Source organism: Pseudomonas sp. MWU16-30316 (assembly GCF_020515645.1).
GTDB classification, from domain to species: domain Bacteria; phylum Pseudomonadota; class Gammaproteobacteria; order Pseudomonadales; family Pseudomonadaceae; genus Aquipseudomonas; species Aquipseudomonas cerasi.
The window spans coordinates 1-57093 of sequence record NZ_JAIZAZ010000009.1 but is presented as its reverse complement, the minus strand read 5'-3'; the positions used below and the strand labels follow the sequence as shown (position 1 = coordinate 57093).

The following is a 57093-nucleotide window of genomic DNA, read 5'->3' as shown; positions in this document are numbered from 1 at the left end:
CAGATCATCGCTTCGCATCGCCAGCAGCGCTCCGAAATCACCGGGCAGGCCGATGTGGCGCTGCAAGAGCCGGTCGATAACGACGAGCGTATCGACTGGGTGCTGCAGACTGCTCGCTCGCTGGGCGTCAAGATTATTGTCGCCGGGCGTACAGGCAGCTTTTACGAAGCGCAGCGTGCGCGTTTTGTCGCTGAAGGGTTGGACCTCGTTACCGGCGGAACGTCCCTGCAGACCTTCATGGATGTCGATGACAAGAGTCGTTTCACGGCAGCGGCCGAGGCGGCGGGGCTGGCGTGTATTCCGGGGATTGCCGTCAGCAATGCCGAGGAGTTGCAGACGGCTTACGATGCGTTGGCGGTGTCTGGCGAGGTGTGTATCAAGCCGGTGGTCGGGATTTACGGGCGCGGCTTCTGGCGCTTCAAGACCGACGTTGACGATTTTCGTTGTTTCGCCAACCCCGATGCGCGTGAGACGACCTTTCAGGCGTACCTTAATGCTTATCGTCAGGCCGATGATGTTCCCGCCATGCTGCTCATGCCGTACATGCCGGGCAGTGAGTGTTCGGTAGACATGGTCTGCGAGCACGGCAAGGCGGTTGCTTTCGTCGGGCGGCGCAAGGTGGGGCTCAATCAGACTTTCGAGCGTGACAGCGAAGCGGTACAGCTCGCGGTACGCGCGGCGGAGCATTTTGCCTGCGACGGGCTGATCAATGTACAGACCCGCGACGACGCGGATGGCAAGCCGCGCTTGCTGGAAATCAACCCGCGTTATTCAGGTGGCATTGGTTACACCCGTGAAACCGGCATCAACCTGCCGGGTATTTTCGCGGCCCGGCGTCTTGGCTTGAAAGAACCGGAAACACATTGGCTCGAAGATATCCGCGTCAAGGCCATCACGGTCGCTGTACGGGCCTCGGTTTGATCGTGATAATAGATTTTTGCTATCACTAATCGCTCTTATCAGGGAGGATCGGGCATGAAGCTTCTTGCGCCAGGTGCAAACACTGCTTTAGCTAACGCCCACTGTTCCTGGAACCTGGAGAGCGGTAAGTCTTCGGTTTTTGGTGAGTACGCAGCGGTCGCCTTGCTGGCGGTCAACGATAAGCGCCAGCCGATGGGCGACCCAGCGCTGCTGCATCAGGAACAAGGCTGGATGGAGTGGAGCGGCGGCCCTCAGGACGTTGGCTGCACGCTCCGGCTGGACAGGTTGCCGACGGGCAGTGATCGCGTGCTGCTGATGGTCTACGTCTACGCCGCCATGGGGCCGATCCGCGACATTGCCAGCCTGCACCTCAAAGTGGATGGCGATATCGAGCACCGCCTGGACCTGCGCGATAACGGCGAAGCGGCGATCATCATTGGCGAGTTCTACAAGCGCAATGAGCAATGGAAATTCCGCGCGCTGAGCGAAGGCTCGGCGTATGGACTGTCGGCGTTCGGGCGCAAGATCGGTCTGGACGTGGACGACCGTCATCCGCGCCGCCCGTCTGCGGGTTCGGGAGGCGGGCCGCGGCATGAGTCGGCGACCGGCACGGCGTTCGTGGTCGGCCCGGCGCACGTCATGACCTGTGCGCATGTCATCGAAGACATGGGCGTGTTCTACATCACTTCACTGGAGGGCCGTTACAAGGCCGAGCCGGTGGTCATCGACCGTCGCAACGACATTGCGCTGCTGCGCGTGCAGGGCGCACCGCTGTTGTCTCCAGTTACATTCCGGGACGGGCAGGGCTGTGAGCCGGGTGATACCGTAGCGGTTTTGGGCTATCCACTGGCGTCCATTTCAGGTGGCGGGTTGCAGGTGACTCAGGGCGGGATCTCCGGTCTGTTCGGTCTGCACAACGATGCCAGCCTGTTTCAGTTCACGGCACCGATACAGCCGGGGTCCAGTGGCAGCCCGTTATTCGACAACGGGGGCGCGGTGATTGGCATGGTGACCTCAACCGTACCGGACGGGCAAAACATGAACTTCGCCGTGAAGTCCGCACTGTTGCTGGCCTTTCTGCAGGCGTGCCGCATCGACGCTGCGCATGCCCGCCCGGAAAGGTCCTACACCACCACAGAAATCTCACGCACCGCTCAGTCGTCGTTATGGCTCGTTGAAGCCTATCGCCAATGAAGTTGGTGTTGCCTGGCTGGTCTGCAGGCGTCAGGGGCTGCGGCCCCGCTAATCAGGAATTTATCGATGGACAGCAGCGCAGCTTTTTCCAACCCTACAAAGCTTCGTGCTGATCTGCTTCGTGGTCGCCTCGATGTCAGCGTCGATTCGTCGACCATCGCTCCGGATTCACTGTTCGGCTTCGCCGAGCGGCGTAACCCCAAGCGCGCGTTTCTCTTCGTGTCCCGAGTCTTGGGGCGCCATATCCCTGCGCGTCCAGGCGTGATGCTGAAAAGTTTTCAGGACCTGGCGCACAAGATCCCCGCAGACCTGCCCGGCCCGGTGCTGGTCATCGGCATGGCCGAAACGGCTGTCGGCCTTGGTGCCGGCGTACACCGTGCCTATAGCGCAACGCGCCCGGATGCCTTGTACATGGTCAGCACGCGCCATCCGACCGGCAGTGCACTGTTTGCCCGCTTTGAAGAAGAGCACAGCCACGCCAGCGCTCATCTGATCCACCTGCCCGTCGATCCGGCGTTACGCGAGATGATGCTCGGTGCCCGTTCGCTGGTGCTGGTCGATGACGAGGCGTCCACAGGCAAGACCTTCATCAACCTGCATCAAGCGTTGGTTGACGCCGGCTTGAGCAAAATCGAGCGGGTGGTGACCTGTGTGCTCACCGACTGGTCGGCGGGCGCGGTCAGTACCTCGATGGGCGCAGTGGCAGAACAGGTTTCGCTGCTGCAAGGCTCTTACTTCTTCGATGAAGACTTAAGCGCGCCGCTGCCTGAGATGCCGGAAGTCGGCACCGTTGCCATGGGTGACTGGCCGCTGGTCACCGCCAACGATTGGGGACGCATGGGTGTGCTCTCGGTGGCCGATACGCTGGCACCCGGTATTACCATCAAAAAGGGCGAGCGCATTCTGGTGGTTGGCACCAGCGAATTCGTCTGGCGTCCGTTCCTGCTCGCCGAGCGTCTGGAGAAAGCCGGAGCCGACGTGCACTTCAGCTCCACCAGCCGTTCACCGATTGCACTCGGTCACGCCATCGGCCATGCGCTGTCGTTCTCCGACAACTATGGCCTGGGCATTCCCAACTTCCTCTACAACGTGCGGCCGGGTCAGTTCGACCGGGTGCTGATCTGTACCGAAACCCCAAGGCAGGCGGTGCCTGCCGAGTTGATCGAAGCACTGAACGCCGAGGTCATCTGCGATGAGTAACGACCGCCCGCTGATCTTCGTCGATCTGGACGACACCCTGTTCCAGACCGCGCGCAAAACGCCGGCTGACATTGAAAAGCACGTCGCAACGCTGGACATCTCTGGTAATGCCAATGGCTACATGACCAATGTGCAGAAGTCGTTCGCGCACTGGCTGCTGGCGCATTCCGATGTGGTGCCGGTGACGGCGCGCAGTGTCGAGGCCTACAGCCGGGTCAAACTGCCGTTCACCGCAGGTGCGATCTGCTCCCATGGTGGCGTGATGCTCGATGTCATGGGACGGCTGGACCATGACTGGAACGAACAGATGAAACAGACCCTGGCCAGTTACCAGTCGCGTCTGCATGAGCTGTCGGCGACGACACTGGCGATCGGTCAGGAGCTGGGGTTTTCATTGCGCGGCTGGGTGGTCGAAGAGGCGCAGTTGTTCCACTACGTGGTGACCAAGCACAACGAGAGCGATGACAGCATCCTCGGCAAAGTGCTGGCCGAAGTGCAGGCGCGTGGCTTGCTCGACGGCATGCATATTCATGGTAACGGCAACAATCTGGCCTTTCTGCCCGAAGGGCTGGCCAAGCGTTACGCGGTTCAGGAATGGCTGCGACGCGACAAGGCGATCAATGGCGAACGCCCGGTGCTCGGTTTTGGCGACAGCATTACCGATCTGGGTTTCATGGAAGAGTGCCACTGGTGGGCGACGCCTGCCCGCAGTCAGTTGGCGAAAATGTTTGTCGGAGCCGCGCATGAGTGATCCCGTTCACGGGCTCGATACGGTCGGTAGTGGCAGTTACCTGCACGACGACGTGCATTTTCTGTTGCGCGGCGTGGCGATGCAGACCACCAGCGTCGAGGAGAAGGAGCGCCTGATTCAGACGCGACAGAAGCACTATTCGGAAATGATCAGCGAGGAGTCAGCGCCCAGCGTCGCTCACAAGGCGCTGTATGAGCGGGCGCTTAAGCAGAACGGCGCGCGCATGGCCGAAGATGTACAGGCTCTGGCCCAGGCGCTTGACCGCGCGTGCACAGGCGCTGAAATCATTCTGGTGTCGTTCGTGCGCGCCGGTCTGCCGCTGGGTGTGCTGTTGCGACGGGCGCTGATCGATCTGGGCCGCGAAGCGCACCACTACGGCATCAGTATCGTCCGTGATCGCGGCATTGATACGGTGGCGCTTGAAGCCATTATTCAGGCCCACGGCGCGCAGAACATCGTGTTCGTCGACGGCTGGACCGGCAAGGGCGCGATTTCGGGGGAGATCCGTCGCAGTCTGGCGGGCGATACGCGCTTTCCGGATCAGCCACGGCTGGTGGTGCTGGCCGATCCGTGCGGCAGTGCCTGGCTGGCAGCGTCGGCAGAGGACTGGGTGATTCCGTCCGGCATTCTCGGTGCCACGGTGTCCGGTCTGGTGTCGCGCTCTATCTGGCCGACGGACGGCGGGCTGCACGGTTGCGTGGTGTACGAGCAGTTGCGCGACCACGACGTCACGCAGTCTTTTATTGAACAGATCGACAGCCAGCGTCGTCAAAACAGTTCTACGCTCACACTGACACCCTGGACGCTGCCTCAGCGAACCGAACTCAAGGCCGCCGCATTACAAGTGGTCGACCGTCTGGCCGAGCGCTTCGGGATCAATAACTTCAATCGCATCAAGCCGGGCATTGCCGAAGCCACCAGAGCGGTCATGCGCCGCGTGCCGGATCATGTACTGGTGCGCAACCTGGCTGACAGCGACGTGCAATTGCTGTTGCACCTGACCGAAAAAGCGGGGATTCCCGTCGAAGAAGTTGGCGATCTCCTGGGGCCCTATCGGGCCGTGACCATCATTCGGAGTCTGAGCTAATGGCCTTATTCTCGCCTTATGCGCTGGGGGCAACGCTGTACATGCCCGCGACCCGGGACGACATTGTCGACGTGGTGTTCGGTGAAAAGATTCCCGAGCTGCGTTCGCTGGTCGTCTGTCTGGAAGACGCCGTAGCACTGACCGATGTCGACACGGCGTTGCTCAATCTTCGTCAGGTACTCACCCGTATCCGTGATCGTGGCGGTCGTCCGGCCGACGGTCCGCTGCTGTTCGTGCGTCCAAGAGACGCTGCGATGGCGCGAATTCTCAACGACTGGCCGCTGATGGCGCACGTCGACGGTTTCGTTGTTCCCAAGCTCTCGCTGAAAAGTCTGACGAACTGGGAGCAGGCCGTCACCAACCCGGCGCTGGCGTTGATGCCTACACTGGAAACCCCTGAAGTGTTCAATCCGACAGCGATGGTCGAGCTGGGGGAAGCCTTGAAGGCCAGTCTTTGCGAGCGGATCATTGCGCTGCGCATCGGGGGCAATGACCTGATGGGCTGCCTGGGGCTGCGCCGTAATCCGGCCATGACCCTGTATTCGACGCCGATGGGGTATGTCATCCCCATGCTGGCGGGTGTCATGGGTTCGCAGGGCTTTGCGCTTACCGCTCCGGTGTTCGAGCAACTGGCTACTCCGGACATTCTGGAGCATGAGCTGGCGCTGGATATTACCAATGGATTGGTCGGTAAAACGGCAATTCACCCCTCGCAGGTCAATATCATTCAGAATGCGCTACGCGTCAGTCTGGAGGACATCAACTCCGCCCGGATGATTTTGAACTCTGTGGCCCCCGCAGTGTTCAAGTACAACGACGCGATGTGTGAACCGGCTACCCACTATAAATGGGCAACCCACATCATGGAGCGCGCCAAATGGCATGGAGTGTTATCCGCACCCGCTTCGATCATGGATGCCAGCATTCGACTCGCTGAGGCAGTTAGCTAGATGATAGAACCTGACCTTGAAACCGTAGAACCCGATCTTGAACCAGCAGGACCCGACCTTGAAATCGAAGTTGAACAACGCCTGTTGGCGGTTTTCGATTTTGACGGGACCATCACCCGACACGACAGCTTCGTGCCGTTTCTCAAGTTCGCCTTTGGGCAACGAGCCTTCTCTGTGCGTATGGCCCGGCTGGTATTGCCGAGCATCGGCTTTCTTGCCAAGCGCGTGACCCGCGACGAACTGAAAGGCCGCCTGATCAAGGCCTTCCTCAGTGGCGTCGAAGTGCAGTGGCTGCAGCAGAAGGCTGAAGCGTTCTGCCAGTCGCACTGGAAACGCCTGATGCGTCCTGCCGCGCTGGAGTCCATTGCCGCTGAAATCGAGAAGGGTGCCATTGTCACGCTTTGTTCAGCATCGCCTGCTATGGTCCTGCAACCTTTTGCTGATCGCCTGAAAGTAGAGCTGATCGGTACCAATCTGGAAGTGATCGACGGCAAGCTGACCGGCTTGATCGAAGGCAGCAACTGCCGTTGCGACTCGAAAGTTGCACGCCTGGAGAGCGTTTACGGGCCATTGACCCAGTTCCGGGTTCGCGCCTGGGGCGACACCCGAGGTGACCACGAATTGCTCGCCGCTGCTCAGGATGCGCACTGGCGTTTGTTCCATCCGACGTGGCGTAGAGGCCGCTATAAAGGCCCCGTTAACGCCAAGTTACACAATCCTGATGGCAAAGACGGGCCAACACGGTAAGGCTGTAACACTTTTATCCGAAATCCAACGTCACATGGAGCGAAAAATGGCACTCACTTTGGCAAAGAACCAGACGATCTCACTCGAGAAAACTGCTGGTACAGGCCTCAAGAAAGTCAGCATGGGACTTGGATGGGACCCTGAAAAAGCCAGTGGTTTCTTCGGTAAATTGCTCGGTGGTGGCGGCGGCGATATCGACCTGGATGCCTCGTGCATCATGCTCGACGCCGACAAAAAGCCCCTCGATCTGGTCTGGTTCCGCCAGTTGCAATCGCGTGACGGTGCCATTCAGCATTCGGGTGACAACCGTACCGGCGAAGGCGCGGGCGACGACGAAACCATCAGCGTCGATCTGGAAAAACTGCCTGCCACGGTCAAATACCTGGTGTTCACCGTCAATTCGTTCACCGGTCAGAATTTCGAAAAAGTCGCCAACGCCTACTGCCGTATTGTCGACCTGGGCAGCCGTAACGAACTGGGCCGCTTTGATCTGTCCGAAAAAGGCCAGCACACCGGCGTGGTGATGTCCTATCTGGCGCGCACCCCTGCAGGTTGGGATTTCACCGCAGTAGGGCAGGTCACCAATGGCCGTACTGCAGATGATCTGGTCGAGCTGGCGATCGGGGCTGTACGCGCATGACCCAACTTGTTCCGGGCGCCAACGCGCCGGTCGCTGCGGGCCCGCTGACGGTGGAAGTTATTTACTCTCCGCTCGCGGATGCGGATATCGATGTGTCTGCGTTCCTGCTGACCGGTTCCGGCAAGGTCCGTGGCGATCAGGACATGTGTTTCTACGGCCAGAAAAGCGTGAACGGCGGTGCGCTGCAGCAGACGGAAGCGTCAGCCGGACGCGCAGTGTTCAGTCTTGATCCGAGCCGTCTGGACTCGGTCATCGAGAAGGTGGCCCTGACGGCGACCATCTATGAGAACAAGGCCAGTTTTGGCAGCGTGTCGCGCCTGGCCTTGAACATCACCGGTGGTATCGAAGCCGATATCCCTACCAGCGGCATGAAAGAAACCGCGTTGATTCTGGGCGAGTTCTACCTGCGTCAGGGGGCATGGAAGTTCCGTTGCGTGGCCCAGGGTTTTGCTGGCGGCCTTGAGCCATTGGCAAAAAACTTCGGCGTTGAAGTCGCCGCGCCGCAGGATCAGCCTGCACCTGCACCTGCACCTGCACCTGCACCTGCACCTGCACCTGTTCCAGCGCCTGTGCCCAAGTCGACCGTCAGTCTGAGCAAGATTACGCTCGACAAGACCCGTGCTTCGATCAGTCTGGAAAAATCCAGTGCCGGTTTCGGTGAGATTAGGGTCAACCTGAACTGGAACCGTCGTAACGACAGCAAGGGCGGTGGCTTCTTCTCTATGAAGAAGAGCAATGCCATCGACCTTGATGTAGGCTGCCTCTTCGAAATGCAGGACGGTCTCAAAGGCGCTGTTCAGGCGCTGGGCAACTCGTTCGGTTCGCTCAACACCGAGCCGTTCATCAAGTTGATGGGCGATGACCGTACCGGCTCGATCAGCGACGGTGAGTGGCTGCATATCAATGGCGCGCACTGGAGCAAGATCCGTCGCATTCTGGTCTACGCGTTCATCTATGAAGGTGCGCCGAACTGGAAGGAAACCGACGGGGTCGTCACCATTCACGCGCCGGGCCAGCCGCCCATCGAGGTTCGCCTCAATGAAGAGGGCGGTCGCCAGGGCATGTGTGCCATTGCCCTGCTGGAAAATGACAACGGTGCGGTCAAGGTGACGCGTCGTGTGGATTTCCATAACGGCCACAGCAACATGGATAAAGCCTACGGATGGGGCATGCGCTGGGCTGCAGGTTCCAAGTAAACATACCGTGGTATTTCTGGGCTGGCTGTGCCGCCTCATGGGAGATAGACATGCTGGACTGGTTGAAAACAAACGCAACAGCTGCTCGCGACAAGCTGGCTTCGGAAGTCTCGAAGTTCAAGAATCGCGAATTCATGGAGGCTGTGGTTTCCGGCTGTGCTCTGGTATCGGCCGCAGACGGTGATATCAGCTCCAGTGAAAAGCAGAAAATGGCCGGCTTCATTCAGAACTCTCAGGAACTGAAAGTTTTCGACATGAAGGACGTCATCCAGGGCTTCCAGGAAGCCTGCTCAAAGTTCGAGTTCGATTTTGAAATTGGTCGTGCCGAGGCCTTGAAAACCATCGGCAAGATCAAAAAGAAAGAAGATGCAGCCCGTTTGCTGGTGCGCGTCTGCTGTGCTATCGGCGGCGCCGATGGCAGCTTCGATGAGAAAGAGCGGGAAGTCTGCCGCACGATCTGTCGAGAGCTTGGCCTCAACCCGTCCGATTTCGACCTGTAATTTTTTACCCTAAGGAACGCAGTTAAATGGAAAGCACCTCTCTAGGCTTCCCTCCACTCACGATGGCGGTTTTCGTCGGTCTGGCCGTTACGGCCATGGCTATCGACATGTTCTCCCACCGCGGAAACAAGCCAATCACCCTCGCGCAAGCCTCGGCGTGGTCGATTTTCTGGGTCGCCATTTCGCTGGCCTTCGCCGGTTTCCTGTATGTCCAGCACGGCTCTGAAGTCGCCACGCTGTTCGTGACCGGTTACGCGCTGGAAAAAGTGTTGAGCGTCGACAACCTGTTCGTGTTCATGGCGTTGTTCTCCTGGTTCAAGATTCCGGATGGCCTGCGCCACCGCGTTCTGTACTGGGGCATCATCGGCGCCATCGTCTTCCGCGGCATCTTCGTCGCCATCGGTACCGGCCTTCTGGCGCTGGGTCCATGGGTCGAAGTGGTGTTTGCGGTCATCGTTGCCTGGACAGCCATCATGATGCTCAGGGCGGGCGATGACGACGACGAAGAAGTCGACTACTCGCAACACATGGCTTATCGCTTCGCCAAGAAGCTGTTCCCGGTGTGGCCAAAACTGCACGGCAGCAACTTCTTCGTTCGTCGCTCGGTTCTCGAGCAGGAAGTCAAAAAGCCTGAAAACGCCGGTATCACGCTGGCGGCCAAAGGCGCTCTGTTCGCGACCCCGCTGTTCCTGTGTCTGGTTGTGGCGGAAATCTCCGACGTGCTGTTCGCGTTCGACTCCGTGCCTGCAATCATCGCCGTGAGCCGCGAGCCGCTGATCGTATTCTCGGCCATGCTGTTCGCGATTCTAGGTCTGCGTACCCTGTACTTCGTTCTGGAAGCCCTCAAGCGCTACCTGGTGCACCTGGAGAAAGCGGTTATCGCCTTGCTGTTCTTCATCGCCGTCAAACTGGGCCTGAATGCAACCAACCACCTGTTCCATCACGGTTACGAGATCAGCGCCAACACCAGCCTGCTGGTTGTGGTCGTCGTATTGATCATCGGTATCGTTGCAAGCCTGCTCTTCCCGGGCAAAGACGAATCCGCGGAAGAAAAAGCGTAAACACTGGATAAAGGAGATAAACGAATCATGGCTTTGACTCTGCAAAAAGGTGGCAACCTTTCGCTGTCGAAAACCGACCCTACCCTGACCAACGTATTGATCGGTCTGGGCTGGGATCCGCGAGCCACTGACGGACAGGATTTCGACCTGGACGCCAGCGCATTCCTGTTGGCCGCCAATGGCAAGGTCCGCAGTGAAGCTGACTTCATTTTCTACAACCAGCTCAAGAGCGCCGACGGTTCTGTCGAGCACACCGGTGACAACCGTACCGGTGCTGGCGACGGCGATGACGAAGTCCTCAAGGTCGATCTGGCCCGTGTCCCTGCCGATGTGGAGAAAGTTGTTTTCGTCGTGACCATTCACGACGCAGACAGCCGCAAGCAGAACTTCGGTCAGGTGGGTGGCTCGTTCATTCGCGTATTGAATGAGCAGTCAGGTTCTGAAGTTGTTCGCTATGACCTGGCAGAAGACGCTTCCACTGAAACCGCGATGATTTTCGCCGAACTGTACCGCAACAATGGCGAGTGGAAGTTCCGCGCCGTGGGTAGCGGTTTTGCCGGTGGACTGAAAGCCGTGGCCAACTCTTTCGGCATGAATTTCTGATTCACGCCCAACCACTTTTCTGGAAAGGATCAAGAACATGGCAGTAAGTCTGAGTAAAGGCGGCAACGTTTCCCTGTCCAAAGAGGCTCCTGGCCTGACAGAAATCACCGTGGGCCTGGGCTGGGATCCGCGTGTGACCGATGGCACCGAGTTCGACCTGGATGCTTCGATCTTCATCGTTGGCGAAAATGGCAAAGTGCTGGACGACAGCAGCTTCATTTTCTACAACAACAAGAAGTCGGCTGATGGTTCGGTCGAGCACCTGGGCGATAACCGTTCAGGCGCTGGCGAAGGCGATGACGAGTCGGTAACGGTCAAGCTCACTGGCCTGGCAGCAGCAGTGAAGAAGCTGGTTTTCGCGGTTACCATCCATTCCGCTGAAGAGCGCAAGCAAAGCTTTGGCCAGGTTTCCAACGCTTACATCCGCGTTGTGAACAAGGCTGACGGCAAGGAAGTTGCTCGTTACGACCTGTCGGAAGATGCATCGACCGAAACCGCGATGATCTTCGGCGAGTTGTATCGCAATGGCGAAGAGTTCAAGTTCAAGGCCATTGGCCAGGGCTTTGCCGGCGGTCTGAAGCCGTTGGCAGAAGCTCACGGCGTGGCAATCGGCTAAACCCGAGCAGCGCCCAATAAAAACCCCCGCCAGCGATGGCGGGGGTTTTTTATTGGGTGCTGATTACCGCTATCGTTCCGCACGCTCCAGCGTGGGAATGCATGTCGCGTCGCTCTGCGTCGTCAAGAGGACGCGGAGCGTCCGGAAAGGCATGCGACGCAGAGCGCCGCACGATAGTTGCAAGTGCGCAGCACAGTCTTCGGTCCAATAACGTAGTGCTGAAGTTAACGTTCGCTTCTGCCCACACCCGATGGTCCAGCGGCCAGCATGCGCCCGGCCAGTCGGGAGAAGGGCAGGCTTTGCAGCCATACTGTGCCGGGGCCGGTCAGTCTGGCGAAGAAAACCCCTTCGCCGCCGAACAGCATCGACTTGATGCCGCCACCGACCGTGCGGATATCGTAATCGACGGTCTGGGTCATGGCTGCCAGGCAGCCGGTGTCGACGTCCAGCGCTTCGCCTGCCGCCAGTTCGATCTTGCGCACCGTGCCGCCCATGTGCACGAACACCCAGCCGTCACCTTCCAGCTTTTGCAGGATGAAACCTTCGCCCCCGAACAGGCCGGTGAGGATTTTCTTCTGGAACTGGATACCGATGGAGACGCCCTTGGCGCCAGCCAGAAAACTGTCTTTCTGACAGATCAGCCTGCCGCCGAAGTCGCGCAGGTTGAGCGGCAGTATCGTGCCGGGGTAGGGCGCTGCAAACGCCACGCGGCCCTTGCCTGAACCCTGTTGCGAAAACACCGTAGTGAACAGGCTCTCGCCGGTCAGCATGCGCTTGCCTGCACCGAACAGCGAACCCAGCAGCCCGGACGATTGATTGCTGCCGTCGCCGAAGATGGTCTCCATCTGCACGTCGCAGGTCTTGTACATCATCGCTCCGGCTTCGGCGACGGCGCTTTCGCCAGGGTCAAGCTCCAGTTCGATGAACTGGGTTTCCGTGCCGTACAGCTTGAAGTCCACGCCATCGGTGGTCTGCGCCAGGCCATAGCCGCCCGAGGCGTTCGGGTCGGGCGTAAACGAAGGGCGTCTGGCGGGCACAGAGGCCGGCGCGGGTGTCGGGGCTGCCTGCGCCGGCAGCGCGGACGGCCTGGGCTGGATCATGTCCGGCGTCGGATCAGGAAAAGGCGTCACCCCGTCCTTCTTCATGGCGCGCACCTGCGGCACCTGATAGATCGGCTGCCAGTCCGGCATGCCCTGCTTCCAGCACCACGCGCCGGGCGACTCACGGGCAATCAGCCGCGCAGCATCCGCGTCCATCGGGCCGAGTTGCTTGCCCGCGTTCATCACAAACCATTGTTCCAAAGCGTCTACTCCCGAGCGAATAGTGACAGTTGGCTGTGCGCGATGTGTCAGAGGCTCAGGCGCATGGACAGGTCCACGGCTTTCACGTCCTTGGTCATCGCACCGATGGAAATGTAATCGACACCCGTTTCTGCAATCACCCGCAGGGTGTCGTCATTGATGCCGCCGCTGGCTTCAAGGCTGGCACGGCCTGCGGTAAGGCGCACAGCCTCGCGCATGTCATCAAGGCTCAATTCATCGAGCATGATGATGTCGGCGCCTGCGTCCAGCGCCTGCCTGAGCTCACTCAGGCTTTCCACCTCGACTTCAACAGGCTTGCCGGGGGCAATTCGGTGCGCCGCTTCTATTGCCTGAGCGATGCCGCCACAGGCTGCGATATGGTTTTCCTTGATCAGAAACGCGTCGTACAGCCCGATGCGATGGTTATGACAGCCGCCGCAGGTGACCGCGTATTTCTGCGCCAGGCGCAGGCCCGGCAGGGTCTTGCGGGTATCCAGCAGTTTGACCTGAGTGCCCGCGACCATGTCCGCGAAGTACTGCGCCCGGGTGGCCACTCCCGAGAGCATCTGCAGAAAATTGAGCGCGCTGCGTTCGCCGGTCAACAGCGAGCGGGCCGGGCCTTCAAGGTGAAACAGCGCCTGATTGGGACTGACACGGTCGCCATCGGTCACTTGCCAGTGCACGGCGACGCGCGGGTCCAGTTGCCGGAAGACCGCATCGACCCAGGCAGTACCGGCGATCACCGCTGCATCGCGGGAAATGATAGTGGCCTTGGCCAGCCGTTCTGCCGGAATCAATTGGGCGGTGATATCGCCGCTGCCGACATCCTCCAGCAATGCGCGACGCACATTGGCCTCGATCTCGGCGGTCAGGTCGGCAATTCGTAAATTCGGCATAGCGGGCTCCAGTAGCAAAGTCGTTCGAGTATAAGGCACCGCATCCCGCTTACCCACCTGCGCCATGCCAGGGTGTTACCCCTGTAAACGTGCAGTTGGTCGGTTTGGCAAATTCGTTTGCGATGGAAAGCGAATATCGCGGTCTATCGCTGCACATGAATGCCTTGCCGCTTCATTCGCGAGAGTGAAAGAAAGTCTCACTGGCGTTGATGACAAGTTTTGAAAGATAATCCGACTTGTAATTGACGCCATGAGTTTGACGTTGTGCAAGGCCAAGGGGGTCGCTTCACAGTGCGAGGGTAACAAGCCACGTTTGTGATGGGGTTCAGGTTGTTTCCTGTCAGGGGGTGTAATGCCAAACGACGAAAAAGTAGTGCCGTTGAGCAAATCGTTCCCTTTGCAGGGGGCGGGTACTCCGTTGGCCCGGTTACCCGTTGTGTTGTTGCAGGTTCGCGACAAGGCGGCCCAGCAGCTCAAGGATGCATTGCAGGCGTTGTTCGATAACGCCGACGATACGCTGTTCGAAATGGCTGACCGCGCCCGCAGCAACACTGAGCAGAACATCTTTTTTGAAGCCATGCGTGACCTGCGCCTCAAGCGCAAAAGCATAGAACGTGGCTTCCTCGACAAGTTCTACGAGTCCTTTCTGGTCCTGGGCCAGTATCAGATTCAGGAGCCTGTGCTTCCGGCCCCTGTGTCCTTCGACAAGCTGTCGCTGGTGCACAACGACGATCTCGAGAAGACCGTGGCCGTGGACGCTATGGTCAGCAAGGTCATGAGCCGTGACGCCCTCGCTCTGGGGCAGCTCACTGCACGCCTGAACGTGCTCATTCCGCAAGCCATTGCCGAAGACTCCAACCCCCTGGGGCCGGCGATGCTGTGCAGGTTCTTTCTGGACGCCGGGCGTAGCCTTGGCGTCGAGATCAAGGTCAAACTGATCATTCTCAAACTGTTCGAGAAGTATGTCCTGGCCAATACGGACGACCTGTACAGCGAAGCCAATCAGTTGCTGATTGCCACAGGTGTATTACCGAACATGAAAGCATTGCCGGCCCGTCGTTCATCCGACAGGGCGGCGCCCAGAAGTCGTGTCTCCGAGATGTCCGACCCTGCCCTGAACGAAGCCGCCGACAAGCTCGACAAGGGTGTGCAGGAGGTCTTCTCGGCCTTGCAGGAACTGCTTCTGCACGTGCGCGGTAATCTCGCGCCGCGTCATGAGCCCAACGCCGAAGTGCGTCCGATTTCCAGCCGGGACCTGCTGCGCCTGCTGTCTCACCTGCAGCAATATGTGCCGTCGCAGGACACTTCAGACGATTTCGACCTGCGCAATCAGTTGGAACAACTGCTGACGCGAGTCAACGTCAAGACCGGCAAATCCAGAATCGTCGGTGTCGGTGACGAGGACGTCATCAACCTGATCGCCATGCTGTTCGAGTTCATTCTCGATGACCGCAACCTGACGCCTTCATTGCGTGCTTTGATCGGGCGTCTGCAGATTCCGATGCTCAAAGTGGCGGTCATCGACAAAAGCTTCTTCAGCCGCGGCAGTCATCCTGCCCGTCGCCTGCTTAACGAAATTGCCACTGCCGCATTGGGCTGGGGCGGTCGTGACGACTATCAGCGCGACTCGCTGTATCAGCGTGTCGAGCAGATCGTGCAGCGCCTGCTCAATGATTTTGTCGATGACCCGGCAATTTTTTCCGAGTTGCTGGCGGATTTTCTGGCCTTCACCAGTGACGAGCGTCGCCGCAGCGAGTTGCTCGAGCAGCGCACCCGCGATGCCGAAGAAGGGCGCGCCCGAGCCGAATTGGCCAGGCAGCAGGTGCAGCATGAACTGAATCAGCGCCTATTGGGCAAAACCTTGCCCGAGGTGGTTGTGCGGCTGTTGCAGGAGGCCTGGAGCAAGGTCCTGCTGTTGACCTGTCTCAAGCATGGCGAAGAGTCCAGCGAGTGGCAGGCCGGGCTGGAGACCATGGACGAGTTGATCTGGAGCGTCGAGCTGCACGACGACCCGCAGGCTCTGCAGCGCTTGCTGGAGCTGGTTCCGGGACTGCTCAAGTCGCTGCGTGATGGCTTGACCAGCGCCGCGTTCGACCCGTTTGCCACCAGCGAATTCTTCAGCCAGCTGGAGTCGCTGCATGTCCAGGCTTTCCAGCACTTCTCGCGCTTGCAGGAAGGCGAGGGCGATACCGTTCAGGCAGACGGCCTGGCCGTCGAAGGCCCGCCGATGATGGCGGTGGTCGAGGAAATCGTTCTGATTACTCCTGAAGAGCAGATGCTCAATGAACCGGTGGTTCAGCTACCCGACGACGATGCAGGCCTGCAGATGGTCGACAAGTTGCGGGTCGGTTGCTGGGTCGAGATTCAGGAAGATGAAGAGCACAAGCTGCGTTGCAAGTTGACCGCGATTGTCGAGCCTACCGGACGTTATGTGTTCGTCAATCGTACCGGCATGAAGGTTCTGGAAAAGACCCGCACCGGCCTTGCCGTCGAATTTCGTCGCGGTGCGGTGCGTATTCTCGACGACGCGCTACTCTTCGATCGGGCTCTGGAGTCCGTCATCAGCAACCTGCGCAACCTCAAGGGCGCCTGATTGACTGATTAAAGCTATCGTTCGTCTGCGCTGCTGATCGTCAGGCAGCCGATTGACCAGCGTGCCGACGCCTCGCGTCGGCACGTGCCAGTGACGCTCCGTCACAGATCCCTGCATCTACGGCGTGTTTCCTACATCGCGGATCCGTACCCTAACCCCCACGTCAGCTGCTGTCACGGGCATAATCAGCGCTACTTATTTACCCCCGTTCAAGGAGCATTCATGCAACTGGACTCCGCAAGCGGCTGGTGCGACGGCGTGCAGCATTGCCCCTCGCCCAACTTCAATGCGCGACCCGAAGGCGAAATCTCGCTGCTGGTGATCCACAACATCAGCCTGCCGCCAGCGCAATTCAAGACCGGCAAGGTGCAGGCTTTCTTTCAGAACCGGCTCGACACCGACGAGCATCCCTACTTTGTGGGGATTGCCGATCTGCGCGTTTCAGCGCATTTTCTGATTGAACGTGATGGCGAGGTCATTCAGTTCGTCTCTTGTCTTGATCGTGCGTGGCACGCCGGCGTTTCCTGTTTTCAGGGCCGGGAAGGGTGTAATGACTTTTCTGTCGGCATCGAACTGGAGGGGACGGATGACCAGCCTTTCACCGATGCGCAATACGACGCGCTGATCGACCTGACGCGACAGTTGCGCCAGGCATTCGAGGCGATCACCCCCGAGCGTATCTGTGGTCACAGTGACGTGGCGCCGGGACGCAAGACTGATCCTGGGCCCTGTTTTGACTGGGCCAGGTTTCGAGCGGCTTTGCTGGATTGATGTGAGGGACGAACAATGAGTTTTCTGGTGCTACTGCTGGCCGTTCTTATCGAAAAGTTTTCTGCCCTGCGTCAGCGCGTTCAGCGTGACGGGCCGTGGCTGAAAGAACTGGCAAAGCTCGAGGCCAGCCCGCGGACCTCGACACGTCCCTGGTTGATGCTGGCGCTGCTGGTGCTCGTGCCCGTGCTGATCCTGCAACTGGCGCTGACCATCATCGGCTCGGTAGCCTATGGCTGGCTGGTTCTGCCCATTCACCTGCTGGTGTTGATCTACAGCCTTGGCCGGGTGGATCTGGTCGCGGTGCTCGGGCCGTTTCGTGATGCCTGCCGACGCGGCGATGCGCAGGCTGCAGTGCACGTGGCCGAGCGCGACATGGGCGTGCAGGCGGACAACAGCGAGCAATTGCTGCAGGGTGTGCAGGGCTACCTGCTCTGGCAGGCGTTTCAGAGTTTCTTCGCCGTGATTTTCTGGTACTTCGTACTCGGCCCGGTGGCTGCGTTGGCCTACAGGCTATTGGCACTTGCTGCCGAGCACGGCAAGACTCCAGCACTGGTCGAGCGCGCAGGGCAGTTGCGCCATGCCTTTGACTGGGTGCCGGTCAGGTTGCTCGCCGCCAGCTTCGCATTAGTCGGCAATTTTGTGGCGGTCACCCGGGTGATGCTGCATGAACTGCTGAACTGGAACATCAGTGCTGCGCAATTGATTACGCGCGTTGGCTGCGCCGCCAGCGAGGTTCCGCCGCCGATGATGGGCGCGCAGGGCGTCACCGGCCTCGACATGCTCTGGGAGCTGCTGGTACGTGCTGCGGTGGTCTGGTACGCAGGGTTTGCGCTGTGGACCCTTCTGCTCTGATCCGATCCTGGCCGCACGGGTCAGGCAGGTGACATCAGGTGTGTGACAGGCGAGGCCAGTCGAACAGTTCGCAGGCGTTGTCCGTACTCGCTTGGGCCAGTCGCTGGGGGCTGATCTTCATCAGCTCCGCGATGGCCTCGCAAATGTAGGGCAAGTGCTGCGGGCTGTTGCGCTGGTAGGGATGCATGGCGGGCGCCATGTCCGGTGAGTCGGTTTCCAGCACCACGCTGTCCAGCGGCAGTTCGGCGATGACCCGATGCATGCGCAGTGCCTGCGGCCAGGTCGCCGCTCCGCCCAGACCCAGTTTGAACCCCAGTTTGATGTATTCGCGTGCCTCTTCGCGGCTGCCGGCAAAGGCGTGAATGATGCCGCTGCGTTTTGGTTTGTGGCGCTTGAGCGTCGAGATCACATCGGCATGGCTGCGGCGCACGTGCAGCAAGGCGGGCAGGTTGAAGTCCGCTGCCAGCTGCAATTGCGCGTCAAAGAGCGTCTGCTGACGCGCCTTGTCCGGGCGCTCTACGTAATAATCCAGACCGATCTCACCCACCGCACATAACTGCGGATGGCCTTTCAGGCGCGTCAGCCAGTTGCCCAGCTCGGTCAGGTGTTCGGTACGGTGCTCATCGATGTACACCGGATGCATGCCGAACGCTGCGTGCAGGGCGGGATTGGCTTCGGTCAGTTCCCAGAGCCGCTGCCAGTTACGCTGATACACCCCAAGCACCACCATGCGCTCAACGCCAAGCGTCAGACAGTTGTCCAGAACCTGAGCGCGGTCGGCATCGAAATCCGGAAAATCCAGGTGGGTATGGGTATCGATCAGCGTCACAGTCACGCCTCGTGAATACGTTGCTTGAAAGCCCTGGCAATCGCATGCACGCCGGGCTGGTAATCGTCCTTCTCGATAGCGGCCAGCGCCAGTTGCAGGGCCTTGTCGGCGATCAACTGGTGTTGCTGGGCCATGGCGTTGACGGGCAACGGCAGAAAATCGAGCAACTGCGTATCGCCGAAGGTGCCCAGATGCAGTGGAGGCGATTGCAGCACCTGACTTTGCAGCACATCGAACACGCCTTGCAGCAGCACATAAGACGTTGTGATCAACGCGTCCGGAAAATGTCCCTGGCGCTGTAGCAGTTCGGTCATCAAACGCTGACCACACTGGCGGCTGAACGCTTCGCCGTGCTCGATGATGGTGGCGCCGGTAAACCCGTCGAGTGCATGTTCGAAGCCGGCTGCACGCGCGCGACTGATGCTCAGTTCAGGGCGTGCGCCGATCAGGGCGATATGTCGCGGTCGGGTTTGCAGGAGGCTGTGGGTCAGTTGCTGGCAGGCGTCATGGTCATCGCTGACCACCGAGCAGAAAAACTCGGGATTCATTTCCCGGTCGATGGCGATGATCGGCGTGCCCTTGAGCTGCAATTCCCGGTAACTGTCGTCACCGGTCGGCAGGCAGCTGGCCACCAGCAGCGCGTCGCAACGGCGGGCGCGGAACAGCTGCAACAGTTGCAGTTCGCTGGCGGGGTCGTCATCGGAGCTGGCGATCAGCAATTGATAACCGAGGCTGCGCGCGCCTTGCTCGAGCAATTTGGCAATGCGTGCATAGCTGGGGTTTTCCAGGTCGGGCAGGATGAAGCCCAGTGTCTTGCTGTGGCGGCTGCGCAGACCCGCCGCTTGCGGGTTGGGTCGGAAGTCGTGCTGCTCGACCACGGCTTTGACACGCTCGACCGTTGCCGGACTGATGCGCTGTTTTTCGGCCTTGCCATTGATCACGTAACTGGCCGTAGTGACAGAAACACCTGCCAGACGTGCGATATCGCTCAGTTTCACCCCGGAATTTCCTTTTATTAGGTACGCGGCTCAGGACAATCGAGTTATTTTTTTCATGGCGCTGATCTTTACACCAGACCGTAGGAAATTCCCAAGTACTTCACGTATTTTGGGAATTGTCCCACAGTGATCGCGCCGTCCGGGCTTCAATGAATCCGCAGAATCGAGTAACGTGCCGGGCAATTCTAGATTAAACGATTCAGCACGCCTGTTGTCTGCTGCAATCGAGATGAAAGTGATGTCCGATACGATGCTCGGAAAGATATCACCCTCATCCCCCCTAAGCTGTCGATCACGTGATCGTCATTAAAACAAGAATCAGGTGGCGCCTTGGCGCTGCACAGGAGTCAAGGCAATGCTCGAACTCACTCTGGAGCAAATATCCATGGCCCAGTCGGCTGTGGATAAAACTGCCGCACTTAAGCTGATTGCCGACCACCTGGTCGCTGATGGTCTGGTTGCCGAGGGCTACCTCACCGGGCTGATGAACCGTGAGCAGCAAGGCTCGACCTTTCTCGGTCAGGGCATCGCCATCCCACACGGTACACCCGAAACCCGCGACCTGGTGTTCACCACCGGTGTGCGTCTGATGCAGTTCCCCGAAGGGGTGGACTGGGGCGACGGACAAATGGTTTACCTGGCGATTGGTATCGCTGCCAAATCCGACGAGCACTTGCGTTTGCTGCAACTGCTGACGCGCGCACTGGGTGAAGAGGACCTCGGCCAGGCGCTGCGCGAAGCGAAGACCCCGGAAGACCTGCTCAAGCTATTGCAGGGGGCTCCGCAGGAACTGGCACTCGACGCCCAGATGATCAGCCTCGGCGTTTCGGCCGACGATTTCGAAGAACTGGTCTGGCGCGGCGCACGCCTGTTGCGCAAGGCCGACTGCGTGAGCAACGGTTTTGCCGCCGTGCTCCAGCAAGTGGAAGCGTTGTCGCTGGGTGATGGCCTCTGGTGGCTGCACAGCGAGCAAACCGTCAAGCGTCCCGGTCTGGCGTTCGTCACCCCCGACAAACCCATGCGCTACCTGGGTCAGCCGCTGACCGGTCTGTTCTGCCTGGCCAGCCTCGGTGAGGCGCATCAGGCGCTGCTCGAGCGTCTGTGTCTGTTGCTGATCGAAGGCCGTGGCCACGAGTTGGGTCACGCCACCAACAGTCGCGCCGTGCTGGAGGCGCTCGGCGGCGAACTGCCCGCCGAGTGGCCGACCCGGCAGATTCAGCTGGCCAACGCCCATGGCCTGCACGCTCGCCCGGCGAAGATACTGGCGCAGCTGGCCAAGGAGTTTGACGGCGAGATCCGCATGCGTGTGCTGGAAACCGGCGAAGCCGCCGTGTCGGCCAAGAGCCTGAGCAAGCTGCTCAGCCTCGGTGCGCGCCGTGGTCAGACGCTGGAATTCATTGCCGAGCCGACCATCGCCGACGACGCGTTGCCAGCCCTGATCGCTGCCGTTGAGCAAGGTCTGGGCGAGGAAGTCGAACCCTTGCCTGCTGTCTCGCAGACCGAGGCTGCGCCAGCGCCGGCCCCGGCGGCTGCCAAACCGCTCAGCGCTCCGCCAGCAGGCAGCGTGTTGCAGGCCGTTTCTGCTTCACCGGGCATTGCCATGGGGCCGGCGCATATTCAAGTGCTGCAAAGCTTCGATTATCCCCAGCGGGGTGAGTCGGTGGCTGTCGAGCGCGAGCGCTTGCACAAGGCGATTGGCGAAGTACGCAGCGATATCGAAAATCTCATTCAGCGCAGCAAATCAAAGGCCATCCGGGAAATCTTCATCACCCACCAGGAGATGCTCGAAGACCCGGAACTGACCAACGAAGTCGAGGTGCGCCTCAATAACGACGAAAGCGCGGCGGCTGCGTGGGCCACGGTCATCGAGACCGCTGCCGTTCAGCAGGAACAGCTACAGGACGCGTTGCTGGCCGAGCGCGCCGCAGACCTGCGTGACGTCGGTCGCCGCGTACTGGCGCAGATCTGTGGCGTCGAAACCGTTGCGGCCCCGGACGAACCCTACATTCTGGTGATGGACGAAGTCGGCCCGTCCGACGTTGCCCGTCTCGACCCGGCGCAGGTCGCCGGTATTCTCACCGCACGTGGCGGTGCCACCGCGCACAGCGCCATCGTGGCGCGTGCGCTGGGCATTCCTGCACTGGTAGGGGCTGGTGATGAAGTGTTGCTGCTCAAGCCGGGCACCGTACTGCTGCTCGACAGCCAGCGCGGACGGCTGACCGTCGCGCCTGACGAGGCGACTCTGCAGCGCGCAGTTCAGGACCGTGACGCGCGTGAGCAGCGTCTCAAGGCGGCAGCCGAAGCACGCATGGAGCCCGCCGTGACGCGCGATGGTCATGCTGTCGAAGTCTTCGCCAATATCGGCGACAGCACCGGCACACCGGCCGCCGTGGAGCAGGGCGCGGAAGGCGTCGGCCTGCTGCGTACCGAACTGCTGTTCATGGCGCATTCCCAGGCGCCCGATGAAGCTACGCAGGAAGCTGAATACCGCCGCGTGCTGACCGATCTGGGCGGGCGTCCGCTGGTGGTGCGTACGCTGGACGTCGGTGGCGACAAGCCGCTGCCTTACTGGCCGATCGCCAAAGAGGAAAACCCGTTCCTCGGCGTCCGCGGTATCCGTCTTACCCTGCAGCGCCCTGACATCATGGAAAGCCAGCTTCGCGCCCTGTTGCGTTCGGCAGACAGCGGCCCGCTGCGCATCATGTTCCCGATGATTGGCACGCTTGAAGAGTGGCGTCAGGCGCGGGACATGACCCAGCGCCTGCGCGAGGAAATTCCGGTCAGCGACCTGCAACTGGGGATCATGATCGAGGTGCCATCGGCGGCGCTGATCGCTCCGGTGCTGGCGAAGGAAGTGGACTTCTTCAGCATCGGCACCAATGACCTGACGCAATACACCATGGCCATCGACCGCGGCCACCCGACGCTGTCGGCCCAGGCTGACGGCCTGCACCCGTCGGTGCTGCAACTGATCGACATGACCGTGCGCGCTGCGCATGCCAACGGCAAATGGGTGGGCGTGTGCGGTGAGCTGGCTGCAGACCCGCTGGCCGTGCCGATTCTGGTCGGTCTGGGCGTGGATGAATTGAGTGTTTCGGCGCGCAGCATTGGCGAGGTCAAGGCCTGCGTACGTGAACTGACCCTGAGCAGCGCTCAGCAACTGGCGCAAAATGCGCTGACGGCGGGCAGCGCCGCTGAAGTCCGCGCGCTTGTGGAGGCTGTGTAATGGCGAAGATTCTTACCCTGACCATGAACCCGGCGCTGGACCTGACTGTGCAGTTGGGGCAGTTGGAGCTGGGCCAGGTCAACCGCAGCACGGCGATGCTCACTCACGCCGCGGGCAAAGGCCTGAATGTGGCGCAGGTGCTGGCTGATCTGGGCCATGACCTGACCGTTGCCGGTTTTCTCGGTGTCGATAATCAGCAAGCGTTCGAGGCGTTGTTCGAGCGCCGTCAGTTCGTCGACGAGTTTGTCCGGGTGCCGGGCGAAACGCGCAGTAACATCAAGCTGGCCGAAGGCAGTGGCCGCATCACCGACTTGAACGGCCCGGGCCCCCAGGTCAGTGAAGAGGCTCAGCAAGCGCTGTTCACTCGCGTTGAACAGATCGCTCAGGGTTTCGACGTGGTGGTCGTGGCGGGCAGTCTGCCGCGCGGTGTCACGCCGGAGTGGCTGCAAAAACTGTTGCTGATGCTCAAGGACCTCGGTCTGAAAGTGGCGCTGGACAGCAGTGGTCTGGCCTTGCGTGCCGGTCTGAAGGCCGGGCCCTGGCTGATCAAACCCAATACCGAAGAGCTGGCTGATGCGCTCGACGCACCGATCATCTCCATCGCTGCACAAGCCGAGGCGGCTGCGCGTTTGCAGGCGCAGGGCATCGAGCATGTGGTGATCTCTCAAGGCTCCGAAGGCGTGCACTGGTTCAGCCCGAGCGTGGCACTGCATTCACTGCCGCCCAAGGTCACCGTGGCCAGTACGGTCGGTGCGGGTGACTCGCTGCTGGCAGGCATGGTGCACGGCTTGATCAGCGGTCAAGAGCCGCAGAAGACCTTGCGCACTGCCACAGCGATTGCCGCCATGGCGGTGACCCAGATCGGTTTCGGCATCACCGATGCCGCGCAACTCAAACGGCTTGAAGGCGGCGTCACTGTACGCAGCCTTTCAGAACAATAAGAGAGGATCGTCATGAAGTTAGCCATAGTTACGGCCTGCCCGAACGGCAAGGTCAGCAGCGTACTCAGCGCACGATTGCTCGAAGCGGCGGCCCTGCGCCAGGGCTGGGAAACCAGCGTCGAAATCATCGATCCCAATAAGGCCGATCAGCACTTGTCCGCTCAGGACATCGAAGCCGCCGATCTTGTCCTGGTGGTCAATACCGGTCCGGTGGACCTGAGCCGCTTTGTCGGCAAACGCCTGTTTCAGGATTCGCCTGCGCATGCGTTGCAGGATGTCGACAGTTTTCTGCAGCGCGCCGAGCGAGAAGCGCAGGTGCATGTGGCGTCCGAAGCAGCGGCGCCTCAGGCAAGCGGTGATACGGACGCGCAACCGCGCATCGTTGCGATCACGGCTTGTCCGACCGGCGTCGCGCACACGTTCATGGCGGCCGAAGCGATCCAGCAGGCTGCCAAGCGTCTGAATTACGACCTGCAAGTCGAAACCCAGGGTTCGGTCGGTGCGCGCAACCCGCTCAGCGCCAAGGCCATCGCCGATGCCGACGTGGTGCTGCTGGCGGCGGATATCGAGGTCAATACCGACCGCTTTGCCGGCAAGAAGATCTACCGTTGCGGCACCGGGATCGCCCTCAAGCAGTCCGAGGCGACCCTGAAAAAAGCCTTGGCGGAAGGGCAGGTGGAATCCGATGAGGCCACCGCCAAGTCACCCGCCAGACAAGAAAAGACGGGCGTCTACAAGCACCTGCTGACCGGCGTGTCGTTCATGCTGCCGATGGTCGTGGCGGGCGGGCTGTTGATCGCTCTTTCCTTCGTGTTCGGTATCACCGCGTTCAAAGAGCCGGGTACGCTGGCTGCGGCACTGATGCAGATCGGTGGGGAAGCGGCGTTCAAACTGATGGTGCCGTTGCTGGCCGGTTACATCGCCTATTCGATTGCTGACCGTCCGGGGCTGGCACCCGGCATGATCGGTGGTCTGTTGGCAAGTACGCTGGGTGCCGGTTTCATTGGCGGTATCGTTGCAGGCTTTCTGGCCGGTTACAGTGCTGCCGCGATCAACCGCTACGCACGTCTGCCGGCCAGTGTCGAAGCGCTCAAGCCGATTCTGATCATCCCGTTGCTGTCGAGCCTGTTCACCGGTCTGGTGATGATTTACGTGGTCGGCAAGCCGGTTGCCGGGATGCTCGAAGCCTTGACGCACTTCCTCGACAGCATGGGCACCACCAACGCGATCCTGTTGGGCGTGGTGCTGGGCGCAATGATGTGCGTCGACCTCGGTGGGCCGATCAACAAGGCGTCCTATGCGTTCTCGGTCGGTTTGCTGGCGTCCCAGAGCTACGCGCCGATGGCCACAGCGATGGCTGCCGGTATGGTGCCGCCCATCGGCATGGGCATCGCCACGATCCTGGCTCGCCGCAAGTTCGCCCAGAGCGAGCGTGAAGCAGGCAAGGCGGCGTTCGTGCTGGGGCTGTGCTTCATCTCGGAAGGTGCCATTCCCTTCGCTGCCAAGGACCCGTTGCGGGTGATTCCGGCCAGTGTCGTGGGCGGCGCGCTGACGGGTGCGTTGTCGATGTACTTCGGTTGCAAGCTGATGGCACCGCATGGTGGCCTGTTCGTGATGTTGATCCCCAACGCGATCAACCATGCGCTGCTTTATCTGGTGGCGATCATCGCCGGCAGTGTGCTGACCGGCGTGATTTACGCGCTGATCAAGCGTCCGGAGCCTGCTGACATGGAAGTGGCGCCCGCAGCCGCCTGATGATGCAAGGCGCGGGCTGTCCCGCGCCTTCTGCCTGCCCTAGCGCTCCAGCGCCAGGGCAACCCCCTGACCACCACCGATGCACAGCGTGGCCAGGCCCTTCTTCACATCGCGCCTGATCATCTCGTGCAGCAGTGTCACCAGCACGCGGCAGCCCGACGCGCCAATGGGGTGGCCAAGGGCGATAGCGCCACCATTCACGTTGAGCTTCTGCGGATCCAGCCCCAGCTCCTTGCCCACCGACAGGGACTGTGCGGCAAAGGCTTCGTTGGCTTCGATAAGGTCCAGTTCGGCCAGCGACCAGCCAGCCTTGTCCAGGCAGCGACGCGTGGCACTGACCGGCCCGATGCCCATGATGGCCGGGTCGACACCGGCGTTGGCATACGCGGCGATGCGCGCCAGCACCGGCAAACCCAGTTGCTCGGCCTTGGCGGCACTCATCAGCATCACGGCGGCAGCCCCGTCGTTCAGCGACGAGGCATTGCCGGCGGTGACCGTGCCGTCCTTTTTGAAGGCGGGCTTGAGCTTGGCAAGGGTCTCGGCGGTGGTGCCGGCGCGGGGCTGCTCGTCTGTTGCAAAGGACAGCGGATCACCCTTGCGCTGGGGGATCAGGATTGGCGTGATCTCATCGGCGAAGCGTCCGGCTTCAATCGCAGCCATCGCCTTTTGCTGAGACAAGGCGGCGAACTCGTCCTGGGCTTCACGACTGATATCGTACTGCTGCGCGAGGTTCTCGGCGGTGATGCCCATGTGGTAATCATTGAATGCATCCCACAGGCCGTCAGTGATCATTGTATCGACCATGCTGGCGTGGCCCATGCGCAGACCGGTGCGCGCGCCCGGCAGCACGTAGTTGGACAGGCTCATGTTTTCCTGGCCGCCGGCGATGATGATCTCGGCGTCGCCGCAGCGGATCGCCTGGGTCGCCAGGTGCAGGGCCTTGAGGCCGGAGCCGCAGACCTTGTTCAGGGTCATGGCCGGTACCGAGAAGGGCAGGCCGGCCTTGATGGCTGCCTGTCGCGCCGGGTTCTGACCAGCGCCTGCGGTCAGCACCTGACCCATGATGACTTCATCGACCTGCGCGCCGTCCACGCCGGTGCGGGCAAGCAGTTGACGAATGACCGCTGCGCCGAGGTCGACTGCGGCGACAGAGGCCAGTGAGCCCTGAAAGCTGCCCACGGCGGTACGGGTGGCGGCGACGATAACGACGTCGAGCATGGTGCTGATCCTCATTGTTATTGAGCGCTCATGGTGGCACAGATAGGCAGGCAGGTTCCAACCGTGAACCGCTCGGTCACGGTTTGCCGCAAACCGTCACGTATGGTTCAAACGTCCATGCGGCGCCTGGCACGTTGCGCCGATCCGTCGCGCACGGCCCAGCGCAGAATGGGCGCAGTGTTATTGACGCCCAGGCGGATCATCCGGCGTTTGAAGGGGCTTTGCGTGATGTCGAGCATGTCACTGGCCCAGTCCGGCAGCAGATCGATACCGGCGCGCATCATCAACACGCCAAACGGCTTGGCCAGCCAGTTGGGGGCAGGCGCGTCAAGCAGCAGGCGCAGCACTTCGCGGCTGCGTGCGTCACAGACCAGTTGGCCACGAATGTCTGCCAGATAGTCAGCGATGGCCTGATGCGAGCGTGGAACGTTGTGTGCACCGAGTCGCTCGGCAACCAGCGCTGTTTCAGCGTAATACGCGTCCTGATCGGCGAGCGACATATCCGGGTTGAGGTAGCGCAGATGGGCTGCGAGAAAGCTGCTGACTTCAGCCACATGCACCCAGGTCAGCAAATCCGGATCGCTGGCGGCATACGGCCGACCATCGGGCGCGGTGCCGACGATGTTGAGGTGAATGGTGCGGACCTTGTCGATCAGCCAGTTGGCATCTCGCGTTGAGCCATAGGTGGTGCCGGACAGAAACTGCCCGGTACGGCGCAGGCGGCCGAGCATGTCCTGACGAAAGTTGGAGTGGTCCCAGATGCCCGCCAGTGCCAGCGGGTGCAAAGCCTGCAGCATCAATGCGCTGATGCCGCCGACCAGCATGCTGGTGAAATCGCCATGCACCTTCCAGCACACCGCCTGAGGGCCAAACAGGCCCGGATCGCCCTTGGGGCTTTCCAGATCAAGTTGACCCAGCGCCAGGCCGGTAAGGCTGATGACCTGGGTTTCGATGCGGGTGCGGATGAATTCCATGTCGTGCTCAGGGCATCGGGGGAGGGCGTGGATAAAACTGACTGAAGCTCTCATGCCAAGCGCGCAGCGCTCACTGTGATGCACAAGTCCAACTGACTATCGTGTCGACGTTATACACAAATCCAAATGACTATCGTGCCGACGCTTCGCGTCGGCATGCAGTTCTGGACGCTTTGCGTCCTTTTTGTGACGCAGAGCGTTACGAACGGCATTCCCACGCGGAGCGTGGGAACGATGGTCATAACCATGAGAGGGACAAATCAGCCGCGGTGACGGCCGCGGAAGTAGTTGATCAGACCTTGGGTCGATGCATCGTCAGCCGGCTCTTCGGTGCCGCCGGTCAGGCGCTGGTAGACCGCCTTGCCCATTTCCTTGCCCAGCTCCACACCCCATTGGTCAAAGGCGTTGGTGCCCCAGATCACGCTCTGCACGAACACCTTGTGTTCGTACATGGCCACCAGCGCGCCAAGACGACGCGGGCTGATGCGCTCGACCACCAGCGTATTACTCGGACGGTTGCCGGGGATGACCTTGTGCGGTGCCAGCTTCTGCACCTCTTGCTCATCCATACCCTTCTCGCGCAGTTCTGTTTCGGCTTCTGCGCGGGTCTTGCCCATCATCAGTGCCTGGCTTTGCGACAGGCAGTTGGCGTACAGCCACTGGTGATGGTCGGCAACCGGGTTGAAGCTGACGATCGGCACAATGAAGTCGGCCGGAATCATCTGCGTGCCCTGGTGCAGCAACTGGTGGTAAGCGTGCTGACCATTGGCGCCCACGCCACCCCAGATCACCGGCCCGGTATCGGTCGACGTCGGCGTACCGTCCTGACGGACGCTCTTGCCGTTGGATTCCATGTCCAGTTGTTGCAAGTGCTTGGTGATGTTACGCAGATAGTGATCGTACGGCAGGATCGCGTGGCTTTGTGCGCCCCAGAAATTGCCGTACCAGACGCCCAGCAAGCCCAGCAACACCGGCATGTTCTGCTCGAACGGCGCGCTCTGGAAATGCTGGTCCATGGTGTAGGCACCGGACAGCAGTTCCTTGAAGTTGGACATGCCGATGGCCAGCGCGATAGGCAGACCGATGGCCGACCACAGCGAATAGCGACCGCCGACCCAGTCCCACATCGGGAAGATGTTTTCTTCACGGATGCCGAAGGCCACGGCCGCCGCGTTGTTGCTGGACACCGCGATGAAGTGGCGATGCAGTTCGACTTCCGAGCCGCCCTGCGCCAGGTACCAGGCACGTGCAGCCTGAGCGTTTTTCAGGGTTTCCAGCGTGTTGAAGGATTTCGACGAGACGATGAACAGCGTGGTCTCGGCACGAATCTTCATCGACAACTCGTGAAACTCGCTGCCGTCGATGTTGGCCAGGTAATGGCAGCGGACACCCTTGTGCGCGTAGGCCACCAGCGCTTCGGAGACCAGCTCCGGACCGAGGAACGAGCCGCCGATGCCGATGTTCACCACGTCGGTAATCGGTTTTTCGGTGTAACCGCGCCACAGGCCGTCATGGATGCGGCCGACCAGTTCGGTCATCTGATTGAGTACGCGGTGTACGTCCGGCATCACATCGACGCCGTTGACTTTCAACTTGTCGCCGACCGGACGGCGCAGAGCGGTGTGCAGAGCAGGGCGGCCTTCGGATGAGTTGACCAGCTCGCCGTCATACTGAGCCTTGATCGCCTCCTTGAGGCCCACTTCGCCAGCCAGGCTGACCAACAGGTCGCGGGTCTCGGTGGTGATCAGGTTTTTGGAATAATCGAGAAACAGGCCAGCGCTGCTGAGGGTGAATTGGCTGAAGCGCTGCGGGTCGGTGTTGAACGCTTCGCGCATGCTGAAATTCTGCATGGCCTGGCGGTGTTTGCTCAACGCTTGCCAAGCGGGCAGAGCGGTCACATCGGAAGGAGTGCGGTAGTACGCCATCGCTGCGGGTTTCCTTTAACTGGTTCTGTCTTTGGATATTCTTGGAGCGAGGTCGCAAGCTTTCTCACGGGCTACACATCGCAGACTACCCTTCGCGTACCTGTTTGTCTGCGCCTCGCCTTACATGACCCCGGTACTTTTTCGCACACAGGCAACCGGGGTTTTGTCTCGAATACTGTCGGCTGTGGTCCAGGCAACCTGTACCGGTATGGCATTACCGGTGTGTCTTAGTTCATTGCCTGCGCACATCCTGTCAGCTTCTGGTCAGGTGCAGGTTATCGATCAAGCGGGTTTTGCCCAGGAATGCCGCTGCGAGGATGACCAGGTCGCGATTCTCGGCAGTCGTCGGACGCAGGCTGGTGGCATCGCGTATCTCCAGATAGTCGACGCGAAAACCGGCGGCCTCCAGTTGCTGCCTCTTGCTCGCCAGCAGCGCATCGAAATCCTGCTCGCCTGCCCTGATCGCGTCGGCGGTCTGGCGAATCGCCTGATACAGCGCGGGTGCCGCGGCGCGCTGATCGTCGCTCAGATAACCGTTGCGCGAGGACAGCGCCAGGCCATCGTCGGCACGTACCGTCGGCTCGCCGATGATCTGGATCGGCATGTTCAGATCACGGACCATGGCCCGAATCACGGCCAGTTGCTGGAAGTCTTTTTCACCAAAGATCGCCAGGTCAGGCTGCACCATGTTGAACAGCTTGCTGACCACGGTCGCGACACCTTCGAAATGGCCGGGGCGGCTGGCGCCACACAGGCCTTGCGACAGGTGCGGCACGCTGACCAGTGTCTGGTCGGCCATGCCGTGCGGGTACATTTCCTCCACGCTTGGCGTGAACAGCAGGTTGCAGCCGGCCTGCAGGAGTTTTTCCTGATCGGCAGCCAGCGTGCGAGGGTAGGTGGCCAGGTCTTCGTTGGGACCGAACTGCAGCGGATTGACGAAAATGGTAGCGACCACGAAATCGGCACGCTGCGCCGCCTTGGTGACCAGCGCGGCGTGGCCGCTGTGCAGGTTGCCCATCGTCGGGGTCAGCGCGATGCGCTTGCCTTCGCTGCGTGCCCGCGCAACAGCGGCGCGCAGGTCCTGTACGGTTTTTACTGTGTTCATGCCGAGAATCCGTGTTCAGTGGCCGGAAAGCTGACGTCTTTGACTGCGGCCACGTAGGCCCGGATAGCCGACTGGATGTCGGGCTGGCCGGTCATGAAATTTTTCACGAACTTGGGCACGCGCCCGGTGATGGACAGGCCGAGCATGTCGTGCAGCACCAGGACCTGACCGTCGGTAGCGCTGCCTGCGCCAATGCCGATGACCGGGACCTTCACTGCCTGGGTGATTTCCTCAGCCAGTTCGCTGGGTACGCACTCCAGCAGGATCATCGCTGCGCCCGCCTGTTCCAGCGCGATTGCATCGGCGCGCATCTGCCTGGCCTGCGCCTCCAGCCGACCCTGAACCTTGTAGCCGCCCAGCACGTTGACGGCCTGTGGGGTCAGGCCCATGTGCGCGCACACCGGAATGCCGCGCTCGGCCAGCAAACGGATCGACTCGGCCAGCCATGCAGCGCCTTCGACCTTGATCATGTGTGCGCCCGCCTGCATCAGCGTTGCGCTGTTGATCAGGGTCTGTTCCAGCGTTGCGTTGGCCATGAACGGCAGGTCGGCGAGAATCATCGCGCCCTGGTTGCCGCGTTTCACACAGGCGACGTGGTACGCCGTTTCAGCCGTGGTAACAGGCAGGGTGCTGTCGTGACCCTGCAGGACCATGCCCAGCGAGTCGCCTATCAGCAGCACTTCGACACCCGCCTGGGAGGCCGTGTGGGCGAAAGTTGCGTCGTAGCAGGTCAGCATGGTGATTTTCTCACCCTTCTGCTTCATGGCCAGCAGCGACGTAACGGTTATGTTCGGCATGTAAAGTCCTCCATCAGGCGCTGTGAAGACGGGTGCTCAGCGCGTGAGAGTCATCCTGGAAAAGCAGGCACACCGTCGTATCGCGGTGTTTTGCAAAGGCCTGTTTCGCGCCCGTTCGCCTGTGGTGTGGCGGCGGGAGGCCTATCTTCGTGAGGAGGGGGCGTGAAGTCAATTGAAGGTGTTACTTGTGCGTCCGACCGGTTACACCGGTGCGGTGACAGACAGGCTTCATGCCTCGGCAGGCAGACGCTCAAGACCTGTGAACGGGCATTCATCAAGCAGGCGATTCAGTGGGCGCCCGTCGGCCAGTGTCAGCTCTGGAGCCAGCTCTGCCAGTGGGTACAGCACGAATGCCCTGGCCTGCATGTGGTAATGCGGCACTTTGAGGCGTGGTTCGTCAATCAGACGGTCGCCGAACAGCAGAATATCGAGGTCCAGCGTGCGCGGCCCCCAGCGTTCATGGCGTTCGCGGCCCTGATCCAGCTCAATGGCTTGTAGCGCGTCAAGCAGCGTCAGGGGGGGCAGAGCAGTGTCGATTGCCGCGACGGCATTGGTGAAGCGCGGTTGGCCTGGCAGTAGCGAGTCGCTGATATAGAAGGACGACACGCCGCTCAAGTGACAATCGGGCAACTGCGAAATGGCTTTGAGGGCGCTGCGCAATTGTTCGGCCGGGTCAGCCAGGTTGCTGCCCAGACCGATATACACGCGTTCAGTGGCCAACAGCGGTTCACTCACCGCTTTGCGCCTCGCCCGTGGTGCGCTTGCGTTTGGCGCCGCTGTTACGACGACGCTTGCGCGGGGCTGTGCCCGCCGCTTCAGGCTTGTTGCTCAGGTCGCGAATCATGTCGCGGCGTTCGCTGTCGTTGCAGTCCTGATAATCGGTCCACCACTGGCCCAGACCATCGGTCTGCTCGCCCGCTGTTTCACGCAACAGCAGGAAGTCGTAGCCCGCGCGGAACCGCGAGTTGTCGAGCAGCAGGTCGGCGCGTTTGCCCGAACGGCGCGGCAGGCGCTCCTGCATGTCCCAGATCTCGCGGATCGGCAGGGTGAAGCGCTTGGGAATCGCGATGCGCTGGCATTGCTCGATGATCAGTTCGTGAGCGGCTTCCTGCATCGCTGCAATCGGCGGCATGCCACGTTCCTGGGCGCGCAGCACCTTGGCTGGCAGCGCAGGCCAGAGCAGGGCAGCAAACAGAAACGCCGGCGTGACCGGTTTGTTCTGCTTGATGCGCAGGTCGGTATTGATCAGCGCATTGCTGATCAGCGTATGGGTGTAGGTCGGGTTGTATTCCAGGGCCTTGGAGCTGGCCGGGAACAACGGTTCGAACAGCTCCAGGTCCACCAGCATTTCAAAGGTGGGGGCAGCGTGCCCGGAGAGGAACAGTTTGAGCACTTCTTCGAACAGGCGGGCCGACGGAATGTCACGCAGCATCGGCGCCAGTGCGCGGATCGGTTGAGCGCTGTGCTTCTCGATGCCGAAGTCCAGCTTGGCCGCGAAGCGCACGGCACGCAGCATGCGCACCGGGTCTTCTTTATAACGCTGCTCCGGATCGCCGATCAGGCGGATCAGGCGATTGCGGATGTCATGCACGCCGTTGGCGTAATCCAGAACGCGCTCGCTGACCGGATCGTAGTAAAGCGCGTTGATCGTGAAGTCGCGACGCTGGGCGTCTTCTTCAAGCGTGCCGTATACGTTGTCACGCAGGATGCGTCCGCTTTCATTGCGCGAGGACTGGTTGCTGTCCTCTTCTTCGTCATCCTGAGGATGATTGGCGCGGAATGTCGCCACTTCGATGATTTCGCGACCGAAGTGGATGTGCACCAGCTTGAACCGACGACCGATGATCCGCGCGTTGCGGAATTCGGCACGCACCTGTTCGGGCGTGGCGCTGGTGGCGACGTCGAAATCCTTGGGCGTGATGTTGAGCATCATGTCGCGTACGCAGCCACCGACCAGATAGGCCTGGTAGCCGGCATTCTGCAGGCGCTCGACGATATTCACGGCATAGCGGCTGAACTGACTGCGTTGCAGCGAATGTTGGCTGCTGTTGAGCACTTCAGGCGTGGTGCGCGTGTGTTGCTGCGGTTTGCGCAGTGGGGAACGAAATGACTGGAACAACTTCTTCAGCATGGGATGCACTGTTTGAAGGAATATTCGGCCAAAAACGTGGAATGACCGCATGATGGGCGGGGATTCTAGCATTTAGTCGAGTGATGGTGTAGGAAGCTGTCGCGGAAGGGTAAGCGATGGCGCGGATCAAGGCGGGGAAGCTACTGGGGGAGCCGAAGCTCCCCCAAAGTGTGTGCTCTTTATTATTGTTTTCTGCCTGGGCTTCTTGTTTTTGTTGAGTGCCCATTCACGAGACTTGCGTCTGTGAAACCTCCCAATCGGGAGTCAAGAGCAAACGGATTGCTTTGGTCGCTGCGTTGCAATGATCATTCGATCCAACCAGTTCAGGCGCTACCTAAGGGTAGTTTTTGTTGTTCTCGGCCTGGTTGCGGGGCAAGCCCCCAATACAACTCCTCTCCAAAAGAATCAGTTAGCTGCGCCTCCGCCGTGTTGTTCTTGTTATGCGTGAGTCGATTCGTATTGTTTTTATTATGGGTGTCGTACGGCTTGTTGTTCTTCTTGTACCAAGCACATAGCAGAAGCTGTGCCAACTTTGAACAGACCCCGTAAACCGGGCCTTTGCGGGCGAAAGGCCGTTCGAGTGCGCACAAAAAAGCCGGGCCTGCGTTACCGTAAGACCCGGCTTTTGTTACGTGAAGCGCGTGAGGTAACAGTTTGTCCCCGCCCTGCGCACCGCGTGCCAGAGCCTTGGGCTGATTTTATGTCTCGTTGGCGACGCCCTTGCGACGCGGGATACCCAGACGCTGACGGCGCTCCCACAGACATTTGCGACTGACACCCAGTTTGCGCGCCAGCTCGGTCTCAGTCATATGGTCCTGATGCTCCAGAACGAAGTGCTGAAAATAGTCTTCGAGCGACAGGTCTTCGGCGGGCTCGTTGCCCGTCGAGCCAGAAGAGCCCGGCAACGGCGCCATGCCCATGTATTCGTCGTCATCCAGCCCGTCGAGCTCAATGTCGATACCCAGCAGGTCAGCGGTGATTTCCGGGTTCTCGCACAGAATCACCGAGCGTTCCACGGCGTTTTCCAGCTCGCGTACGTTGCCCGGCCAACTGTAATGGCGGATAGCCTGTTCCGCGTCATGTGCAAATTTGAGGTCGTCGCGCCCGACCTTGCTGCTCTGGCGAGCCAGGAACGCACGGGCGATTTCCAGGATGTCGCTGCCACGTTCCCGCAGCGCCGGGAGTTTCAGGGCGATGACGTGCAAGCGATAGAACAGGTCTTCACGAAACTCGCCATTTTTGGCCAGCGTTTTCAGGTCCCTGTGGGTCGCGGCAATCAGGCGTACGTCGACCTTTTGCGATTGCACCGAGCCGACGCGACGGATTTCGCCCTCTTGCAATACGCGCAACAGGCGAGCCTGCGCTTCCAGCGGCAGTTCGCCGATTTCATCGAGAAACAGCGTGCCACCGTCAGCGGCCTCAACCAGACCTGCACGGCCTGCGCTGGCTCCGGTGAACGCGCCTTTCTCGTGACCGAACAGTTCGGATTCGATCAGCGATTCGGGAATGGCCGCACAGTTGACGGAAATCATCGGCGCCTTGGCGCGGCGTGAGAGATTGTGCAGGGCGCGGGCGACCAGTTCCTTGCCAGTGCCTGATTCCCCTTGAATCAGAACATTGGAATCAGTCGGGGCGACTTTGCGGATCTTGCTGTAGAGATCGAGCATGGGCGGGCATGAGCCGATGATGCCGATCTCGCCATTATGGTTCTGTGCCGGGCCTTTTTCAGCGCTGCTGGTTTTGGCGGTGGCGTTGCGCTCGTCCTGAAGGTGCTTGACCGTCTGTCGATCACGCAGGATCCGCGAGACTGCCTGGAGCATTTCATCGTGATCGAAGGGTTTGGCGATGTAGTCCACCGCGCCCATCTTCATCGAGTCGACCGCCGAGCGCAGGCTCGCGTAACTGGTCATGATCAGCACCGGTTTGCCTTCGCCGAGCTTGATCAGCTCGGTGCCGGGCGCGCCAGGCAGGCGCAGGTCGCTGACGATCAGATCGAACGACGGGATGCTGAAGCGTTCCTGAGCCTCTTGAACGGAGCCGGCTTCACTGACTTCATACTGGTTGCGTTCAAGCAGGCGACGCAGGGCTGAGCGGATAATCGTTTCGTCTTCGACGATCAAAATATGCGGCATTGATTCAGTTCTCTCGACGGTCTCAGTTCGCGGTGGACGTCGCGTCGACATGGCGTGGCAAGGTCACCCTGATTCGGGTTCCACGCTGCTGCTCGGGATCGGCCGGGCTGTCGATAGTGATTTGTCCATAATGCTCTTCAACGATGGAATAGACCAGCGCCAGGCCAAGTCCGGTTCCCTCGCCAGGGTCCTTGGTGGTGAAGAACGGCTCGAACAATCGGTCCATGATTGCCTTTGAAATCCCACTGCCTTCGTCTTCGACGATCAAGTCCACAGTGTGCTCGGATACTTCGCTTCTGACCCTGACTGCACTGCCTGCCGGGGAGGCATCGCGGGCATTGGAGAGCAGATTGATCAACACCTGCGCCAGCCGCTGCGGATCGCCGACAGCCCAGTGCTCAGGGTTGCACAGGTTGTAGAACTGTACTTCGAAATTACGCCGGTTCAGCGCCAGCAGACCAATAGCATCCTGAGCCACCACGGCCAGACAAACGGCTTCGTCGCTATGTTGATGGGCGCCCGCGTGGGCAAAGCTCATCAATGACTGGACGATGCGCGATACGCGCTTGGTCTGCTCGAGGATCTGGCTGCTTATTTCCTTGAGCTCGCCGTCCTCTTCGCGTTCTTCGCGCAGGTTCTGGGCGAGACAGGCAATACCGGTGATCGGATTGCCGATTTCGTGCGCCACACCGGCGGCCAGTCGGCCAATACTTGCCAGACGTTCCGAGTGCACCAGCTTGTCTTCGAGCATTTGCGTGTCGGTCAGGTCTTCGACCAGCACCACCAGGCCGCTGTTGCCCGGCGCCAGGGGCTCGTTAATGGCTGCCTTGTGCAGATTGAGCCAACGGGTCTGGCCGTCCAGACCGAGCTTCTGCTTGTGCAAATGCTCATCGGGCAGGCTGGTAAAACCGGTCAGCAGGCCCTTCCACGGCTCGGCAATGGTTTCCAGTCGCGAACCGACCACGCGCTGGGCGACGATTCCGGTCAGTTCTTCCATGGCCCTGTTCCACATCAGGATCTCCTGATCTTCGGCCAGCGAGCAGACGCCCATCGGCAGTTCCTGAAGGGTCTGGCGGTGGTAGCGGCGCAAGGCATCGAGTTCGGCGGCAAGACCGGTGAGGCGCGAGTGGTAGTCCTCAAGCCGGCTCTCAATGAAATGTATGTCTTCGGTGACGTATTTTTCGTTGCCCGATTTGTACGGCAGAAAGGTTTCCACCATGTCCTGCGCTACGCTGGGGCCCATCAGCCCGGACAGGTTGGCTTCGATGCGGTCGCGCAGGCGGCGCAGGGCATAGGGACGGCGCTCGTCGAACGGCAGGTAGAGATCGCGCAGCGCTTGCTCGACCTCCTTCTGCGCGGCTTTCGCGCCCAGCGGTTTGGCCAGTTGGGTGGCGAACTCCTGCGGCGAGATGGCATGCAGTTCACGGCGTTGCGGGCGGCGTACGTTATCGACCGCGCAGGCCTCGGCAGCCCCGGCTTCTTCAGGGCTGGCATTGGTGAACAGCGAGATCAGGGTGAACAGCAAGACGTTGGCGGCCAGCGAGGCGATGGCTGCCATGTGCCAACTGGTGTCGTCCAGCACATAGATCATGTTCAGCCAGGGAATATAGAAGCCCTGCAGGTTGCCGATCAGCGGCAATAGCATGCTGACCGCCCAGACCGAAATGCCGGCCAGTAGCCCGGCGATGAAGCCGCGCCGGTTGGCGGTCGGCCAGTACAGTACCGACAGCACACCCGGCAGGAATTGCAGGGTCGCAACGAAGGCGACGATGCCCAGATTGGCCAGATCCTGCTGCGCGCCGAGCATCAGATAGAAGCCGTAACCCAAGGCGATGATCGCCACGATCAGTCCGCGTCGCGTCCACTTCAGCCAGCGGTAGATATTGCCCTCGGCGGGTGGCTGATACAGCGGCAGCACCAGGTGATTGAGTGCCATGCCGGACAACGCCAGCGTGGTGACGATGATCAGCCCGCTGGCCGCCGACAGCCCGCCGATATACGCGAGCAGGGCCAGAGACTTGCTGTTGGCGGCGATCCCGATGCCGAGCGTGAAGTATTCCGGGCTGGTGGTGGCGCCGAGCTTGAGACCTGCCCAGAGGATCAGCGGTACTGCGAGGCTGATCAACAGCAGAAACAGCGGCAGACCCCAACTGGCGCTGACCAGCGAGCGCGGGTTGAGGTTTTCCGTGAAGGTCATGTGGTACATGTGCGGCATGACGATGGCCGAGGCGAAGAACACCAGCAGCAGCGTGCGCCACGGGCCTTCCTGCAAAGGCGTGTGCAGCGAGGCGAGGGCGGTCTGGTTCTGCAGCAGCCACAGTTCCAGTTGTTGCGGGCCGTCGAACACGCCATACAAGGCGTACAGACCGACGCCGCCCAGGGCGATCAGCTTGATCAGCGATTCAAAGGCGATGGCGAACACCAGGCCCTCGTGTTTCTCGCGCGTGGCGATGTGCCGTGAGCCAAAGAAAATCGTGAACAGGGTGATCAGTGCGCAGAACGCCACTGCGACCCGGTCCTGCACCGGCTCGCGGGTCAGAATGCCGATGGAGTCGGCGACCGCCTGAATCTGCAAGGCCAGCAGTGGCAGCACGCCGATCAGCATGAATACGGTGGTCAGCGCGCCGGCCCAGGTGCTGCGAAAACGAAAGGCGAACAGATCGGCCAGTGATGACAGCTGGTAGGTACGGGTAATTCTGAGGATCGGGTAAAGCAACACCGGCGCGAGGAGGAAGGCCCCGGACACCCCCAGATAACTGGACAGAAAGCCGTAGCCATACTGATAGGCCAGACCAACCGTGCCATAAAACGCCCAGGCGCTGGCGTAGACACCCAGTGACAGGGTGTAGGTCAGCGGGTGACGAATGATCCAGCGCGGAATCAGACCGTGTTCGCTGACCCAGGCCACACCGAACAGCACCAGCAGGTAGGCGGCGCTGACCAGCAGCATCTGCGTCAGACTAAAGCTCATCGGCATCTCGCTGGCTCTGCAGAATGAACGTCACCACAATCAGGATCAGCCACAACATGTAGGGCCTATACCAGGCACCGGTGGCATCGATCCACCAGTCCATGATGGCTGGAGAGAACAGATAAATGCCGACCACCAGAAGCAAAACCAACCGGTATATGTACATCTGGTCTCCCTGCGCTGGTAGATGAGGAGCGGCATGTTAACGGATGCCGGATAACCTGCAAGTATCCTTGCGTCGCAGTTTGCGGCGACCGCTCTGGATCAGTCTATCCGGGCTTCTTCAATATTGCGCAGTCGGGGTATCAGGTCAGCGTTCCAGTGGCGGATGCCCCAGGCAAGCACTTCCTGCGCGGTGCCATCGCTCATGTGTGCATCGAGCGGTTGCCCCAGTGCTCGCAAGGCCCGAAGCAGCAGCGGCGTCGCCTGGTCGGCCGGCAGTGGCGGGGAACGATAGGACTTGCCCAGCTTGTGACCATCAGGCTGGGTGATCAACGGCACATGCAGGTAGCGCGGTTGGGGCAGGCCCAGCAGTTCCTGCAGGTACAGTTGGCGGGGTGTCGAGTCGAGCAGGTCGGCACCGCGGACGATATCGGTGACGCCTTGCCAGGCGTCGTCAATGACCACGGCCAGTTGATAGGCATACAGACCATCGCGCCTGCGGATCACAAAGTCACCGCTTTCGCGCCCCAGGTGCATTTTGAAGAGGCCCTGAACCCGGTCTTCGAAGCGATATTCCAGCTCCGGTACGCGAATGCGGATGGCGGCGTTTTCCGGAGAATGCCCTGCATTGCGGCAGAAACCCGGATAGACACCCTGAAAGTCTTCAAGCTGTTTGCGCGAGCAGGTGCAGGCGTAGGCCAGGCCATGATTGAACCAGCGCTGGAGGATCTCGGCGTAAGCGTCATGGCGTTCGCTTTGCCGCACCATCTGGCCGTCCCATTCAAAACCGTAGCGCTCAAGCGTCTCGAGAATCCCCGCCTGCGCGCCGGCCACTTCACGCGGCGGGTCGAGATCCTCCATACGCAGCAGCCACTGACCGTTTGCCGCACGCGCATCGAGATAGGAAGCGAGGGCTGCGACCAGCGAGCCAAAGTGCAGGTAACCACTGGGAGTCGGCGCAAAGCGCCCGATATAGGCCGGTTTTTTCATGGGCGGGATGTTACGGGTGACGGGCTTGGGCGGGCAAGTGGAACGCAGTGGGTGGTTATGCAGAGTCTTGTGTCAATGCTCAGCGTTGGCGTGCAGTTCATGACGCTCTGCGTCACACAGCAGTGCCGTCACTAACGTCGCACTCTGCGTCGTCAGTGCCATCGCGATCAAAGAGCGCATGGGAGTCAGTTGGACTGTGGACAGCGATGAGCACGGAGTGGGAACAGGATTCGCCGTCATCGTGCTTTCAACAGGCACAAAAAAAGACGCCGAAGCGTCTTTTCAGTCAAAGGCGGCCCCAAGTCATTTACCGACCTGTTTTTCCTTGATTTCTGCAAGGGTCTTGCAGTCGACGCACTGGTCTGCAGTCGGGCGAGCCTCAAGACGGCGGATGCCGATCTCTACGCCGCAGGATTCGCACCAGCCATATTCTTCGTCCTTGATCAGTTGCAGCGTCTTGTCGATCTTCTTGATCAGCTTGCGTTCGCGATCGCGGGCACGAAGTTCAAGGCTGAACTCTTCTTCCTGACTGGCACGGTCTGCCGGGTCCGGGAAGTTGGCAGCTTCGTCCTTCATATGGTCTACCGTTCGGTCGACCTCTTGCATCAAGTCCTTCTTCCACTTGTTCAGGATCTTGGTGAAGTGCGCGCGCATCGGCTCGCCCATGTACTCTTCACCCTTCGTTTCCACGTAGGGCTCAAAGCCGCTGATTAGATGGTTCTGTTGCTTTTCTGGGGTGGGCATGTCTGGACCGCCTCTCACTCTTCTAATCTATTGCGCAGGATTGTTCCATCACCGACACCCGTCGGCCCTGCAGCTGCAAGCGGGCGAACTTACCAGATCAAATCGGAGTGCGCTACTCCCGGTTGTCGAGCATGACGACGCCGTCTTCTTGTGGAGATGGCCATTTCGCATCTGCCCTCCATCCAAATGAACTCTAGCCGCTGTGCACCGTCGTAGCTTTCTTTTATTCAGCGTTTGGAAACCGGGTTTTTCAGTTCGCAAACGCACCGTCGGGCGGGTGGTTGGGTAGAATCATGGCGCGCCGTGATGACAATCATGTTTTAACACCCGCCCTATAAAGGAATATCCATGAGCCAGCCTTACAGTGCGCGCAGTCGCGCCATAGAACCTTTTCATGTCATGGCATTGCTGGCGCGTGCCAATGAATTGCAGGCGGCGGGTCATGACGTTATTCACCTTGAAATCGGCGAGCCCGATTTCACCACTGCGCAGCCCATCATAAAGGCTGGCCAGGCGGCGCTGGCAGACGGCAAAACGCGCTACACCGCCGCGCGCGGTCTGCCGCAACTGCGTGAGGCCATTTCCGGGTTTTATGCTCAGCGTTACGGCGTCGACATCGATCCTCAGCGGATTCTGGTCACGCCGGGCGGTTCAGGCGCCTTATTGCTGACCAGCAGTCTGTTGGTTGATCCGGGCAAACACTGGTTGCTGGCCGACCCTGGCTACCCGTGCAATCGACACTTTTTGCGGTTGATAGAAGGCGAGGCGCAACTGGTGCCGGTCGGTCCGCAGGAGCGCTATCAACTGACCCCCGAGCTGGTGGCCACGCACTGGAACCCGAACAGTGTCGGCGCGCTGGTGGCATCGCCGGCCAATCCGACCGGCACTCTATTGAGTCGTGACGAACTGGCAGCCTTGTCTCAGGCACTGAAAGCCCGCAATGGCCATTTGGTGGTGGACGAGATCTATCACGGCCTGACCTACGGTGTGGATGCCAGTAGCGTGCTGGAAGTGGATAACGACGCTTTCGTTCTCAATAGTTTTTCAAAGTATTTCGGCATGACCGGGTGGCGTTTGGGGTGGCTGGTCGCACCACAGGATGCGGTGGCCTATCTGGAAAAACTGGCCCAGAACCTCTACATCAGCGCGCCGAGCATGGCGCAACATGCGGCGCTTGCCTGTTTTGAGCCGCAGACACTGACCATACTCGAGCAACGGCGCGCCGAGTTCGGCCGCCGCCGGGACTTTCTGCTGCCAGCGCTGCGCGAGCTGGGTTTCGGTATCGCCGTCGAGCCGGAAGGGGCCTTCTATTTGTATGCGGATATCTCCGCGTTTGGCGGTGATGCCTTTGCCTTTTGCCGGCACTTTCTGGAAACCGAGCACGTCGCCTTTACACCGGGGCTGGACTTCGGCCGTTTCCAGGCCGGGCACCACGTGCGCTTTGCCTATACGCAAAGCCTGCCGCGCCTTGAACAGGCGGTCGAGCGAATCGCTCGCGGTTTGCGTAGCTGGGGCGTCTGATGCGTTTTTCTCCGCAGCTTGAACAGGGTCGTCTGCTGGTGCGTTACAAGCGTTTTCTCGCTGATATCGAAACCGATAGCGGTGAGTTGCTGACCATTCACTGCCCTAACACCGGGTCGATGCTCAACTGCATGATGCCCGGCGGGCGCGTGTGGTTCAGTCGCTCGAATGACCCCAAGCGCAAACTGCCGGGCACTTGGGAAATCAGCGAAACCCCGCAGGGTCGCCTGGCCTGTATCAATACCGGACGGGCCAATACGCTGGTTGAAGAGGCCTTGCGCGCCGGGGTCATCAGCGAACTGACGGGTTTCACGGCGCTCAAGCGCGAGGTGGCCTACGGCCAGGAAAAAAGCCGTGTGGACTTTCGTCTGGAGTACCCGGATGGCTACCTGTACCTGGAAGTAAAAAGTGTCACTTTGGGGTTCGATGGTTCCAGCGTGGCGGCATTCCCCGATGCGGTGACCCAGCGTGGCGCGCGGCACCTGCGCGAACTGGCGACGCTGGCGCGCGAAGGCGTGCGCGCCGTGCTGTTGTATTGCGTCAATCTCACCGGTGTGGACGCTGTGCGGCCTGCGCAGGAGATTGATCCTGCCTACGCAGCGGCGTTGCGTGAAGCCGTTGATGCCGGTGTGCAAATTCTTGCCTACGGTGCGCAACTGACGTCTGAAGAGATCTTTATTGACCGGCGTCTGCAAGTACTCGGGCTGGATTGAGGCATCCGGGTACAGGCGGTTCAGTCCCCTTCATGCATCCAACTGCAGCGACACCCAGATGCCCTCGGCGTCTTCACGGCTTTTGATGACGGTCAGGGACTGGCCTTCACAAGGCCCGGCCACGCATTCGCCGTTCTCGATCAGAAACAATGCTCCATGCGTAGCGCACTGGATCAGGCTTGCGCTGCTGTCCAGAAATTGATCAGGTTGCCATTCCAGGGGAACGCCGCGATGCGGGCAGCGGTTTTTGTAGACGAAGACCTCTCCCTGACGGCGCACGGCAAACAACGCATGTTCGCCCAGCTCGAAGCCTTTGCTGTGAGCTTCGGGCAGGTGGCTTGAAGTGCAGAGGAATATCAAGAAGCCTCCATAGGCCGGTTCTTCGGGGGCCAGTTTTTGGGTTGATGCCTGATCGGACAAGTCTGGCATTTTCTTCGGATCGATGCGCTGCGTTACGTTGAGGTCATTACAGGCTGCGTCGGTCCTTTCCTGTCTTTTTGTAGCTTTCGTCTCTAAGCGCACCGCCCGCGCCCGCAAGCCTTGCAGCCGTATATCGTCGGCTCATGTTTTGCAGAGCGGAAACACTATGAAAGAGATGACAGCAGATGATGAGCGACTGGCGCGTCAGGTCATCGGGCTGCTTGAGCTGTTCGCCCTCAATACAGATGACACGGAGCAGCGCATAGTCGGCATCTGTCGGCGTGCATGCACGCCTGTGGGACCGGTCGCAGCGGTCAGCGTCCAGCAACGTTTCGTGTGCCTGGCGCGCACCACGCTGGATCGCCTACAGGCTCGTCACATCAAGGTCATCGCCGTGGTCAATTTTCCTCATGGCAGCAGCAATGTTCAGTCGGTCATCGCGCAGGTATGCGCTGCGCTGATGGCGGGCGCGGACGAGATCGACGTCGTCTACCCCTTTCGCGCGCTGCTCGGCGGAGACCGGCAACCCGGCCTGGCGATGATCTCGGCGTGTTCGGCCTTGTGTGCCGGGCAGGTCAGGCTTACAGCGACCCTTGAAACCGGTGACTTGCGCGACTCGCAAATGATCCTCAATGCGTGCCGCGATGCAATCGTCTCAGGCGCCGACTTTATCAAGACCAGCACCGGCAAGGCCGCCACGCATGTCACGCCGCAGGCTGCACGGGTCATGCTGGAGTCGATTGCGGACGTAGGCGGGCAGGTGGGGCTGAAGGTTGCAGGCGGGATCCGTACGTTCGACGAGACACGTGTTTACATGGCTCTGGTCCGCGCCCGGTTTGGTCTGCAATGGATCAACGCCGGGCGTTTACGGCTGGGAGGATCGAGCTTGCTGGACGATTTGCTGGCAAGACTGGGCCTGCTTGAGTCGCATGGCGGCGGCGATGGTTTTTGAGTGTTCGTTGGTTTTGCGCCGGACAAAAAAAGACCCGGCAAAGAGCCGGGTCAAAAACCGTGATTAGCCTGATGAGGAGATAATCTGAAAGTCCGAACCAAGGTCTTTCAGGCTACCGTCCAGTCTCGCGACCGGATGTGATAATCATAACGATTCTCATTTGTAAGTCAACATTTCTTTTGGTCGTACGGGCGCCGGTGCCTGCTTATGATCCAGGCAGGGTATTCAAGGATTAAAAAGTGCGGGGCACAGCGTAGCGTCAGTGGCGACGGGGCTGCTCATGCGAGAGAAGAAGGGGTGAAAGCAGGACAATACATCGCCAGCCTGCCGTGCATCGCGCATGCAGGCTGCAACGTTTTTGCGGTATCAGTGGGTACGGTAGCGCAGGCGCGTGCCGAAATTCACCGACATCAGAATCTCGTCAGCCGAGAGCTCAGCCGGGAAGAACACCCCTGAAATCTGAGCGTGAGCGATGCTCGCACCTTCCATCGGTGTATTGCGCAGGTCCAGGCCACGAAGGTCGGCAGAGCGAAAATAAGCGTCGGTGAAGTCGATATTGGCGGTGTCCAGCGCGCGAAGGTCCAGCCCCCTGAAGTCGCCCCCGACCATATCAATGGTGCCGGTTCGTGGTTTCTCTTGATTGAAACCTTCGACATCATCTTTGCGCAGCAGCATATAAAGCGGTGAGTCGATCTGTTTGGGGTGGCTCATGATGGCCTCGCACATGTCATTGCGTTGGAATTATGGCGCCATTATATCGCCATCATCTTGAGGCCGTGAAGCGTTAACCGCTCAACGGCCATGTGTCTTTTTACAGGCCCGGCAGGCGCTGGCGCAGGTTGTCGATAAGGCTGTCCAGGTCGCTGCTGACGTTGGTTGCAACCTTCTTGCTGCGCAGGATCTCGTCGGCGCCGAGCGGCTCGCGACTGGCCTGCTGAGCCTCGATGACTTCCAGCGTCGCGTCAGACGGATCGTTGTCCTGCGCCTGACGCTGCGCAAGCCAGCCAGCGATCACAGCCTGTGGCGCTTCGCAATCCAGAATCAGGAACGGCACACCGGTGTTTTCCGCAATCTTTGCCGCCGCATCGCGCTGCTCGCGCTTCAGGTAGGTGGCATCGATCACCACCGAGAAGCCCGCGCGCAGGGTTGCGGTAGCAAGCTCATGCAGGCGCGCATAGGTTGCGCCGCTGGCTTGCGCGTCGTACAGATCCTGATTCTGGCCGGCAAACAGGCGCTTGCGCTCTACGTCCGAGCGCAGGCGGATGGCGCCCAGCGATTCCACCAGACGCATCGCAACGTGGCTTTTGCCGACGGCAGAGACACCGTGGGTAATCGTCAGAAACGGTGAAGGGATGGCGCTGTAGCTCTCTGCCAGATTGGCATAGTTGCGGTATTGACGAAGCGTCGCTGCGCGCTGCAAGCCGTCGGCATCGGCTGGCTGGCTGAACAACGCCACCTTGGCACGAACCATTGCGCGGTAGGCCTTGTAGAAATTCAACAGCTCCAGGCCTGCATAGTCGCCGGTGACTTCCAGGTACTGACTGATCAAGCGCCGCGACAGCGACTTCAGGCCACGGTCTTCAAGGTCCATTGCCAGAAAGCCGATGTCGGCGTAGACATCGGTCTTGCGGAACGGCTCGTTGAACTCGATGCAGTCGAACAGCACGACCTTGCCATCAATCACCGTCGCGTTGCCCAGATGAATGTCGCCATGGCATTCGCGGATGAACCCGTCGGCCTTGCGGTGAGACAGCAGCGGCTTGAGTCGCGCAAAGCTCGACTCTGCCCACGCCTGCAGGGCATCAAGCTGTGCCAGGTCGGATTTTTCGCTGATCAGCGGGCGAATCTGCTCGAAATTCTGTACCACCGGGGCCATCACGCTGTCAGGCGAGCCGAGTTCGCTTTCAGCCCCGACCTGCGGCGAGGTCAGGTGAAAACCGGCAATCTGGTGCGCCAGTTCGTCGATGTGCGCAGTCGTCACTTCACCGTTGGCCTGCAGTGTGCTCAGCAGGCCGTCCTGCGAGAACTGCTTCATCTTCAGCGCGTATTCGATGGCTTCGCCGTCGCCGCCCAGTTGCGGCGCGTCCGCTGTGCCGGTGATCGGCAGGACTTCGATGTAGAGGTCGTCGGTCAGGCGCTGATTCAGGCGCAACTCTTCCTCACAGAAATGCTTGCGCAGGGCCAGCGTGGTGAAGTCCAGAAAGCCGAAGTTCATCGGTTTTTTGAATTTGTAGGCGTATGGACCCGTCAGCAGCACCCAGGAAATGTGCGTTTCAATGACCTGGAAACTCTCCACCGGATGGGGGAAGAGGGCAGGGTTCTGCAGGGCAGCAATCAAAGACTGGCTCACGGTCGATCCTTCAGGAATGTGTTCAAAATGTAAGTACACGATGCCGCCATTATGGCCGCTTGGCGCGAGGCTGCAAACCGCTGACTCGGGCGTCTGTCGATCCTCGGTAAAGTGCGTATAATCCGCGCCCATGACTCGATCCCGCACCTCTCGTTCTGCAAAAAAACAACCTCCCCGCAGCCTTAACAAGTGGCTGGGCTGGGCGCTGAAGCTTGGTATTGTCGGCCTGGTTCTGCTGGGCGGCCTGGCCATTTACCTGGATGCCATCGTCCAGGAAAAATTCTCCGGCAAGCGCTGGACCATCCCGGCCAAGGTCTATGCACGGCCGCTGGAACTTTTCGTCGGACAGAAGCTGAGCCGCGATGACTTTCTCATCGAGCTGGACGCCCTGGGCTATCGCCGCGAAAGCGTGGCGAACGGGCCCGGCGCCGCAGCGGTGAACGGCAATACCGTCGACCTCAACACACGTGGTTTCCAGTTCTACGAAGGCACTGACGCAGCGCAGCAGGTTCGCGTGCGCTTTTCCGGTGACTACGTAGCCGACCTGTCGTCGGGCAATGGAGCCAAGCTTGCGGTGGCGCGGCTTGAACCCTTGCTGATCGGCGGTCTTTACCCGAAGAATCTGGAAGACCGGATCCTGATCAAGCTGGATCAGGCGCCGCCCTATCTGCTCGACGGGCTGGTAGCGGTCGAGGACCGGGATTTCTATCACCACTTCGGCGTGTCGCCCAAGTCCATTGCCCGGGCGATCTGGGTCAATACCTCACAGGGGCAGATGCGCCAGGGCGGCAGCACGCTGACCCAGCAGTTGGTCAAGAACTTCTACCTGACCAACGAGCGCAGCCTCACCCGTAAGCTGACCGAAGCCATGATGGCCGTTCTGCTGGAGATCCATTACAGCAAGCAGGAAATCCTCGAGGCCTATCTCAACGAAGTGTTCGTCGGGCAGGACGGCCAGCGTGCCGTTCACGGTTTCGGTCTGGCCAGCCAGTATTTCTTCAGCCAGCCGCTCTCCGAACTGAAAATCCATCAGGTGGCGATGCTGGTCGGTCTGGTCAAAGGGCCTTCCTTCTACAACCCGCGTCGCAATCCGGAGCGTGCTCTGGAGCGTCGCAATCTGGTGCTCGACCTGTTCGAGCAGCAGGGCGTCGCTACTCCGGAAGTGGTTGCCGCTGCGAAGAAAATGCCACTGGGTGTGACCAAGACCGGGACCCTCGCCGACAGTTCGTTTCCGGCGTTCCTCGATCTGGTCAAGCGTCAGCTGCGCGAAGACTATCGTGACGAAGACTTGACCGAAGAAGGGTTGCGGATCTTTACCAGCTTCGATCCGATCCTGCAGATGAAGTCCCAGGCTGCCATGGACGATACATTCAAGAAGCTCGCCGGGCGCAAGGGCTCTGACGAGGTGGAGTCGGCCATGGTCGTCACCAACCCTGAAACCGGCGAAGTACAGGCGTTGATCGGCGGGCGTGAGGCCGGGTTCTCGGGCTTCAATCGGGCGATCGACGCGGTACGGCCGATCGGCTCGCTGGTCAAGCCGGCTATCTACCTGACGGCACTCGAACGGCCAAGCCAGTACACATTGACCAGCTGGATCGCCGACGAACTGTTTCAGGTCAAAGGCGCCGATGGCCAGATCTGGAAACCACAGAACTACGATCGCAAGTCACACGGCAATATCTTTCTGTATCAGGGGCTGGCGCATTCGTACAACCTTTCGACCGCCAAGCTGGGTCTTGAGCTGGGCATTCCAAACGTGTTCAAGACCCTCGCCAAGCTGGGTGTGACGCGCGAATGGCCTGCCTATCCGTCGATGCTGCTGGGTGCGGGTGGCTTGAGTCCGATGGAAGTGGCCACCATGTATCAGACCATTGCCAGCGGTGGGTTCAATACGCCGATGCGCGGTATTCGCAGTGTGCTCACCGCTGAAGGCGAGCCGCTCAAACGTTATCCGTTCCAGATTGAACAGCGCTTCGATCCGGGTGCCATATACCTGGTGCAGAATGCGATGCAGCGGGTGATGCGCGAAGGTACGGGCAAATCTGTTTACAACGTGTTGCCGAGCTCGTTGAATCTGGCAGGCAAGACCGGCACCAGTAACGACTCTCGCGATAGCTGGTTTGCCGGGTTCAGTCAGGACCTGCTGGCCGTGGTGTGGATGGGCCGCGATGACAACGGCAAGACACCGTTTACCGGTGCTACCGGTGCCCTGCAGGTCTGGACCAGTTTCATGCGCAAGGCCGGTCCGCTGCCGCTGGACATGGCGATGCCGGACAACGTCGTTCAGGCGTGGGTCGATGCACAGACCGGTCAGGGTTCGGATGCAAGCTGCCCGAATGCCGTGCAGATGCCGTATATTCGCGGCAGTGAGCCCCAGCCCGGCGCGACATGCGGCGGCGCTCCGGCACCTGCCACTGAGGTGATGGACTGGGTCAAGGGTTGGTTGAACTAGGCAATCGAGGTTTTGAAGTGAATAAATGGTGGATTCCAGCTTTAACGGCACTGGCCTTGCTGAACGGCTGCGCCAGTGTGGAACGCGGCTCGATTCCGGTCGTGGATTCGAGCTCCAAGGTGTCCAACGGCGAACGTGCGGCCGCTTCGCGTAACGGTACTTACCGCACCAACACCGCGCCGGTGCAACAGCAGCCGCAAGCCGTACCGCAGGACTCGGGCGTCGTAGTGATGGTGCCGGGCGCGGGTGGTGCTGATGCCGGGCAGAGTTTCTCTGCGCCAGCCACTCAGGCGCCGTTCAGTGTCAACACTCCGCCTGTCGATGCCGCCCCGGTCAATCAGGCCCCGGTCAGTCAGGCTCCTGCGAATAACAGTTACAGCATGCCGGCTGCCTCTGCCCCGACCGGAATCCCGTCCAGCGGTGGCGGTCTGTCGGAGGACGAACAGCTTGATGGTCCTGTACTGGCATTGCTGACCACCGCGCAGCAACAGCAGAGCAGCGGCGATCTCAATGGCGCGTCGTCCAGTCTCGAGCGTGCGCAGCGGGTTGCACCGCGTGAGCCGCAAGTGCTCTATCGTCTGGCTCAGGTTCGTCTGGCTCAGGGCGATGCGGCCCAGGCCGAGCAACTGGCACGTCGTGGTCTGACTTACGCCAACGGACGCACCAGCCTTCAGGCCAGCCTGTGGGGATTGATCGCTCAGTCACGCGAAAAGCAGGGTGATGCGGCCGGTGCCGCCCTGGCTCGTCAAAAGGCTCGCTGATGGACGGACGTTTGCCTGAGGTTGCCGAGCAACTGTTGTTGATAGAGCGCGAGTTGCGCTTGCTGGGCTGGTGGGATACGACACCGCCCAGCGAGCAGGCGCTCGCCAGTCAGGAACCGTTCAGCGTCGATACTCTGGAGTTCGCCCAGTGGCTGCAATGGATTTTCCTGCCGCGGATGAAGGTCATCCTTGAACGCGACCTGCCATTGCCCAATGCTTCCGGCATTCTGGAAATGGCCGAGATGGTCTATGCCGGGTGCATGACTGAAACCCGGCAACTGCAAGCGCATCTGGCGCGGTTCGACCAGCTGATTACAGCAGCGCGCTGATCGGCGCGCTTCTATCGGCAGTATTCGCTGATAGCCCTGTTGGTTTCTTCGATACGCGTCTTGCGGTTCTCATCCGTAAGGCGCCTCGATTCCCCTCCCACCTGCTCACGCACGCGCGGATTGTTCTGCAACTGCGCGAGATTGGTGCGCAAGGTCTCGCAACTTTCCGCGCGCTTGGCTTCCTGAGCCTTCACCTGGCTTTTGACTTTCTGGTCAATCTCGCGTTGCTGCGCAGCCCCGTCGTCCGCTGGCATGCCCGGCGCGGCGGCAGGTGGCGGTGTCTGCACATTGATTTCCTGTACCTGCTGACCAGTAGGCGGCTGGGCATCGAAGTGCGTCACACCCTGGGCATCCACCCACTTATAGATTGAAGCGGCCTGGCTGGTTGCGCTGATGGCCAGCGCAGCGGCGAGAATCATCCAGTGCATGTCGGGTCCTTGAAAGTCTGTGCATGCAGAAAGCTACCATAACAGTGCATTTCAGTCCGAAACGGTGCGATTTCACTCGTCGGGTGTCAAGAAAGCGCACGGATCGCTTGACTTGAAGGGGGGGAATCACAACAATCCAAAGTTCGCTGTAGAAGGACTGCCAGAAGCAGACCCTCTCGGTAGATCATGAGGCGCACACCCGCGCCGACCTGTAACACCCGCAACGCGTTACCTCGCGCTGGGTGGGAATGTTCCGCAACACTCAGGGACCTCCCAATACTTGCTCAGTCAGTGCTGACGTAGTCGGCGACCACCGTCGCTCATGCTCTGCTGGCAGTAAACCTATTAAGACCCGTCCCGGAGTGGGCGGTATTCTGGCGTTTTAGAGGTGAACAACGTGGAGCTTTTATCTGGCGCTGAAATGGTCGTCCGCTTTTTGCGTGACGAAGGCGTTGAGCATATCTATGGGTACCCCGGTGGTGCCCTCCTGCATGTCTACGATGCCCTGTTCAAAGAACCGGCGGTGAGCCACATCCTTGTTCGCCACGAGCAGGCTGCCACGCACATGGCTGATGGCTATGCGCGGGCGACCGGCAAGGCGGGCGTGGTGCTGGTGACTTCGGGTCCTGGTGCAACCAATGCCATTACCGGTATCGCCACGGCGTACATGGACTCCATTCCGATGGTGGTCCTGTCCGGTCAGGTAGCCAGTACGCTGGTGGGCACCGATGCGTTCCAGGAGACCGACATGATCGGTATCTCCCGGCCGATCGTGAAGCACAGCTTCATGATCAAGCACCCGTCGGAAATCCCGGAAGTCCTGAAGAAGGCGTTCTACCTGGCACAGTCCGGTCGTCCAGGCCCGGTGGTCGTCGATATTCCGAAGGACATGACCAACCCGGCCGAAAAATTCGAATACGTCTTTCCGAAAAAAGCCAAGCTGCGTTCCTACAGCCCGGCGGTTCGTGGCCATTCCGGTCAGATCCGCAAGGCCGTCGAAATGCTGCTGGCGGCCAAGCGCCCGATCGTCTACGCCGGTGGCGGAGTGATCATGGGCAATGCTTCGGCGCAACTGACCGAACTGGCGCAACTGCTCGATGCACCGGTAACCAATACCCTGATGGGGCTTGGCTGCTATCCGGGCACGGATCGTCAGTTCGTCGGCATGCTCGGGATGCATGGCAGCTACACCGCCAACCTCGCGATGCACCACACCGATGTGATTCTGGCCGTCGGCGCGCGCTTCGATGACCGTGTCATCAACGGCGCCAGCAAGTTCTGCCCGAACGCCAAGATTATCCACATTGATATCGACCCGGCTTCGATCTCCAAGACCATCAAGGCCGACGTGCCTATCGTCGGTCCTGTCGAAAGCGTGCTGACCGAAATGGTCGCCACCTTGAAAGAGATCGGCGAGACACCCGACAAGGCATCCGTTGCCGCGTGGTGGAAGCAGATTGACGAGTGGCGCGGTACGGGTGATCTGTTCCCGTACAACCGTGGCGATGGCACGGTCATCAAGCCGCAGGCCGTTATCGAAACGCTGTGCGAAGTCACCAAGGGCGACGCTTATGTCACCTCGGACGTCGGCCAGCATCAGATGTTCGCTGCGCAGTACTACCGCTTCAACAAGCCGAACCGCTGGATCAACTCCGGCGGTCTGGGCACCATGGGCTTTGGCTTCCCGGCTGCTATGGGCGTCAAGCTGAGCTTCCCCGATGCGCACGTTGCCTGTGTGACCGGTGAAGGCAGCATCCAGATGAACATCCAGGAACTGTCGACCTGCCTGCAGTACGGCCTGCCGGTGAAGATCATTCTGCTCAACAACGGTGTGCTGGGCATGGTCCGCCAGTGGCAGGATATGAGCTACGGCGCGCGTCACTCGCACTCCTACATGGAGTCGCTGCCTGATTTCGTCAAGCTGGTCGAGGCCTATGGCCACGTCGGCATGCGTATCACTGACCTGAAGGATCTGAAGCCGAAGATGGAAGAAGCCTTTGCCATGACTGACCGGCTGGTGTTCATGGACATTCAGGTCGATGTGACCGAGCACGTCTATCCGATGCAAATCAAGGACGGCTCCATGCGCGATATGTGGTTGAGCAAGACGGAGCGGACATAATCATGCGCCATATCATTTCCCTGCTGCTGGAAAACGAACCGGGTGCACTGTCGCGCGTCGTCGGTCTGTTCTCCCAGCGTAATTACAACATCGAAAGCCTGACGGTTGCGCCGACCGAAGACCCGACCCTGTCGCGTCTGACGCTCACCACCGTAGGTCATGATGAGGTGATCGAGCAGATCACCAAGAACCTCAACAAGCTCATCGAAGTGGTCAAGCTGGTCGACCTGTCGGAAAGCGCTCACATCGAGCGCGAACTGATGCTGGTCAAGGTCAAGGCCACTGGCGCGCAGCGTGCCGAGATCAAGCGCACCACGGATATCTTCCGCGGGCAGATCGTCGACGTGACCGCCAGCGTTTACACCGTGCAGCTGAGCGGCACGAGCGACAAACTGGACAGCTTCATTCAGGCCATCGGCACCGCCGCTATCCTGGAAACAGTACGCAGTGGCGTAACGGGCATTGCCCGTGGCGACAAAGTGCTGAGCATTTAAATCAATTAAGCAAATGGCCTGCGTGGCCAAGATAACAGGGGATTTCCATGAAAGTTTTCTACGACAAAGACTGTGACCTTTCGATCATCCAGGGCAAGAAAGTCGCCATCATCGGTTACGGTTCGCAAGGTCACGCCCAGGCGTGCAACCTGAAAGACTCCGGCGTTGATGTCACTGTCGGCCTGCGTAAAGGTTCGGCCACTGTCGCCAAGGCCGAGGCGCATGGCCTGAAAGTGACCGACGTCGCTTCTGCCGTTGCCGCTGCCGACCTGGTCATGATCCTGACCCCGGACGAGTTCCAGTCCCAGCTGTACAAGAACGAAGTCGAGCCGAACCTGAAAAAGGGCGCAACACTGGCGTTCTCCCACGGCTTCGCGATTCACTACAATCAGGTCGTGCCGCGCGCTGACCTCGACGTGATCATGATCGCGCCGAAGGCTCCCGGCCACACCGTGCGTACCGAGTTCGTCAAGGGCGGCGGTATCCCTGACCTGATCGCGGTTTATCAGGATGCTTCCGGCAACGCCAAGAACGTTGCCCTGTCCTACGCTTCGGGCGTTGGCGGCGGCCGTACCGGCATTATCGAAACCACTTTCAAGGACGAGACTGAAACCGATCTGTTCGGCGAGCAGGCTGTTCTGTGCGGCGGTACTGTCGAGCTGGTCAAGGCTGGTTTCGAAACGCTGGTTGAAGCTGGCTATGCGCCGGAAATGGCCTACTTCGAGTGCCTGCACGAACTGAAGCTGATCGTTGACCTTATGTACGAAGGCGGTATCGCCAACATGAACTACTCGATCTCCAACAACGCCGAATACGGCGAATACGTCACCGGCCCTGAAGTCATCAACGCCGAATCCCGTCAGGCCATGCGCAACGCTCTGAAGCGTATCCAGGACGGCGAATACGCGAAGATGTTCATCAGCGAAGGCGCCACCGGCTACCCGTCGATGACTGCCAAGCGTCGTAACAACGCTGCGCACGGCATCGAAATCATCGGTGAAAAACTGCGCTCGATGATGCCTTGGATCGCGGCGAACAAAATCGTCGACAAAGACAAGAACTAAGCTTTTCCGGCTCACCGCCGGACTACAGCTGGTTCACAGGAAAAAGCGCGACCTATCGGTCGCGCTTTTTCGTTATGGGTCAGGCTCTGGTATAAAGCTGCATCGTTTGCAGGCGAACCCTCGCCGCAGACCTGTGTCGAACCTTTTCATACCGCTGCAAGGTAATCTCCATGAGCGAACGTCCTGAAGAGCCCATCAAGGCCTCTGACGCTGAAAGTCTGCTACCTATCGATGAACACGTGGAAGATGGCCATGACGCCGACGGCCGACAGGTCCGGCATCGGGGTATCTATCTGCTTCCCAACCTGTTTACCACGGCGAATCTGTTCGCGGGTTTCTACTCCATCATCAGCTCCATGAGTGCGCAAAGCGCCATGAGCGCCGGTGATTTTGCCGGGGCAAGCAAGTATTTCGCCTTCGCTGCGATTGCGATCTTCGTGGCCATGGTGCTCGACGGCCTGGATGGTCGTGTTGCGCGCATGACCAACACGCAAAGTGCGTTTGGCGCCGAGTACGACTCGCTGTCCGACATGGTTGCCTTCGGTGTGGCACCGGCGTTGCTGGCATTCGGCTGGGCATTGGGCGACATGGGCAAGGTCGGCTGGATGGTTGCCTTCATCTATGTAGCCGGTGCTGCATTGCGTCTGGCGCGCTTCAATACTCAGGTCGGCAAGGCTGACAAGCGCTACTTCATCGGCCTGGCCAGTCCGGCAGCGGCAGGTGTGGTGGCCGGCACGGTCTGGGCATTCAGCGATTTCGGGATTCAAGGCTCCAAGCTGTCGTTTCTCGTCGCATTGCTGGTCGCCGCCGCCGGTATGCTGATGGTCAGTAACATCAAGTACAACAGCTTCAAGGAACTGGACTTGAAGGGGCGGGTGCCTTTTGTTGCGATTCTGGCGGTGGTCCTGGTGTTTGCTGTCGTATTCAGCGACCCGCCGCGCATTTTGCTGCTGATATTCCTCGCGTACGCTCTTTCTGGCCCCATTCAGTATCTGCTACGTCGCCGCAAGGCCTAGTCAAAGATCTAATTTCCACCATACTCCGTAGTCTATAGGTGCATCAGTTCCCTGGCCTGCGGAGTCATCATGCTAATCAAGCTTCCTTCTGCGTCCGACTCCAAAGAGTCGGACGTCACGCCTGAATCCATTTATCTCTCGCGACGCACATTGCTCGCCAGCTCGCTTGCGGGGCTCGCCGTCACAGCAATGCCGCGCTGGGCAGGTGCCGCCGATGCGTCGCGGTATGCCGATGTAGAGCCTGGTAAAGCGCCGGGCTGGTTCGCAGACAAACTGCCCTCCACGAAGTGGCAGGCGGTCAACGTCAAGGACGAGGCGATCACGCCGTTCAAGGACGCGACCCATTACAACAACTTCTATGAGTTCGGTACTGACAAGGGCGATCCTGCCAAGAATGCGGGCTCTCTGCAGACCGAGCCCTGGAGTGTCGTGATCGATGGTGAAGTCGGCAAGCCTGGTCGTTATGCACTCGAAGACTTCATGAAGCCTTATCAGTTGGAAGAGCGGATCTACCGGTTGCGCTGCGTCGAAGCCTGGTCGATGGTCATTCCGTGGATTGGTTTTCCGATCTCTGCGTTACTCAAGCAGGTAGAGCCGACTTCCAAAGCCAAATACATTCGTTTTGAAACGCTGGAAGACGCCAAGTCCATGCCGGGCCAGCGCTCGGACTTTGCCCTGATCGACTGGCCTTATGTAGAAGGGCTGCGTCTGGACGAGGCGATGAACCCTCTGGCGATTCTGGCGGTGGGCATGTACGGACGGGAGCTGCCTAACCAGAATGGCGCACCGTTACGTCTGGTGGTGCCATGGAAATATGGTTTCAAGAGTGTGAAGTCCATCGTGCGTATCAGCCTGGTCAGTGAGCAGCCGAAGACCACCTGGCAAAGCATTGCGGCAAACGAGTATGGCTTCTATGCCAACGTCAACCCGACTGTCGATCATCCGCGCTGGACACAAGCCCGTGAGCGTCGCTTGCCGAGCGGCCTGTTCAGTCCGAATCTGCGCGATACGAAGATGTTCAATGGCTATGAGGAAGAGGTGGGTTCCTTGTATGCCGGCATGGATTTGCGGAAGGACTATTGATGCGATATCCGTTTTTGCGTCTGGCTGTATTTCTTGCCGCTTGCATTGCCCCTGTGTGGTGGTTGTACCAGGCATGGATCTTTGCGCTCGGGCCTGATCCCGGCAAGGTCCTTGTGGAGAACTTCGGAGTGGCGACGTTGGTCATGCTGCTGATCACACTCGCCATGACGCCGTTGCAGCGTCTGACCGGTTGGTCGGGGTGGATCGTGGTGCGTCGCCAGCTGGGCCTATGGTGTTTTGCGTATGCGCTGCTGCACCTGACAATGTACGCGCTGTTCATTCTGGGGCTGGATTGGGGGCAGTTGGGTGTCGAACTGGTCAAGCGTCCTTATATCATCGTCGGTGCGCTGGCGTTCCTTGGGCTGCTTGCGCTGGCGGTGACATCCAACCGCTATAGTCAGCGTCGTCTTGGGGCGCGCTGGAAAAAGCTGCACCGGATCATCTACGTGATTCTGGGACTGGGTTTGCTGCATATGTTCTGGATTGTCCGGGCCGACCTTAAAGAGTGGGCGCTGTATGCGGGGATAGGTGCATTCCTGTTGTTGCTGCGGATTCCCGTGTTTGCTCGGCGAATCCCGCGTCTGGGCGGCGCTGCGAAGGCCAGATCGGTA

General features: G+C 60.1%; 51 protein-coding genes (1 of these 51 only partly in view). 31 read left to right on the top strand and 20 right to left on the bottom strand.

The genetic code is table 11. The features are described 5' to 3' along the window. The 13 genes from LCH65_RS23345 to LCH65_RS23285 form a co-directional block, all read left to right on the top strand. Positions 1 to 921, top strand: partial view of an ATP-grasp domain-containing protein gene (locus tag LCH65_RS23345; protein WP_096120365.1) — the 3' portion only. 78 nt of this gene lie to the left of the window's left edge; the window shows 921 of its 999 coding nt (coding positions 79–999); its start codon lies beyond the left edge, outside the window; it ends in the stop codon at positions 919 to 921. 54 nt (positions 922 to 975) lie between these two features. Further along, a complete protein-coding gene (locus LCH65_RS23340) occupies positions 976 to 2115 on the top strand; it encodes a trypsin-like peptidase domain-containing protein (protein WP_226439837.1) in 1140 nt (379 codons plus the stop codon). 66 nt (positions 2116 to 2181) lie between these two features. Next, positions 2182 to 3315 (top strand): phosphoribosyltransferase domain-containing protein, encoded by a 1134-nt coding sequence (locus LCH65_RS23335; protein WP_046719955.1) that lies wholly within the window; start codon positions 2182 to 2184, stop codon positions 3313 to 3315. Further along, positions 3308 to 4066: a hypothetical protein gene (locus tag LCH65_RS23330; protein ID WP_003430718.1), complete on the top strand. Its 759-nt coding sequence runs from the start codon at positions 3308 to 3310 to the stop codon at positions 4064 to 4066. Before LCH65_RS23335 ends, LCH65_RS23330 begins: the two co-directional genes overlap by 8 nt. Next, positions 4059 to 5153, top strand: coding sequence for a cysteine protease StiP family protein (locus tag LCH65_RS23325; protein WP_226439836.1), 1095 nt, complete (start codon positions 4059 to 4061; stop codon positions 5151 to 5153). The genes LCH65_RS23330 and LCH65_RS23325 overlap by 8 nt, the downstream gene beginning before the upstream one ends. Then, positions 5153 to 6103 carry an HpcH/HpaI aldolase/citrate lyase family protein gene (locus tag LCH65_RS23320; RefSeq protein WP_072367064.1) on the top strand — a complete coding sequence of 317 codons (951 nt, stop codon included), beginning with the start codon at positions 5153 to 5155 and terminating at the stop codon, positions 6101 to 6103. Before LCH65_RS23325 ends, LCH65_RS23320 begins: the two co-directional genes overlap by 1 nt. Beyond that, on the top strand, positions 6104 to 6850 hold the full coding sequence (locus tag LCH65_RS23315; protein ID WP_003371292.1) for an HAD-IB family hydrolase: 747 nt from the start codon (positions 6104 to 6106) through the stop codon (positions 6848 to 6850). Between the two features lie 46 nt (positions 6851 to 6896). Beyond that, positions 6897 to 7490: a TerD family protein gene (locus tag LCH65_RS23310; protein ID WP_002552034.1), complete on the top strand. Its 594-nt coding sequence runs from the start codon at positions 6897 to 6899 to the stop codon at positions 7488 to 7490. Then, complete coding sequence (locus LCH65_RS23305) at positions 7487 to 8686, top strand: TerD family protein (protein ID WP_065349044.1); 1200 nt, start codon at positions 7487 to 7489, stop codon at positions 8684 to 8686. The genes LCH65_RS23310 and LCH65_RS23305 overlap by 4 nt, the downstream gene beginning before the upstream one ends. A gap of 50 nt (positions 8687 to 8736) precedes the next feature. Then, complete coding sequence (locus tag LCH65_RS23300; protein ID WP_003371299.1) at positions 8737 to 9186, top strand: tellurite resistance TerB family protein; 450 nt, start codon at positions 8737 to 8739, stop codon at positions 9184 to 9186. Positions 9187 to 9212: 26 nt separating this feature from the next. Further along, positions 9213 to 10247: a TerC/Alx family metal homeostasis membrane protein gene (locus LCH65_RS23295; RefSeq protein ID WP_003371301.1), complete on the top strand. Its 1035-nt coding sequence runs from the start codon at positions 9213 to 9215 to the stop codon at positions 10245 to 10247. 27 nt (positions 10248 to 10274) lie between these two features. Beyond that, positions 10275 to 10850, top strand: coding sequence for a TerD family protein (locus LCH65_RS23290; RefSeq protein ID WP_003371302.1), 576 nt, complete (start codon positions 10275 to 10277; stop codon positions 10848 to 10850). Positions 10851 to 10887: 37 nt separating this feature from the next. After that, positions 10888 to 11466, top strand: a complete 579-nt coding sequence (locus tag LCH65_RS23285) for a TerD family protein (protein ID WP_003371304.1) — start codon at positions 10888 to 10890, stop codon at positions 11464 to 11466. A 224-nt stretch (positions 11467 to 11690) separates the two neighbouring features. Here the strand turns inward: LCH65_RS23285 and LCH65_RS23280 are convergent, their stop codons facing one another. Further along, entirely contained in the window at positions 11691 to 12767 is a 1077-nt protein-coding gene (locus LCH65_RS23280) for a TIGR00266 family protein (RefSeq protein ID WP_003430709.1), read from the bottom strand. A gap of 47 nt (positions 12768 to 12814) precedes the next feature. Further along, complete coding sequence (gene nadC, locus LCH65_RS23275) at positions 12815 to 13663, bottom strand: carboxylating nicotinate-nucleotide diphosphorylase (protein WP_044310142.1); 849 nt, start codon at positions 13661 to 13663, stop codon at positions 12815 to 12817. 352 nt (positions 13664 to 14015) lie between these two features. On the opposite strand from nadC, the gene LCH65_RS23270 reads away from it, so the two are divergent. The 3 genes from LCH65_RS23270 to ampE all read left to right on the top strand — a co-directional run bounded on the left by LCH65_RS23270 (position 14016) and on the right by ampE (position 17879). Beyond that, complete coding sequence (locus LCH65_RS23270) at positions 14016 to 16256, top strand: DUF1631 domain-containing protein (RefSeq protein ID WP_044310143.1); 2241 nt, start codon at positions 14016 to 14018, stop codon at positions 16254 to 16256. Between the two features lie 222 nt (positions 16257 to 16478). Then, positions 16479 to 17027, top strand: a complete 549-nt coding sequence (ampD, locus tag LCH65_RS23265) for a 1,6-anhydro-N-acetylmuramyl-L-alanine amidase AmpD (RefSeq protein ID WP_072367067.1) — start codon at positions 16479 to 16481, stop codon at positions 17025 to 17027. Between the two features lie 15 nt (positions 17028 to 17042). Further along, entirely contained in the window at positions 17043 to 17879 is an 837-nt protein-coding gene (gene ampE / locus LCH65_RS23260; RefSeq protein WP_003371314.1) for a regulatory signaling modulator protein AmpE, read from the top strand. A 34-nt stretch (positions 17880 to 17913) separates the two neighbouring features. Here the strand turns inward: ampE and LCH65_RS23255 are convergent, their stop codons facing one another. Then, positions 17914 to 18714 carry a TatD family hydrolase gene (locus LCH65_RS23255; RefSeq protein ID WP_226439835.1) on the bottom strand — a complete coding sequence of 267 codons (801 nt, stop codon included), beginning with the start codon at positions 18712 to 18714 and terminating at the stop codon, positions 17914 to 17916. Continuing rightward, positions 18711 to 19706, bottom strand: a complete 996-nt coding sequence (gene cra, locus LCH65_RS23250; protein WP_003371318.1) for a catabolite repressor/activator — start codon at positions 19704 to 19706, stop codon at positions 18711 to 18713. The genes LCH65_RS23255 and cra overlap by 4 nt, the downstream gene beginning before the upstream one ends. A 355-nt stretch (positions 19707 to 20061) precedes the next feature. Here cra and ptsP point away from each other — a divergent pair, with 355 nt between their 5' ends. From ptsP to LCH65_RS23235, 3 genes are read left to right on the top strand one after another with little or no spacing between them, the layout of a single operon-like run. Beyond that, positions 20062 to 22932 carry a phosphoenolpyruvate--protein phosphotransferase gene (ptsP, locus tag LCH65_RS23245; RefSeq protein WP_226439834.1) on the top strand — a complete coding sequence of 957 codons (2871 nt, stop codon included), beginning with the start codon at positions 20062 to 20064 and terminating at the stop codon, positions 22930 to 22932. Then, the gene (gene pfkB / locus LCH65_RS23240; protein ID WP_003430696.1) at positions 22932 to 23873 is read left to right on the top strand and encodes a 1-phosphofructokinase; all 942 of its coding nucleotides are present in this window, start codon (positions 22932 to 22934) and stop codon (positions 23871 to 23873) included. The genes ptsP and pfkB overlap by 1 nt, the downstream gene beginning before the upstream one ends. Positions 23874 to 23885: 12 nt before the next feature. Further along, a complete protein-coding gene (locus LCH65_RS23235) occupies positions 23886 to 25628 on the top strand; it encodes a PTS fructose-like transporter subunit IIB (RefSeq protein WP_226439833.1) in 1743 nt (580 codons plus the stop codon). A 39-nt stretch (positions 25629 to 25667) separates the two neighbouring features. Here the strand turns inward: LCH65_RS23235 and LCH65_RS23230 are convergent, their stop codons facing one another. The 12 genes from LCH65_RS23230 to dksA all read right to left on the bottom strand — a co-directional run bounded on the left by LCH65_RS23230 (position 25668) and on the right by dksA (position 40777). Beyond that, entirely contained in the window at positions 25668 to 26846 is a 1179-nt protein-coding gene (locus tag LCH65_RS23230) for an acetyl-CoA C-acetyltransferase (protein ID WP_044310162.1), read from the bottom strand. 107 nt (positions 26847 to 26953) lie between these two features. Next, the gene (locus LCH65_RS23225; protein WP_226439832.1) at positions 26954 to 27820 is read right to left on the bottom strand and encodes an oxygenase MpaB family protein; all 867 of its coding nucleotides are present in this window, start codon (positions 27818 to 27820) and stop codon (positions 26954 to 26956) included. 260 nt (positions 27821 to 28080) lie between these two features. Continuing rightward, positions 28081 to 29745, bottom strand: a complete 1665-nt coding sequence (gene pgi, locus LCH65_RS23220) for a glucose-6-phosphate isomerase (protein ID WP_003371334.1) — start codon at positions 29743 to 29745, stop codon at positions 28081 to 28083. A gap of 253 nt (positions 29746 to 29998) precedes the next feature. Continuing rightward, positions 29999 to 30850 (bottom strand): pantoate--beta-alanine ligase, encoded by an 852-nt coding sequence (gene panC, locus LCH65_RS23215; protein WP_096127993.1) that lies wholly within the window; start codon positions 30848 to 30850, stop codon positions 29999 to 30001. Then, positions 30847 to 31647 (bottom strand): 3-methyl-2-oxobutanoate hydroxymethyltransferase, encoded by an 801-nt coding sequence (panB, locus tag LCH65_RS23210; RefSeq protein ID WP_003423024.1) that lies wholly within the window; start codon positions 31645 to 31647, stop codon positions 30847 to 30849. The genes panC and panB overlap by 4 nt, the downstream gene beginning before the upstream one ends. Before the next feature lie 228 nt (positions 31648 to 31875). Then, positions 31876 to 32382 (bottom strand): 2-amino-4-hydroxy-6-hydroxymethyldihydropteridine diphosphokinase, encoded by a 507-nt coding sequence (gene folK / locus LCH65_RS23205; protein WP_096107525.1) that lies wholly within the window; start codon positions 32380 to 32382, stop codon positions 31876 to 31878. After that, on the bottom strand, positions 32375 to 33778 hold the full coding sequence (locus LCH65_RS23200; RefSeq protein ID WP_003345072.1) for a polynucleotide adenylyltransferase PcnB: 1404 nt from the start codon (positions 33776 to 33778) through the stop codon (positions 32375 to 32377). The genes folK and LCH65_RS23200 overlap by 8 nt, the downstream gene beginning before the upstream one ends. 698 nt (positions 33779 to 34476) lie before the next feature. Beyond that, a complete protein-coding gene (locus LCH65_RS23195) occupies positions 34477 to 35910 on the bottom strand; it encodes a sigma-54 dependent transcriptional regulator (protein ID WP_003430684.1) in 1434 nt (477 codons plus the stop codon). Positions 35911 to 35932: 22 nt separating this feature from the next. Further along, a complete protein-coding gene (locus LCH65_RS23190) occupies positions 35933 to 38887 on the bottom strand; it encodes a sensor histidine kinase (protein ID WP_096120376.1) in 2955 nt (984 codons plus the stop codon). After that, a complete protein-coding gene (locus LCH65_RS23185; RefSeq protein ID WP_002552060.1) occupies positions 38871 to 39047 on the bottom strand; it encodes a hypothetical protein in 177 nt (58 codons plus the stop codon). The genes LCH65_RS23190 and LCH65_RS23185 overlap by 17 nt, the downstream gene beginning before the upstream one ends. A 98-nt stretch (positions 39048 to 39145) precedes the next feature. Continuing rightward, positions 39146 to 40033: a tRNA glutamyl-Q(34) synthetase GluQRS gene (gluQRS, locus tag LCH65_RS23180; RefSeq protein ID WP_046719946.1), complete on the bottom strand. Its 888-nt coding sequence runs from the start codon at positions 40031 to 40033 to the stop codon at positions 39146 to 39148. Positions 40034 to 40336: 303 nt separating this feature from the next. After that, positions 40337 to 40777 (bottom strand): RNA polymerase-binding protein DksA, encoded by a 441-nt coding sequence (gene dksA, locus LCH65_RS23175; protein ID WP_003430674.1) that lies wholly within the window; start codon positions 40775 to 40777, stop codon positions 40337 to 40339. 348 nt (positions 40778 to 41125) lie between these two features. Here dksA and LCH65_RS23170 point away from each other — a divergent pair, with 348 nt between their 5' ends. After that, complete coding sequence (locus tag LCH65_RS23170; protein ID WP_226439831.1) at positions 41126 to 42298, top strand: pyridoxal phosphate-dependent aminotransferase; 1173 nt, start codon at positions 41126 to 41128, stop codon at positions 42296 to 42298. Next, entirely contained in the window at positions 42298 to 43011 is a 714-nt protein-coding gene (sfsA, locus tag LCH65_RS23165; RefSeq protein WP_044310155.1) for a DNA/RNA nuclease SfsA, read from the top strand. Before LCH65_RS23170 ends, sfsA begins: the two co-directional genes overlap by 1 nt. A gap of 30 nt (positions 43012 to 43041) precedes the next feature. Here sfsA and LCH65_RS23160 read toward each other — a convergent pair whose 3' ends face one another. Next, complete coding sequence (locus LCH65_RS23160; RefSeq protein ID WP_058416318.1) at positions 43042 to 43371, bottom strand: Rieske (2Fe-2S) protein; 330 nt, start codon at positions 43369 to 43371, stop codon at positions 43042 to 43044. A gap of 226 nt (positions 43372 to 43597) precedes the next feature. Between LCH65_RS23160 and deoC the strand changes: the two genes are divergently transcribed. Then, positions 43598 to 44383 (top strand): deoxyribose-phosphate aldolase, encoded by a 786-nt coding sequence (gene deoC, locus LCH65_RS23155; RefSeq protein WP_226439830.1) that lies wholly within the window; start codon positions 43598 to 43600, stop codon positions 44381 to 44383. Between the two features lie 366 nt (positions 44384 to 44749). Here deoC and LCH65_RS23150 read toward each other — a convergent pair whose 3' ends face one another. Together LCH65_RS23150 and LCH65_RS23145 are read right to left on the bottom strand one after the other, a co-directional pair. Beyond that, positions 44750 to 45094 carry a pentapeptide repeat-containing protein gene (locus LCH65_RS23150; protein WP_003371360.1) on the bottom strand — a complete coding sequence of 115 codons (345 nt, stop codon included), beginning with the start codon at positions 45092 to 45094 and terminating at the stop codon, positions 44750 to 44752. A 100-nt stretch (positions 45095 to 45194) separates the two neighbouring features. After that, positions 45195 to 46733 carry a bifunctional aminoglycoside phosphotransferase/ATP-binding protein gene (locus LCH65_RS23145; RefSeq protein ID WP_003430670.1) on the bottom strand — a complete coding sequence of 513 codons (1539 nt, stop codon included), beginning with the start codon at positions 46731 to 46733 and terminating at the stop codon, positions 45195 to 45197. 130 nt (positions 46734 to 46863) lie between these two features. On the opposite strand from LCH65_RS23145, the gene mrcB reads away from it, so the two are divergent. The 3 genes from mrcB to LCH65_RS23130 are packed head-to-tail and all read left to right on the top strand — an operon-like array spanning position 46864 to position 50275. Then, a complete protein-coding gene (mrcB, locus tag LCH65_RS23140) occupies positions 46864 to 49185 on the top strand; it encodes a penicillin-binding protein 1B (protein ID WP_003371363.1) in 2322 nt (773 codons plus the stop codon). 17 nt (positions 49186 to 49202) lie between these two features. Next, positions 49203 to 49946 carry a lipoprotein gene (locus tag LCH65_RS23135; RefSeq protein WP_044310159.1) on the top strand — a complete coding sequence of 248 codons (744 nt, stop codon included), beginning with the start codon at positions 49203 to 49205 and terminating at the stop codon, positions 49944 to 49946. Next, the gene (locus LCH65_RS23130) at positions 49946 to 50275 is read left to right on the top strand and encodes a YqcC family protein (RefSeq protein WP_003371368.1); all 330 of its coding nucleotides are present in this window, start codon (positions 49946 to 49948) and stop codon (positions 50273 to 50275) included. The genes LCH65_RS23135 and LCH65_RS23130 overlap by 1 nt, the downstream gene beginning before the upstream one ends. 11 nt (positions 50276 to 50286) lie before the next feature. Here LCH65_RS23130 and LCH65_RS23125 read toward each other — a convergent pair whose 3' ends face one another. Next, entirely contained in the window at positions 50287 to 50703 is a 417-nt protein-coding gene (locus tag LCH65_RS23125) for a DUF4124 domain-containing protein (RefSeq protein ID WP_003371370.1), read from the bottom strand. Positions 50704 to 51100: 397 nt separating this feature from the next. Here LCH65_RS23125 and LCH65_RS23120 point away from each other — a divergent pair, with 397 nt between their 5' ends. The 6 genes from LCH65_RS23120 to msrQ form a co-directional block, all read left to right on the top strand. Further along, a complete protein-coding gene (locus LCH65_RS23120) occupies positions 51101 to 52825 on the top strand; it encodes an acetolactate synthase 3 large subunit (protein ID WP_003430666.1) in 1725 nt (574 codons plus the stop codon). A 2-nt stretch (positions 52826 to 52827) separates the two neighbouring features. Continuing rightward, positions 52828 to 53319: an acetolactate synthase small subunit gene (gene ilvN / locus LCH65_RS23115; protein ID WP_002552075.1), complete on the top strand. Its 492-nt coding sequence runs from the start codon at positions 52828 to 52830 to the stop codon at positions 53317 to 53319. 47 nt (positions 53320 to 53366) lie between these two features. Next, positions 53367 to 54383, top strand: coding sequence for a ketol-acid reductoisomerase (gene ilvC, locus LCH65_RS23110; protein WP_002552076.1), 1017 nt, complete (start codon positions 53367 to 53369; stop codon positions 54381 to 54383). A 170-nt stretch (positions 54384 to 54553) separates the two neighbouring features. Then, the gene (gene pssA / locus LCH65_RS23105) at positions 54554 to 55399 is read left to right on the top strand and encodes a CDP-diacylglycerol--serine O-phosphatidyltransferase (RefSeq protein ID WP_003371380.1); all 846 of its coding nucleotides are present in this window, start codon (positions 54554 to 54556) and stop codon (positions 55397 to 55399) included. Positions 55400 to 55468: 69 nt separating this feature from the next. After that, on the top strand, positions 55469 to 56482 hold the full coding sequence (msrP, locus tag LCH65_RS23100) for a protein-methionine-sulfoxide reductase catalytic subunit MsrP (RefSeq protein ID WP_003430665.1): 1014 nt from the start codon (positions 55469 to 55471) through the stop codon (positions 56480 to 56482). After that, positions 56482 to 57093, top strand: a 612-nt coding sequence (gene msrQ, locus LCH65_RS23095; RefSeq protein ID WP_003371382.1) for a protein-methionine-sulfoxide reductase heme-binding subunit MsrQ, incomplete at its 3' end; no start/stop codon positions are given. The genes msrP and msrQ, both read left to right, overlap by 1 nt.

What these genes read in the sequence shown, in the direction of transcription:
- LCH65_RS23340 (WP_226439837.1), top strand. Translation starts at nt 976, where the DNA reads ATGAAGCTTCTTGCGCCAGGTGCAAACACTGCTTTAGCTAACGCCCAC.
- LCH65_RS23335 (WP_046719955.1), top strand. Translation starts at nt 2,182, where the DNA reads ATGGACAGCAGCGCAGCTTTTTCCAACCCTACAAAGCTTCGTGCTGAT.
- LCH65_RS23330 (WP_003430718.1), top strand. Translation starts at nt 3,308, where the DNA reads ATGAGTAACGACCGCCCGCTGATCTTCGTCGATCTGGACGACACCCTG.
- LCH65_RS23325 (WP_226439836.1), top strand. Translation starts at nt 4,059, where the DNA reads ATGAGTGATCCCGTTCACGGGCTCGATACGGTCGGTAGTGGCAGTTAC.
- LCH65_RS23320 (WP_072367064.1), top strand. Translation starts at nt 5,153, where the DNA reads ATGGCCTTATTCTCGCCTTATGCGCTGGGGGCAACGCTGTACATGCCC.
- LCH65_RS23315 (WP_003371292.1), top strand. Translation starts at nt 6,104, where the DNA reads ATGATAGAACCTGACCTTGAAACCGTAGAACCCGATCTTGAACCAGCA.
- LCH65_RS23310 (WP_002552034.1), top strand. Translation starts at nt 6,897, where the DNA reads ATGGCACTCACTTTGGCAAAGAACCAGACGATCTCACTCGAGAAAACT.
- LCH65_RS23305 (WP_065349044.1), top strand. Translation starts at nt 7,487, where the DNA reads ATGACCCAACTTGTTCCGGGCGCCAACGCGCCGGTCGCTGCGGGCCCG.
- LCH65_RS23300 (WP_003371299.1), top strand. Translation starts at nt 8,737, where the DNA reads ATGCTGGACTGGTTGAAAACAAACGCAACAGCTGCTCGCGACAAGCTG.
- LCH65_RS23295 (WP_003371301.1), top strand. Translation starts at nt 9,213, where the DNA reads ATGGAAAGCACCTCTCTAGGCTTCCCTCCACTCACGATGGCGGTTTTC.
- LCH65_RS23290 (WP_003371302.1), top strand. Translation starts at nt 10,275, where the DNA reads ATGGCTTTGACTCTGCAAAAAGGTGGCAACCTTTCGCTGTCGAAAACC.
- LCH65_RS23285 (WP_003371304.1), top strand. Translation starts at nt 10,888, where the DNA reads ATGGCAGTAAGTCTGAGTAAAGGCGGCAACGTTTCCCTGTCCAAAGAG.
- nadC (WP_044310142.1), bottom strand. Translation starts at nt 13,663, where the DNA reads ATGCCGAATTTACGAATTGCCGACCTGACCGCCGAGATCGAGGCCAAT.
- LCH65_RS23270 (WP_044310143.1), top strand. Translation starts at nt 14,016, where the DNA reads ATGCCAAACGACGAAAAAGTAGTGCCGTTGAGCAAATCGTTCCCTTTG.
- ampD (WP_072367067.1), top strand. Translation starts at nt 16,479, where the DNA reads ATGCAACTGGACTCCGCAAGCGGCTGGTGCGACGGCGTGCAGCATTGC.
- ampE (WP_003371314.1), top strand. Translation starts at nt 17,043, where the DNA reads ATGAGTTTTCTGGTGCTACTGCTGGCCGTTCTTATCGAAAAGTTTTCT.
- ptsP (WP_226439834.1), top strand. Translation starts at nt 20,062, where the DNA reads ATGCTCGAACTCACTCTGGAGCAAATATCCATGGCCCAGTCGGCTGTG.
- pfkB (WP_003430696.1), top strand. Translation starts at nt 22,932, where the DNA reads ATGGCGAAGATTCTTACCCTGACCATGAACCCGGCGCTGGACCTGACT.
- LCH65_RS23235 (WP_226439833.1), top strand. Translation starts at nt 23,886, where the DNA reads ATGAAGTTAGCCATAGTTACGGCCTGCCCGAACGGCAAGGTCAGCAGC.
- LCH65_RS23230 (WP_044310162.1), bottom strand. Translation starts at nt 26,846, where the DNA reads ATGCTCGACGTCGTTATCGTCGCCGCCACCCGTACCGCCGTGGGCAGC.
- LCH65_RS23225 (WP_226439832.1), bottom strand. Translation starts at nt 27,820, where the DNA reads ATGGAATTCATCCGCACCCGCATCGAAACCCAGGTCATCAGCCTTACC.
- pgi (WP_003371334.1), bottom strand. Translation starts at nt 29,745, where the DNA reads ATGGCGTACTACCGCACTCCTTCCGATGTGACCGCTCTGCCCGCTTGG.
- panC (WP_096127993.1), bottom strand. Translation starts at nt 30,850, where the DNA reads ATGAACACAGTAAAAACCGTACAGGACCTGCGCGCCGCTGTTGCGCGG.
- panB (WP_003423024.1), bottom strand. Translation starts at nt 31,647, where the DNA reads ATGCCGAACATAACCGTTACGTCGCTGCTGGCCATGAAGCAGAAGGGT.
- LCH65_RS23200 (WP_003345072.1), bottom strand. Translation starts at nt 33,778, where the DNA reads ATGCTGAAGAAGTTGTTCCAGTCATTTCGTTCCCCACTGCGCAAACCG.
- LCH65_RS23195 (WP_003430684.1), bottom strand. Translation starts at nt 35,910, where the DNA reads ATGCCGCATATTTTGATCGTCGAAGACGAAACGATTATCCGCTCAGCC.
- LCH65_RS23190 (WP_096120376.1), bottom strand. Translation starts at nt 38,887, where the DNA reads ATGCCGATGAGCTTTAGTCTGACGCAGATGCTGCTGGTCAGCGCCGCC.
- LCH65_RS23185 (WP_002552060.1), bottom strand. Translation starts at nt 39,047, where the DNA reads ATGTACATATACCGGTTGGTTTTGCTTCTGGTGGTCGGCATTTATCTG.
- gluQRS (WP_046719946.1), bottom strand. Translation starts at nt 40,033, where the DNA reads ATGAAAAAACCGGCCTATATCGGGCGCTTTGCGCCGACTCCCAGTGGT.
- dksA (WP_003430674.1), bottom strand. Translation starts at nt 40,777, where the DNA reads ATGCCCACCCCAGAAAAGCAACAGAACCATCTAATCAGCGGCTTTGAG.
- LCH65_RS23170 (WP_226439831.1), top strand. Translation starts at nt 41,126, where the DNA reads ATGAGCCAGCCTTACAGTGCGCGCAGTCGCGCCATAGAACCTTTTCAT.
- sfsA (WP_044310155.1), top strand. Translation starts at nt 42,298, where the DNA reads ATGCGTTTTTCTCCGCAGCTTGAACAGGGTCGTCTGCTGGTGCGTTAC.
- deoC (WP_226439830.1), top strand. Translation starts at nt 43,598, where the DNA reads ATGAAAGAGATGACAGCAGATGATGAGCGACTGGCGCGTCAGGTCATC.
- LCH65_RS23150 (WP_003371360.1), bottom strand. Translation starts at nt 45,094, where the DNA reads ATGAGCCACCCCAAACAGATCGACTCACCGCTTTATATGCTGCTGCGC.
- mrcB (WP_003371363.1), top strand. Translation starts at nt 46,864, where the DNA reads ATGACTCGATCCCGCACCTCTCGTTCTGCAAAAAAACAACCTCCCCGC.
- LCH65_RS23130 (WP_003371368.1), top strand. Translation starts at nt 49,946, where the DNA reads ATGGACGGACGTTTGCCTGAGGTTGCCGAGCAACTGTTGTTGATAGAG.
- LCH65_RS23125 (WP_003371370.1), bottom strand. Translation starts at nt 50,703, where the DNA reads ATGCACTGGATGATTCTCGCCGCTGCGCTGGCCATCAGCGCAACCAGC.
- ilvN (WP_002552075.1), top strand. Translation starts at nt 52,828, where the DNA reads ATGCGCCATATCATTTCCCTGCTGCTGGAAAACGAACCGGGTGCACTG.
- ilvC (WP_002552076.1), top strand. Translation starts at nt 53,367, where the DNA reads ATGAAAGTTTTCTACGACAAAGACTGTGACCTTTCGATCATCCAGGGC.
- pssA (WP_003371380.1), top strand. Translation starts at nt 54,554, where the DNA reads ATGAGCGAACGTCCTGAAGAGCCCATCAAGGCCTCTGACGCTGAAAGT.
- msrP (WP_003430665.1), top strand. Translation starts at nt 55,469, where the DNA reads ATGCTAATCAAGCTTCCTTCTGCGTCCGACTCCAAAGAGTCGGACGTC.